The 44,274-nt window shown below is 61.6% G+C and carries 33 protein-coding genes and 2 pseudogenes; 12 read left to right on the top strand and 23 right to left on the bottom strand.

Translation table 11 applies throughout. From position 1 onward, the window contains the following. Positions 1–87: 87 nt before the first annotated feature. A pseudogene (locus K7W03_RS15200) lies at positions 88–1,710 on the top strand (conjugal transfer protein TraG N-terminal domain-containing protein); the annotation flags it as partial. Between the two features lie 4 nt (positions 1,711–1,714). On the opposite strand, the gene K7W03_RS15195 reads toward K7W03_RS15200, so the two are convergent. From K7W03_RS15195 to K7W03_RS15170, 6 genes are all read right to left on the bottom strand, one after another. Beyond that, positions 1,715–1,945, bottom strand: a complete 231-nt coding sequence (locus tag K7W03_RS15195) for a hypothetical protein (RefSeq protein ID WP_222886724.1) — start codon at positions 1,943–1,945, stop codon at positions 1,715–1,717. A gap of 95 nt (positions 1,946–2,040) precedes the next feature. Further along, entirely contained in the window at positions 2,041–5,334 is a 3,294-nt protein-coding gene (locus K7W03_RS15190; protein WP_222886723.1) for a DUF499 domain-containing protein, read from the bottom strand. A gap of 13 nt (positions 5,335–5,347) precedes the next feature. Further along, positions 5,348–8,269, bottom strand: a complete 2,922-nt coding sequence (locus K7W03_RS15185) for a DUF1156 domain-containing protein (RefSeq protein ID WP_222886722.1) — start codon at positions 8,267–8,269, stop codon at positions 5,348–5,350. Beyond that, positions 8,253–12,503 carry an ATP-binding protein gene (locus K7W03_RS15180; protein WP_222886721.1) on the bottom strand — a complete coding sequence of 1,417 codons (4,251 nt, stop codon included), beginning with the start codon at positions 12,501–12,503 and terminating at the stop codon, positions 8,253–8,255. The genes K7W03_RS15185 and K7W03_RS15180 overlap by 17 nt, the downstream gene beginning before the upstream one ends. Beyond that, positions 12,500–16,009, bottom strand: a complete 3,510-nt coding sequence (locus tag K7W03_RS15175; protein WP_222886720.1) for a helicase-related protein — start codon at positions 16,007–16,009, stop codon at positions 12,500–12,502. Before K7W03_RS15175 ends, K7W03_RS15180 begins: the two co-directional genes overlap by 4 nt. Positions 16,010–16,031: 22 nt before the next feature. Further along, on the bottom strand, positions 16,032–16,895 hold the full coding sequence (locus K7W03_RS15170; protein WP_222886719.1) for a WYL domain-containing protein: 864 nt from the start codon (positions 16,893–16,895) through the stop codon (positions 16,032–16,034). 105 nt (positions 16,896–17,000) lie between these two features. On the opposite strand from K7W03_RS15170, the gene K7W03_RS15165 reads away from it, so the two are divergent. From K7W03_RS15165 to K7W03_RS15140, 6 genes are all read left to right on the top strand, one after another. Then, entirely contained in the window at positions 17,001–17,237 is a 237-nt protein-coding gene (locus tag K7W03_RS15165; RefSeq protein WP_222886718.1) for a DUF2188 domain-containing protein, read from the top strand. 45 nt (positions 17,238–17,282) lie between these two features. Beyond that, positions 17,283–20,624 carry a DEAD/DEAH box helicase gene (locus K7W03_RS15160; protein WP_222886717.1) on the top strand — a complete coding sequence of 1,114 codons (3,342 nt, stop codon included), beginning with the start codon at positions 17,283–17,285 and terminating at the stop codon, positions 20,622–20,624. Between the two features lie 348 nt (positions 20,625–20,972). Beyond that, entirely contained in the window at positions 20,973–21,617 is a 645-nt protein-coding gene (locus tag K7W03_RS15155) for a helix-turn-helix transcriptional regulator (protein WP_222886716.1), read from the top strand. 13 nt (positions 21,618–21,630) lie between these two features. Next, a complete protein-coding gene (locus K7W03_RS15150; RefSeq protein WP_222886715.1) occupies positions 21,631–22,056 on the top strand; it encodes a thermonuclease family protein in 426 nt (141 codons plus the stop codon). Continuing rightward, positions 22,047–22,355 (top strand): DUF5818 domain-containing protein, encoded by a 309-nt coding sequence (locus K7W03_RS15145; RefSeq protein ID WP_222886714.1) that lies wholly within the window; start codon positions 22,047–22,049, stop codon positions 22,353–22,355. The genes K7W03_RS15150 and K7W03_RS15145 overlap by 10 nt, the downstream gene beginning before the upstream one ends. Beyond that, a complete protein-coding gene (locus tag K7W03_RS15140) occupies positions 22,355–22,552 on the top strand; it encodes a DUF6961 family protein (protein ID WP_222886713.1) in 198 nt (65 codons plus the stop codon). Before K7W03_RS15145 ends, K7W03_RS15140 begins: the two co-directional genes overlap by 1 nt. A gap of 24 nt (positions 22,553–22,576) precedes the next feature. Here K7W03_RS15140 and K7W03_RS15135 read toward each other — a convergent pair whose 3' ends face one another. From K7W03_RS15135 to K7W03_RS15120, 4 genes are all read right to left on the bottom strand, one after another. Next, positions 22,577–22,789 (bottom strand): hypothetical protein, encoded by a 213-nt coding sequence (locus K7W03_RS15135; protein ID WP_226870189.1) that lies wholly within the window; start codon positions 22,787–22,789, stop codon positions 22,577–22,579. 96 nt (positions 22,790–22,885) lie between these two features. Next, complete coding sequence (gene mobF, locus K7W03_RS15130; protein ID WP_222886725.1) at positions 22,886–25,810, bottom strand: MobF family relaxase; 2,925 nt, start codon at positions 25,808–25,810, stop codon at positions 22,886–22,888. A gap of 37 nt (positions 25,811–25,847) precedes the next feature. Continuing rightward, positions 25,848–28,217 carry a type IV secretion system DNA-binding domain-containing protein gene (locus K7W03_RS15125; protein WP_222886711.1) on the bottom strand — a complete coding sequence of 790 codons (2,370 nt, stop codon included), beginning with the start codon at positions 28,215–28,217 and terminating at the stop codon, positions 25,848–25,850. Next, positions 28,214–28,540 carry a hypothetical protein gene (locus tag K7W03_RS15120; protein ID WP_222886710.1) on the bottom strand — a complete coding sequence of 109 codons (327 nt, stop codon included), beginning with the start codon at positions 28,538–28,540 and terminating at the stop codon, positions 28,214–28,216. Before K7W03_RS15120 ends, K7W03_RS15125 begins: the two co-directional genes overlap by 4 nt. Positions 28,541–28,988: 448 nt before the next feature. Here K7W03_RS15120 and K7W03_RS15115 point away from each other — a divergent pair, with 448 nt between their 5' ends. Next, complete coding sequence (locus K7W03_RS15115; RefSeq protein ID WP_222886709.1) at positions 28,989–29,183, top strand: hypothetical protein; 195 nt, start codon at positions 28,989–28,991, stop codon at positions 29,181–29,183. A gap of 81 nt (positions 29,184–29,264) precedes the next feature. Here K7W03_RS15115 and K7W03_RS15110 read toward each other — a convergent pair whose 3' ends face one another. Further along, positions 29,265–29,501, bottom strand: a complete 237-nt coding sequence (locus tag K7W03_RS15110) for a hypothetical protein (RefSeq protein WP_222886708.1) — start codon at positions 29,499–29,501, stop codon at positions 29,265–29,267. Positions 29,502–29,823: 322 nt separating this feature from the next. Between K7W03_RS15110 and K7W03_RS15105 the strand changes: the two genes are divergently transcribed. After that, a complete protein-coding gene (locus K7W03_RS15105; RefSeq protein ID WP_222886707.1) occupies positions 29,824–30,051 on the top strand; it encodes a DUF6437 family protein in 228 nt (75 codons plus the stop codon). Between the two features lie 116 nt (positions 30,052–30,167). On the opposite strand, the gene K7W03_RS15100 is transcribed toward K7W03_RS15105, so the two are convergent. The 11 genes from K7W03_RS15100 to K7W03_RS15050 form a co-directional block, all read right to left on the bottom strand. Next, a complete protein-coding gene (locus tag K7W03_RS15100) occupies positions 30,168–30,560 on the bottom strand; it encodes a single-stranded DNA-binding protein (RefSeq protein ID WP_222886706.1) in 393 nt (130 codons plus the stop codon). 300 nt (positions 30,561–30,860) lie between these two features. Continuing rightward, positions 30,861–31,289, bottom strand: a complete 429-nt coding sequence (locus K7W03_RS15095; protein WP_226870188.1) for a DUF6915 family protein — start codon at positions 31,287–31,289, stop codon at positions 30,861–30,863. A gap of 11 nt (positions 31,290–31,300) precedes the next feature. Further along, positions 31,301–31,750: a DUF6878 family protein gene (locus tag K7W03_RS15090; RefSeq protein ID WP_222886705.1), complete on the bottom strand. Its 450-nt coding sequence runs from the start codon at positions 31,748–31,750 to the stop codon at positions 31,301–31,303. A 124-nt stretch (positions 31,751–31,874) separates the two neighbouring features. Then, complete coding sequence (locus K7W03_RS15085; RefSeq protein WP_222886704.1) at positions 31,875–32,828, bottom strand: DUF2493 domain-containing protein; 954 nt, start codon at positions 32,826–32,828, stop codon at positions 31,875–31,877. Between the two features lie 295 nt (positions 32,829–33,123). Beyond that, complete coding sequence (locus K7W03_RS15080) at positions 33,124–33,546, bottom strand: hypothetical protein (RefSeq protein WP_222886703.1); 423 nt, start codon at positions 33,544–33,546, stop codon at positions 33,124–33,126. Between the two features lie 11 nt (positions 33,547–33,557). After that, on the bottom strand, positions 33,558–34,496 hold the full coding sequence (locus K7W03_RS15075; RefSeq protein WP_222886702.1) for an ArdC family protein: 939 nt from the start codon (positions 34,494–34,496) through the stop codon (positions 33,558–33,560). Positions 34,497–34,649: 153 nt separating this feature from the next. Continuing rightward, on the bottom strand, positions 34,650–36,659 hold the full coding sequence (locus K7W03_RS15070) for a ParB/RepB/Spo0J family partition protein (RefSeq protein WP_222886701.1): 2,010 nt from the start codon (positions 36,657–36,659) through the stop codon (positions 34,650–34,652). Between the two features lie 162 nt (positions 36,660–36,821). Beyond that, positions 36,822–37,154 carry a hypothetical protein gene (locus tag K7W03_RS15065; RefSeq protein ID WP_222886700.1) on the bottom strand — a complete coding sequence of 111 codons (333 nt, stop codon included), beginning with the start codon at positions 37,152–37,154 and terminating at the stop codon, positions 36,822–36,824. An 18-nt stretch (positions 37,155–37,172) separates the two neighbouring features. After that, entirely contained in the window at positions 37,173–37,901 is a 729-nt protein-coding gene (locus tag K7W03_RS15060) for an RES family NAD+ phosphorylase (protein WP_222886699.1), read from the bottom strand. Further along, a complete protein-coding gene (locus K7W03_RS15055; protein WP_222886698.1) occupies positions 37,898–38,311 on the bottom strand; it encodes an MbcA/ParS/Xre antitoxin family protein in 414 nt (137 codons plus the stop codon). The genes K7W03_RS15060 and K7W03_RS15055 overlap by 4 nt, the downstream gene beginning before the upstream one ends. A 61-nt stretch (positions 38,312–38,372) precedes the next feature. Then, complete coding sequence (locus K7W03_RS15050) at positions 38,373–40,103, bottom strand: strawberry notch C-terminal domain-containing protein (RefSeq protein WP_413469338.1); 1,731 nt, start codon at positions 40,101–40,103, stop codon at positions 38,373–38,375. A 164-nt stretch (positions 40,104–40,267) separates the two neighbouring features. Here K7W03_RS15050 and K7W03_RS15045 point away from each other — a divergent pair, with 164 nt between their 5' ends. Genes K7W03_RS15045 through K7W03_RS15035 form a run of 3 tightly spaced genes read left to right on the top strand, consistent with a single transcriptional unit; the run spans position 40,268 to position 43,724 of the window. After that, on the top strand, positions 40,268–41,815 hold the full coding sequence (locus K7W03_RS15045) for a tyrosine-type recombinase/integrase (RefSeq protein WP_222886696.1): 1,548 nt from the start codon (positions 40,268–40,270) through the stop codon (positions 41,813–41,815). Beyond that, positions 41,809–42,723 (top strand): tyrosine-type recombinase/integrase, encoded by a 915-nt coding sequence (locus K7W03_RS15040; RefSeq protein WP_222886695.1) that lies wholly within the window; start codon positions 41,809–41,811, stop codon positions 42,721–42,723. Before K7W03_RS15045 ends, K7W03_RS15040 begins: the two co-directional genes overlap by 7 nt. Then, positions 42,720–43,724 carry a tyrosine-type recombinase/integrase gene (locus K7W03_RS15035; protein WP_222886694.1) on the top strand — a complete coding sequence of 335 codons (1,005 nt, stop codon included), beginning with the start codon at positions 42,720–42,722 and terminating at the stop codon, positions 43,722–43,724. Before K7W03_RS15040 ends, K7W03_RS15035 begins: the two co-directional genes overlap by 4 nt. 138 nt (positions 43,725–43,862) lie before the next feature. On the opposite strand, the pseudogene K7W03_RS15030 reads toward K7W03_RS15035, so the two are convergent. Next, positions 43,863–44,189 (bottom strand): annotated as a pseudogene (locus K7W03_RS15030) (methylase); the annotation flags it as partial. Positions 44,190–44,274 lie beyond the last annotated feature (85 nt).

The raw sequence follows: 44,274 nt of genomic DNA, 5'->3' as shown, positions 1-44,274 counted from the left end.
TGATACCCAAATCCCACCACTCGGTGCGGCCGCTTACCGGCCATCATAATTGACGCCAACCGGCCTCCGTAAATGTCGCCCTACAGCCCGGTCGCCCTCAAGGGTTATGTCACCGGCTTCTTCTATCTCGCGGCCTGGGGGCCGCTCTTCGTGATCCTGCACATGATGCTGATGTACAAGGGCGCCACCGACATGGCGGCGGTCGCCGGAGCCAATGGCCTTAGTCTTGCGAGCTTTACTGGCATGGCCGACGTCAACAGCGATATCGGGCTGCTGGCAGGCTACCTCATAGCCTCGGTGCCGTTTCTCGCCGGCGGGGTCGCGAAGGGCGCGATGGCCATCTCGCACCACGCAACCAGCTATCTCAATCCGAGCCAGAATGCCGCCGAGGAGGCCGCGCGCGAGGCAAGCACCGGCAATGTCGCGCTCGGCAATACCAGCTTCGAGAATTCGACCGTGCTCACCCGGCAATTCGCACAAGGGACGATCGCGCCGAGCTTTACCTATGGCGCCGCCCAGACCCGAACTTTCAGCGAGACAGGCTCGATTACCACAAGCTTTCCCGAGGGCAGCTACGACCAGATTCCAAATTCGAGCTATCCGTTCACACCGAGCTTGGGTCAGGAATTCACCGCGCGCCTGTCGACGATGGCATCGCAGGCCCGTTCGAACAGCGAGAGCTATGCGAATGTCGCGACGGAATCGACGGCCAGCGCCGTGACAAGGTTCCGGGAATTGAGAGATCAGTTCAGCCGCGGCTTGGCTTTTGAGAACTCCACCGGGACATCCAACTCCGACAGCATCCAAACCGCCTTTAGCGAGGTGGATCAGGCCTCAACCAATCTGCAACGGCAGTTCGGGCTTTCGCGAAGGGCAGCGGACGACATCACTGTAGCTTGGTTCCTGAATGGGGAAGCTGGCGCAAGCGCAGGCGTGACGAACGGAGTCGCTTCCGCCAACATAGGCGCCAAGGGAGGGCGAAACCAAGCGTGGACTGACAGCGACATTGGCATCGCGTCGGAGGACCGCTCGCGGATATTCGGTAGCTTGGCCCAGATGTCCGACAGCAGGAATTGGTCGAGTACCCGCGACGGCTTCGTTCGATCGGTCAGCACCTCGAGCAGCTCCTCAATTTCGAGCACGGCAAGCGGCATGAACGCGTCCCTCACCGAAGCGCAAAGCTACACCCGCGAGGCAAGGCGCGCTGAGGAACTTGCTAACCGCCTCGAAAGCCAAGCATCGTTCCTCGAGGGCAACAGCGCAGCAGGAAGCCTCAATCTGTCCCAAGCCTACCGTGAATGGGGATTGGCCGAGATCGAGCGCAACCGAGACTTCTATGGCAATGTGCGGTTCGACGATGTGACCTTCCAGATCAGCCCGGAAGGCCAAGCGCTGCAGGCCAAGTTCATTGAAGGTTATGCCGAGCAGCTTCGCGACGGGATCGAAGATCGCCTCGTCCTGGCCCCCGGACAGCCGGTATCCCGCCCGGCTATCTCTGGCGCCGGATCAGTACGTGGGCGCGCGCAGACCGGCAGAGGCGGATTGAGCACAGTGCCCCAGGTGGACGCTGGCGATCTTCATGATGAGGTCCAAAGGGCTCAGGCTGCTGGTCGCCAGAAAATCGGCGGATCCAGGGGACGTCTGGACGCCGTTACAAAGGGAGCTCAGGGTGCAAGTGCTGAGGCCGCCGATGATGTCAAGGAGTGGTGAAACGTCAGCCCTTCAGGACATCCCAATAGAGGACGAAGGCGGCGAAGATCGCGAGGAGAAGGAGGACTGCTACCGTCAGGGTTCGCGACCACGGATCGGCCCATGACTTCTTGATCCGATATTCCATCAGGCGATTATCGCGGATCGCCTGATCGATTTCAGACAGCCCTTCCCACTTGCGGGTTCCGTGCGCATCAGCGTTTTCAATGTCGAAATTCGTCATGATGGCGTTCATCTCATTGCTCCTTGGAACATAGCAGAAACAGGGCCGGGGGACAGGAAAATCTGCCCCGGCAACACGCGCCACCTCTCCTCAATTCCTCCGAAAGCCTATTCGACCGACTTATCGAGAAAACCGAGTGTGGTGGCATTTTCGATCAGCGTTCTGACCTTGGCGCGATCCAGGCCGGAGGGAACATCGGCATCGATCTCAAGTCGCAACTTTACCGAGCATCCCGGAAGCGTGGTCAATTGTTCGACGATTGCCTCGACGACCTGATGGATATCACGCGCGGGGCGATCGGGAGAGATGAGCACGGAACCACTGAAACGCGTAGGCTTGCGTTCGGGCTGCGGTGTCGGGGTCGGACCACCGCCCGGAGATTCTTCGCCGGGTTTTTCAGGCTCGCCCGAGGCAGGCTCACCTACCGGATCAGGGGTTGCTGACTTTGGCCTATTTGCTTCGGCGACATCCGGTTTGACGATGAGACTGTCGCTGTCGATCACTACGACAGCATTCGAAGCGCGTTCGATGGCAAGTCCCAGATATGTTCCCAAGTTGTCGTCCCACCGCTCAGCATAAGCGAATGGTCCTGGAAGCATGCCGCTGATTGCCGCGTACACCGCCTTGATTAGAACCTCCTGGTTCTTGAGGCGGGGCAGATAGACGTAGCGACTGAAATACTCGCGGAGGTCTCGTAGCGAGAGGTGCGCCTTGCCATTCCAGATGTACTTCTGGAGATCTCGGTCGAGACGCGTGGGCCCAAGCTCAGTGAGCATCCCCTCCTCGGCGACGAGCTTCTTGCTGGCTCTAGCCAGGAGGCCGTCTTGAGCCGGTATTTTTCCCGACACCCATTCGACGTCTGCTTGAGCGCTTTCCTGGGCAGGATAGTGCAAATAGCACCAAGCCTCCTTGAGGCGGGTCTTCACGGTCTCATTGGCTTCAGTCAGCTTGGCCTTGGCGAGCGCACTGTCGCTCTGGGTGAGGTTCAGGCGCTCGGTGTCTCGAACGATCTCGGACCAAGCCAGCGCCGACCTCACAGCGTCCTTGAGGTTGTCCAACTGCCTTGAGTCGGCCGCGATGAACACCAACATATTACGGTAGACGCGCGGGGTGCTGCCACGCTGCATCAAGATGTCCTTGGCCTCGACTAAGGCTTCCGAACCATCGCGGCCATGGTGCGGGTGCGCAACGCCCAATACGACTGCGCGAACGCCGCCGGCTTCATCGGGCACCTCAGCCGAGCTCGCGGGTGCGACCTGGACAGCGTCAAAATGGCCGCGATCAGCAAGGCTGTTTACGTACTTGCCCAGTTCCGCATCGATCGTGACATCGACCAAAGCCGCCTCAATCTGCGCGGCCTTGTCCGTCGCTATGCGATTGAGGCTCGCCGCCATCGAGTACCAGTACCGGCCAAGGTCTGAATGCATGAATTTGGCCTGGTTGGTCAGTCGCCGGAGTGCGTCTCCAAAAATGGCCGGCCGCTCGCCAGGTTGAACAACGCCAAGATTAATCTGCTTGTCGTCGAGGCCGGTATTCTGCTGCTGATGGGTCGGCGCCGTTCCCATGAAGATCGCGCGGGCCACGCGGCGCGTCGCCGAGTAGCGGTTGAGGTTGGGGGCTGATTGATCGACCTTGTACGGGGTAGACGCAGTGCCATCAACGTCACCGGCAATGATCGATTGCCAGCTTACATCCAGATAGTGGAGGAGCTCGGGCTCCACGCGGGGCGAACTGACCGCAACGCTACCGGGCATAATCATGACGGAGGGGTCGCCGCTCATCCACAGTTCGTGAATGGCCTGGGCCATCAAGCGGAGCACGCCACGGGTGCGCTGAAACTTCTCGAGCGAGCCCCAACAGGTGTAAAGTTGGTCGAACAGCTCGGGGTGGATCGGGTAGGCCTTTTCCAACTTGCGCCGGTAATCCTCGTCGGCACAGCCCTGCGGGAAGTCGTTGGCGTTCTCGCGGTACAGCTTGGCGAACTGTTTGAGGGTATTATCGCGATGGTGAAACCGGTCGCCCGGGATTTCCTTGAAGAGCCGTCGACGGACGATCTCGTAGCTTTCCTCCTGGCTGGCGGGTCGCCAAGAGGACTCCACACGGCTGAATGTTTGCTTCAATCGTGCCAGCGCCTCTTGACCGCCTTCGCCGCCTACTTCGATCTGCGATGCGGGTAGAGATGCGACCAACAGCGTGCCCGGACTGGCTTTCACAGCCTCGGTCAACGACTGTACAAAAGACAGGTTTGCGTCGAACGAGCCCGAGGGAAGCCCCTCCACCTTGTAAATCTGCCGCAAGTAGGCGACCCATTCGTCGATCAGAATGAGGCACGGCGCGTACTTCTTGAATATTGCTTCAAGCAGGTTTGAGCCGGGCGCGATCCCATTGGCATCGTTCTCGGCGATCAAGTCAAAGGCCTCGGCCCCACCCAGCTGCCAGGCTAACTCGCCCCATGTCGTCCGAATCTTGCGGCCGCCGTCTGCGTTGAGCACGTCCTGTGGCCCGCGGGAAGTACCGACCAGCACCGCTCGGTTGATGCCCTTGGGGACAGTGAGTCCTTGCTGATCCAGCAGTTGATCTAGTCCTGAGAGATCCTGGACAGGCGTAGGTCCCGCCATATGGTACAGCGCCAGCATCGAGTGCGTCTTGCCACCACCAAAATTGGTTTGCAGCTCGACGACGGGATCGCCGCCCGTACCGGTCAGGCGCTTAGCGGCGCCGGCCAGCAGCGTGCTCAAACCCTCGGTGAGATAGGTTCGGCTGAAAAACTGCCGTGGATCGCGATACTCGGGAGGCGCGCTCCCCGAATGTACCTTGGCAAGGTCTGCGGCAAATTCGGCTTGCTGGAATTCACCTGTGGCGACGTCCTGATGGGGCTCAACGACCTCGCGCCAAGGCAGCAGGCCCGCAACAGTTTCAACCGAAATCTCCAGTCGCTGAGTCTTGCGGCGCTCCTCGTTACGCTGAAGCTCAGAGAACTTCGTTCGCAAGATTGTGTCGCGCATCTTGCCTAGCTGGTCTGCTACCTCGCCGGCGCTGATGGCTTCCATCAACCGGCGCATGGAATCGAGAGCACGTTCGGCATCGTCGTAGGTGAAGGTCTCGTTGTGCGAGAGCTTATTGCGGACGTCGAGCAACTCAGAGACGTAGGAACGCTCGGGATGGCCTAGCACGGTAGCGAAGGCATCCTTCCAGAAGGCCATCATGGTCTTGAGCAGGCCTTGCTGATCCCAACCTACTTCGCCAGCGGAATTGGGCCGCAACCCCTGAACGCGCTGCACTACCTCCAGCTGCCAGTGGCCCTTGATGGAGGTTTCCAGACGCTTCTCCACAAAGGGAGTAAGCGCCGAGGGGAGCAATTCCATGCCTTCGAAAACATACTGCCGCGTGCTTTTCGCCACGTCGAAATCCCCCTCAAATGTCCATATTGATCTGGCGATTGCCACTGGTGTCGTGGATAGCTGCCGCCTGTCTCGTCAGTTCAGCCCAATCGGCAATCAAGGCGTTGTAAGCCGTGGCCTCCTTCGCATCCTTCCGTTTGTTGGCGCTGACGTCGTAGAGGCAGTAGGCGAGATCCTTCACGGCCTCGGCGTGAGTGTTGATCTTCTTGAGCAGAACGGCGGTGTCGTGAGAAATGCCGTCCTTTTCATACTGCCTGACCAGGTGTTGGAGACATTCCCAAACGGTCAGGTGTCGGTCCTCCTGCGGATCCCAATCGCCGGCCAACTCGTCTCGGGTTAGTAAGCGGACCTTGCCGGCGGCGCTTTCCACGATACCGGCGTGCTTGACGCTATCGACCGAGATGCCGCGCGCACGGGCAAGATTATCCGCAACGCCATAGTCTCCCTTGCCCGTTCCGTTCTGCTCGAACCACGTAATGGCAAAACGCGTGTCCGCATCGAACTCGCCCTGTATGCCGCCGAGATATTCATCTAGTTCTCGATTGATCAGCTGGAGTGCGGTCTTCACGCTCATCGGACTGTCGTCGGATTCGAGCACAGCTCCATATCGAGAGAACACACTCATGCCCGGTCCGATCGCTGATTGCGGCATATCCGCTGGAGTAATATTGGCCGCTTGAAGCTCCACAAGCGCCGGGGGCAACTCGCGCTTAAGTGCGCGAATGAACTCTGCTCGCGTAATCGCACCGCTCTCAGTCATTCGACGCCTGCAGACCAGAAGAACAGAACCTGCGAGAGCATTTTGACGGGACTTTAGGCCTGTGGACCTCTCAGTGCGCATCGGCCACGTTCCGTCGACAGAGAGCCCTGCGTTAATGAGAGCTTGTAGGAATGTGGCCCACCCAGTTGAACTTACACCTTCCTTCTCAATTTCACTCTGCTTGAATGCATAGAACAACGTCAGAGGAAACTGGGGATTTACTTGGGCCGAAAGATTAGTCATCGCCTTCTGCATATTCTGAAGAAAAAATGCTTCCGCCTCCTTCTTCCCACCCTGCCTGTGGGGTGCCGCTACCAACTCCTCTTCTTTAGGGGTCGATAGGATAGCAGTGACGTCCGGGTACATTTCTCGGATCATAGGCCGCAAGATCGCGTAGAAGAAATCGGACAAATCGGCGTATGGAATATTATCATAGTATGGTGGGTCGGTTGCCAATACAGCGCCAATAGGCAATTTAACTGTCTGCGCATCGCTTTGCACAATCGCGCCTGGCGCAGCGGCAACGAACGATTCCACCGCCTTGGACACCCAGGAAATTGCGCCGCCAGTCCAATCGCCCGACGAATTCGAAAAAGGATTACCCTCTGCGAATTGCCAAGTAATTGGCAGCGCCGGCCGAGCGAAGGTTTGCTCGATTTTTTCACCGATCGAGTTCCACATGCAGATTGTGGTCGCTCGATTGGCAAAACGGTCCACCGCAAACGCGAGATAGATTGAAAGAGCCTCAGCGTAGGCGATCGAGCCCGTGCCCCCATCCTTTAGAGGCTGCGGGTTTCCGTCTAGACCAGCAGCAGCAGCATCGGCGGATGCCTTATACCTCACCTCGGAGACAAGTTGACTGAAAGTATCAAGGGCGACAAGCTGTCGGGACGTGAAGAGATCACCGATGGTCGGCATCCCATAGTCCGGCGGCGTAAATGCGCGGCGATCCTCGGAAATAATAAGACCGGGCTTCCATGCAGTCTTGGCCTCCTTTGCTATCGCCTCTTGCTCAACTGATGGTGCCACATAAATTCGACCCCTCGGCCCATCCGCAACGACAGCTAAAAGCGTCTGGCCCAGTTTTCCGCTCGAAGCCTGGGCCTTAATGTATTGAGGTGTAATCGCTGCATTGGACAATAGGCACACAAAGTTTGCACCTCTACCAGACTTTGTGCCAGTTGAAGCATTGTCTAATTCTGCAGATGTTCCGCCTTTGTGTATTTTGTACGCAATCGACTTATCAACCTTATTAACGATAGGTTCAATCCAAGATTCTTTTCCCTTCTTAGTAGAGAGTAGAAAGCTAGACGCAATGGGAACGTGAGTATTTGAAAATGCAGGATCGGGACTCGGGACGGTCCTTGACCATATCCAGGCGATCACAGTCGCCTTCCCGCCGCCGTTCTCTTGCGGTAACGCGACCTCTGGATAGAGGTCACCGATGCGCATCATAGCCTGTTTGAGCATCCAGTCGCCGTAGTACTTGATGTCTTCACCCAGGCCCTCGGCATTGCGGTAGTGGTTGCGGTCCTTGGGGCCGGGGTGGATCGGCTCAAGATTTTTGAACCTTGGTGGAATCTCGACCATTGCCTTGCCGATCATCACCGCGACTGGATTGAGATCGGACCCATAGGCGGGCAGACTGAGGCGCTGGGCTTCGAGGGGAATCGATCCGCCCCCCGAAAACGGATCATAGATCGGGGGCACCTCACCGCCGCAGCTCCTGCGGATTTCGGCGCGGGCGCGTTCCAGCACCTCTTCGTTGGTGGAATTCTCCCAGATTACTAGCTCTTCGATGATCTCAAACAGCCGTTTGCGCTCGATGTCGGCTGCGCAATCCTCCAGCTTCGGCTCGGGCATGTCGGGCATATTCCCCTGCGAGTCGACTTTGTGCTCCCGCCATGCCTTGAGGCGGACGGCCAATTCTGTCTCCGCCTTCTCGCGGATTTTCGGCTCATCGAGCAGCTTATCCGCATAGCCCGAGGGATCATCAACGAGTTGCGCAAAGAGTACCGCCCGGCAAGCCGCCAGCGGGCGGCGAGCCCACCACAGATGCAATGTGGACGGGTGGCCGTGCCGGATTGACTTTTCGCGGGCCGAAGCCGCGTTGATCGCTTCAAGAGGGATCGCAACCTCGATCAGCTTCTTTTTGATGTTAGGTATCGAGGTCATAAACCAGCCTATAGGTTGCAGGGTGAATCGTAATCTCACCGCCTTCGCGCATCGCGCACAGACGTGTTCCCGTCATTTCAACGGGCTCGCCGTCCGGGGTGGTGAGGATGAAGGAATAATCGGCCGGGCGTTGGTCAAGCAGCCCCCAGACGTCGGCCTCGATCTGCAGGGGCTCAAGCTCCAGGCAGTGCTCCTTGGGATAATAATGGCAGAGGACTTCGCCAGAAGAAGACCGGCATTCCCAAGGAAACCTGCTTCCGTTCGCGCGGCCGATCCAGCTGCCGTCGGAGTGGAAGAAACGCTCGTCTCCGTCGGCCTTGTAGCCCTTCGCATACGCAAATCGGGCAATGACACTCGGCCCCGCCGGTCTAGGCGCCGGACGGGGTTTCACCAGAATATCGGGAGCCGGGGGTTCTCGAACAGGTTCGGCTGGCCGACCCGGATGCTCGGGCGGGGTCACCGGTTCGTCGTCCGCCTCATCAATCAACACGTCATCGGTTTCGATATCGTCGGCGCCGGAGAACTCAGGGCTTGAGGGCTGCGGCGGATCGTCCTCATCGCCATTTCGTCCATGCTGATCCACGTGATCCTGGCTTTGCTCGCCCAGAGCCGGCGCCTCAACTCGCTCCGGCCCAAGTGAGAAATTCTCCTCGAGATAAGCCAGGATGTCATCCGGTGACCGCTCAAAGGCATAGGCGAGCGCGGCCTGGATATCGGAGCTGAGCGACTTGCCAATCTCTTCCGGCACGCGTTTTGCCAACTTGGCCCTGGAAAGAGGCGTAACGAACAGTGTGCCGTCATGCCAAAGGATATCGGTCAGCCTAGCCGTACCGGCAGGAACGCCGTCCAAGTAGGGGATTACCTCGAGCGTGGGCGCGGCAGCCCAAGTCGTCTCTTCGATCACCATTGCGACATTCCGGACCCGCTCGGTTTCACCAGCATCGGCAAGTTCAATCCGGCCGAGCTGCCGGCCGAACGCCGTCAACCAGGCGCGGCGTTCCTGGAGGCCGCCGAGCAACGACGGTTGGTTGAAACGCTCTTCGACGAAATGGGAGAGTGCTGGAAGCGCTGCGAACGGCGGCGTTTGCATGACATCTGCGGCCAGTCTCTGGCAGTCTGCGGTCTTGCGCTTGACCCAGTCGTGTAGATGACTCCACTTGATCAGCCCCTGGAGACTAAAGGCGTATTCAAGCGTGCCCACCGGCGCCCACTCGCCAAGCAGGTTCATCCAGTGCCCGCACTCCTGCCATATCCGGATGGGATATTTGACGACCAGCGCCCGTACGCGCCGGGCTTCATCGGCCGCAAGCGTTGAGCCGGATTCTAGCGAGTTCAACCATTCCATGGCGATATCTGCCGAGGGGCGATCCGCTACGCCGACCCGGCGCCAAAGACTCAGATCGCCGACCGAAGCCCGAATGATCGCGGCCCCGGGGACATCCTCCTCGTCCGCATGAAGAAAGACGGCAGAGGCCGAGATCCACGAACCGTCGTGCGCCAGGATCAGCTTTTCAGTTTGGAAGGCATCCCTGACGCTTTGGGCATCCGTGGTCGAGCAGCCATCCAACATCCCGTCGAGACGCCGATACCATTTTTCGACTTCAAGCACCGGAGCGCGTTGCACACCGGCGAGCGCTCGTAGTCGTTTGAGCAATTGTTCTGGACCGCTGGGCGTTTTCCGAACGCCCAAGAGGTCCAATAGCGGGCGCGTCGCTTCCCGATCCAGAATACCCTGAACGAACGGTTCGACATCGATGAAGGACTCGGTCTCCGCGGTCCGGCGGAGAAGGTCGGCGGGAATGTGCGGCGTGTTGCGCGTATCGGGGAGGCAGGACTTTTCGCGAAGCTTGAGTATCCAGCCAGCAGCGAGCATGTCCCAGCTGACGGCGCGCCGTGAGCCGGTGGTGGCGATCTGAACTATACGGGCGCCGGATGCCCTGGACCAATAGGTTTCGCGCTGGGCAAAAATTCGTGCCGCGACTTTTGTCCAGAACATCGGGTCGCCTGCCGCCTCGGCCTCCCAATGGCGCCAATAGTCCGCCGCATAATCCCAGTCTTCGATCTCAAAGCTGTCGGTCACATAGGGATATGACAGGGCGCCCTTTTGCCCCCGTGCTTTTGCCTCCGCGATGATCCGCGTCCGGCCATAAATGGAGATTCTCTTCGAAACCAAAGGCGCGAAGGTCTGCAAACCCGAGCGACCGGAGCCCACCCACCGCAACCACTCATCCCGCGAGCATGAGGTGAAGCTCGCCGAGTAATCCTGATGGAGAAGCTGGGTTTCCTGCACGGCTTTGGGAAGCAAGGCATCAAGGGTCCCATCCTCGTCGAAAAGGATCGTGTTGTTGGTTCCGCGCAGCTTCCGATCGGCTGCCGCATATCGAAAGGCGGCCCCAGGGGCTGCGTTCAGCTTTGCTGCGATCTGGGCGAGACGTACACAGTCTGCCATCTTTGGCTGGCCGGATGAAAAATATGCCTCCGCAACAAGTTCGATGACCGAGTTGACGTCGCTCGTATCGTTCAAGCCGATCTCTTCGAGGACATCCAGCGCTGCTTGGGCAGGATCCTTTCGCTGGTCCTTGGCACCGGCCTTTTCCCGCCGCTGATCGGCCAAAAAGCGGGTCCAGTTCTGGTTCAAAACAATCAAATGTTCGGAAAGAAACGACCAATCGTCATCTGACTGAAGCAGCTTCTTCTCGCCGAGGCGCACGACCTCGGCCGCAGAATACAGAACGTCCTGACCTTGAACCGGAACGATGCGGAGCGCGGATGGATCACTGCAATCGTACCCTGTGACCTCGGGCGCGATATAGGCCCAGAGATTGAGCAAATGCCGCCAGGTAGCTGGCCGAGGCAAGTGGACCTCGGACAGGCGATCCAGCAGGTTGTCCTTGGTGAACTCCTCGACGAAACCCCAATTCTTGAGCTTTGTCCGATTAGCCGCCGAGACATGCCGCAGGAACGCCGGTCGACCATCCTCATCCAGCAAAGCCATTGCCTGCTCGGCTGGCCAGACTTCGAAAACAGCGGGCGGCATGATGATCGCCGCCTTGCCGGAAACGAGCTTCCCCTCGTCCGTGAGCAGGATCGGCTTTTCCTTGATCGCACCATCAAAGGCCAGCTCGGTTATGGCCGCGCACATGCCTTCAAGGTCGCTCGCCTTCCGGTCCACGTCGGGAAGGAGACCGTAAGCGACTGCCCGATCCTGAAGGCCGATGGAGGAGTCCCCAATCCACCGCTCCATCGCTTGCGCGGCAAGCTGGCCGGCACGTTCCAGCAGCCAGCGGTTGGTTGGCGAAATCGCCGGATCCTTGATCTTGAGGCGTGCGGGGTCCTGAATGAAAGGCGCATTGCAGGCGAATGGCAGTTTGGTTTCCACCCCTGTGGGAAGGACAACGTACAATCTGCCCTTGGCGCCCAGAACGATCTCAACGCGGCATGGTGGAAACTCCCCACTGTCTTCCACGCCCAGCATGCGCTCCTGGCGGATCTCTTCCAACGCCTCTTCCGGAAACGCCTCTTCGTTCGAACGGACCAGCAAAAACGGGTCTTCCGCTTTCTCGTCGAGCGCCATCCACTCGCTCTGTTCGATCGGCCCGGCGCCGAGACTCTGCCAGTGGACGGATTGATCGCCGATCCGCAGCTTTCGGATGTTCCTGAAAAACAGGAGTGAGACCGGGCTCTTGAGCCATTCGGTCAGGTTCTTTTCGACCTCTTGGCGGCGAAGGTCGCTTGAAATCGCCACCTCGACCCGGGTCGTGCCCGCAGTGAGCGATTTTCCGGGCATCCAGTGAGGCTGAGTGAACCGGCTACGATCAAATTCAATGGCGAGCGTGGGCGTCAGCAGTTCAACGTGATCGCCCAGGCTGAATGTGCTCTTGAAGCCAATCCCCCGAAAACCGATCGTGTGAAGCGCGCGCTTATTCGAGTAGCCGAAGCGACAGATCGATGCGAAGTGCGCCTCGATGAAGTCCTCGCCATTGTGCTCGAACACGAAGCGGCCGTCTTCGATCGAGACATTCGCCTCGCTTGCGCCGGCGTCATCGGCGTTCTGAAGAAGTTCCGACAGAATATGGCGCGGACTTTGGACCTGTTTGAATAGCTGGTGCCATGGTCCCGCGAGCTCCGGATCGGCTTCCAGCTGATCCCAACGGGCTGAAGCGCGCGCCCTGATCCCCTCGAAATAAGGAGGAGGCGAACTCGCGCTCTTGATTGGCTTTGCGCTCGAACTCATCGCGGCGCCTCCGACCGCTCCAGCAGGCGGGGGAGATGGAACTGAACAGCGGTTTCAAGGAACGACGGCTCCCGATCGACGAGCGCGCCGCGGACATAGCGAGGCGCGTTCCCCACGCCATCGGCGACCGCTACGATTGCCAGGATAAACTTGTCGGGTTCATGCAGCGAGGTGATGATCTCCTGTCGTGTAATCATCACCGAGGTCGCTCCATCGATCCGCCCCTTGACCTCGATGAAGCGCATATGCCCTGAATCGGGATCATAGGATTCGATGTCGTACCCAAGCTTCTTGGCGGAAACGTCGACGGGCCGGTTTCCAAGGCCCGCCTCGGCAGCAATGACCGCTGCCATCGCTGCCAATTCGATTTGACGGCGGGCAGTCGGGTCGACTGCAAACTGCTCCGGGATCGTATCGCCGGACGATTGCCGCGCCGCCAGCAGCCCACTCGGGATGACCACCATTCCCCCACGCACGCGAGGCGGCTGGGACGAAATGAAGCGTTCCTTTTCAAGCTGATCCATACGGCGCTTCTGGCGCTCGGCGAGGTCCTCAGCGCGACGCTGTGCATTTTGCCAGTTCAGGCGGGTCTTCTTGCCGGCCTTTTCCTCTTCCTTGAGTTCGAACGCCCGGGAGTCCCAGTAATTGATCTCCTTTTTGAGCCGCGCGCGAACTTCCTGCTCGACCTTGTCGATCTCCGGAATCCGCCGCGCCTTCACTTCTGCGACGTGTCCTTGCGCGAGCTCGACCGTAGCGAAGCGGATCGCGGCCTTTTCTAGTTCGCTGGTCAGCCAATCTTCCTCGAGAAGGTCGCGTACCGACTCGACTTCATCGCTCGCCGCTGGCCGAAGATTCAGGTGCGGCGCGATACCTGCGTTCACCGTCTTGCCGGACTTGTCGATCGCAGCAAATTGAAGCCGCTGGGAAATCACGTGCGGCTTTCCAAGGCTCGTGAGCCGGCCGTCCTGGATCGTATGCTCCAGCAGGAAGATGGCAGACAGGTGATCTCCCCCGTCGGTGTCATCGACCAGTATCGCTCCCTGACGCATGATTTGCTCATACTGTTCGCGGACAAGGCTGATCACCGCTTCCAGCAGGGGGTGGCCGGGGCACACGAAAGCCGCGACGGGCTGCTGGTTTATCTTGTCCTTCTCGAAACAGATGCGTTCGTACTGCTTCTGGATCGGGGCTCCGGTCCCGATCTGCCGGTCTCTCTCGCGTATCCGGACCGGAACGTGGGTGATCTCCCAACGCCCCTCCTCCCGCCGTTTGATCCGGCCGCCCAGATGCTCGAAAGCCTCGACGAAGAAACTCTGAATGTGGTGCGGTTGAAGCCTTAGCGCCTCCGCGCGCTCCATTTCGAGGCGAAGTTCTTCAACGGCGGCCGCGGGCATCGTGTCATTGGTCAAGGCCCGCCGGCGCAGCAGCTCGAGGAGGTGGGCCTGATCGACGGCACCATCGACTTGACGGAAAAGACGGGCTTTGACCTCATCCTGCTCGCCATATTGGATGGCCTCGAACAGAAGATCCTTGAGCGCCGTTCCCTCAAACAATTCCCCCAGAACATCATAGACCCGGCCGCCCAAAGCTTCGCGAGCCGCTTCGAGCTTTTCCAGAAGTCGGGCGTAGACTTCACCTTCGCGCGTGTCGGCCGCTACGAGGTTCCAGAGGTGACAGACTTCGGTCTGGCCGATGCGATGGATACGACCGAAGCGCTGTTCGATCTTGTTCGGATTCCAAGGCAGATCGTAGTTGACCATCAGATGCCCACGCTGAAGGTTCACACCTTCGCCCGCAGCATCGTTCGCAATCAGGACCACGAGGTCCTTGTCCTGCATGAAGCGCTCGACCACCTTGCGGCGCTCCTCCCGCGAAACGCCGCCATGGATCACATCGACCGCCTCGGGATTGCCGAGACGCGCGCGAACCTTGTCCAGGAGATAGTGAAGGGTGTCCTTGGGCTCGGTGAAGATGATGAGTTTGCGCCGATTGCCCGCGGCATCGACCATCAATTCATCGTCGAGGATGCGATTCAGTTGGCTCCATTTGGTGTCGACGCCAGAACGCAGAACACCCAGCGCCATGGACTCGAGGCCCTTGAGAGTCTCGACCTCGAGAGCGAGCTGCTCGACCGTTTCTGCAGTGGTCGCTCCGGTCGAAATCAGGTCTTCAAGTTCGTCGATCTCCTCCTGCCCGTACTCCTCGATGTTCCGGAGCATATCGACGTTGACAGTCGGCTCGCCTATGCCCGCGCGCCGCCCTTTTGCGGCGAGGCGGGCCTCGCCCAACTCATTTTCAAGCCGTTCCCGGCGTCGTTTGAGTGACTGGTAGATCGCGGCTGGCGAGGACGCGAGCCGCCTCTGAAGGATCTGGAGAGCGAACCCGACATTGTTGCGCTTCTTTCCGTCACCTTCGGCGAACCGTTGCACACGATTCATCTCGGTGCGGACATACTCCGTGACCGCCGTGTAGAGGGTAGCTTCGCCCTCGGACAGCTCGTACTTGACGGTTCGGGCACGACGCTCCGGAAAAAGCGGACGCCCATCGAATTTGAGCAACTCCTCCTTCGTCAAACGCCGCATCATGTCCGCAGTGTCGGCATAATGGACGCCGTCACGGAACCGGCCTTCAAAGCGGTCGCCATCGAGCAGCGCCATGAATAGCTGAAAATCTTCCTCCTTGCCGTTGTGCGGCGTGGCGGACATGAGCAGCAGGTGCCGGCAGACTTGACCGAGCTTCTGCCCCACTTGATAGCGCCGCGTATATTTGACCTCGCCGCCGAAGTAGGTAGCCGACATGCGATGGGCTTCATCGCAGATGATGAGGTCCCATTCCTGGGCGCTCATGAGCTTTTCCTGGAGCTCTTCGTTGCGCGCCAGAACGTCGAGGCGGACGATCAATCGATCGCGGTCGCTGAAGGGATTACCCGACCGTGATGTTTCGATCATGTCGCGGCTGAGAATGTCGAATTCGAGATTGAATTTCTGCCCGAGTTCGTCCTGCCATTGCTCGACAAGGCTACCCGGCGCGACCACTAGGCAACGCTCCAGGTCGCTACGGGCGATCAGCTCCTTGATGAGCAGCCCCGCCATGATGGTTTTGCCGGCACCCGGATCGTCCGCGAGCAGAAACCGCAGGGGCTGGCGCGGTAGCATTTCCGCGTAGACCGCAGAAATTTGGTGCGGGAGAGGATCGACCAGGCTCGTGTGTATCGCCAGGTACGGATCGAAATAGTGCGCTAGCTTGATGCGATTGGCTTCAGTCACCAAGCGCAGGAGAGCGCCATCGGCGTCGAACGACCAAGGCCGCCCGCCTTGCTCGACCTCTAGGCGATGCTCGTCGTCTCGATAGAGAACGGCCTCGGCAACGATTCCATTGTGGTCACGGAAAACGACATTGATCGCCTGATCGCCTATCCAGTCGATGGACAGAACCTGCGCGGATTGGTTCGACGCAATACCGCGCACCGATGCCCCGTTCTTGATGTCCTCAAGCTTGGCCGCCATCAATCAGTCCCCCGCGCAAGCGTCATAGTTGAAACTCAGCCTTTTCCAGCGCGGCTTCAGTCTCTTTGCGATTTATAGTCACGATATGCTGGGTGCGGGCACTCAATTTCGACGCATCCCCGAGCAAACCCAGACGCTTCAGAACATAAAACAGCATGGCATAGCGAACGGACATGAGTCCGTTACCTTGCTCAAACCCATAGTCCTTTGCGACGACCTTTTTCTGGCTTTCGGTCAGCTCGGGATGCGGCCCGATTATCACGTCGAAATAGTTGTTCCAGAGCCAATCCTGCTCACCGCCGGCACCAGGATCACCTTCGTTACGAACCTCTAGAATGCGGGGAAGGAGGAAGTCCTTGAAGCGCTCCTCAAGGTGACAGAAGGCGCGCGTATGCCAGCGGAAGCCGTCGAATCCAAAGGCATGGGGGGTGATCCGGCGCCAGGTCGGATCTGGGCGCCTTGAATTCATGGATTGATAGAAGACCTCGATCGACGTGCGCTCGCGGACAGCATCCAGCGTCCTGCGCAAAACCTCGATGCTAATGTCCCGCTTGGGGGTCATCGCGACATCGGCTGCGGGCATAGTTGCGAGCCAAGATTCCCTCGGAGGTATCGCGCCTTCGGTTACTGAACGCAGCTGCGACAGGTAGGCGTAGGGATCGGGATCCATGAATCGAAGCGTAAACCGCTTCGCCGCCACATAGCGCTTGCTCCGCTTGTCATACTCCATGTTTCCGGGCGCTCGCTCTTGGTAGAGCGTCAGATCCTTCGACGCCTGCGGAACGGAGACGCCAAAAAACTCCGTCAGGTCAGCGCGATTGATCGCCCCCTCCCAGAACAGGCGGAATTCGATGAATTCCAGCCGCTGCTCGACACCCCAGCGCATTTCCACCTCACAATACGACTATAAACTATACCCACTTGACATCATAGTCAGTATAGTTCCTATATGCATATGCCATTCCGGAGTCAACGCGAAAGGAGGCATCCCATGGCAGACAGGTACGTAACGAAGCACCCCAACGGCTGGGCCGTAAAGGCCCCTAACGCGGGTCGCGCCAGCAGTGTTCATACGACGCAGCAGGCGGCCGAGCAGGCCGCCAAGCAAACCGTGCGCAACATGGGAGGAGGAGAAGTTCGGATTCAGGGTCGCGACGGTCGCTGGCGCGACTCGGACACCGTGGCGCCGGGTAACGATCCCAATCCTCCCAAGGACAAGAAGCACTGAGAGCCGGCGCCGGGCGAACCGGCGATCAACATGAGGTAAAGACGGATGGCGTCGCGCAAGCAGCAGACCGTGAATGGGCAAGCGGGGCTTTTTGACGACGAAGTCCGGCTGCTCATCCCCCAGCGGCTGGCCGTCGAAGGCAAGGTGCTGGGGAGCCCTGTGCGCCAACTGGAGGTTCCCGCATCCCTGGAAACCTGCCGCTTGCGTCCCTTTGCGGTACGCCGCGTGAACGGATACGAGACCACGCTGTCTTCGGGGGAAACGCTCAAGATCATCAACAGCAAGACGACCACCGAGCTGGACGCAGACCTTGTCTTGCTGGTGCCCGCGGCGGACGATCCCAGGGCAATCGTAGATGCGCTTGAAGTAGGTCTGGGCCGTTGGATAAACATCACGCCGGCCAATATCGCCGCGCTCGACCGGAATGCGCGCAATGAGCGATTGGTCGCGGTTTCAAGTTCGTGGCAAGACGCATTCCATCTGCGCGAGGGAAAGCCGGCCACCGACGACAGGCCGGTCCAATATGGGCTTCGCAGGCCCCAGGTAGGCGCTCTGCACGCGGCATTGGCCCATTCCACGCGTTCGACCGATCCTGCCACGATCGTGATGCCCACGGGCACTGGCAAGACGGAAACCATGCTTGCCCTGAATGCGCATCAGCGGTTCAGCCGGTTGCTTGTTGTGGTTCCAACTGATGCGCTTCGCGAACAGATCGCGAGCAAGTTCGAGACCTTTGGCGTCCTCAAGCAACAGAGGTGCCTTGATCCAACTGCGGCATTTCCGTTCGTCATGCGGCTCTCGCACATCCCCCGGACGCCGGAGGAGGTGGACGAGATCTTCGACAGCGCGAATGTCGTGGTCACGACCATGCAGATCGCAGGGCGCGCCGAAGCTGAGGTCCAGGAAAGGATGGCCGGTCGGGCGTCGGCGCTGTTCATCGACGAAGCCCATCATATCGGCGCGCCGACATGGGCACGCTTTCGCGGCCTGTTCGTCGAACATGATCCGCCCTTGCCGATCGTTCAGTTCACCGCCACGCCGTTCCGTGAGGATGGTCGTCGTGTCGATGGCGAGTTCATCTACACCTACCCGCTCAAGAAGGCGCAGGCGGAGGGCTACTTCAAACCAATCCGCTTTGAAGCGGTCTTTGGTCTCGACCAGGCAGATGCCGACGCAGCTATTGCCGAGAAGCTCGGCGAAGTTCTTCAGGCCGATCTTGACCAGGGGCTCAATCACCTTGCGATGGCGCGCTGCTCGACGATCGATCGGGCCAAGGAACTGCACCAGATCTACAGTGCGATGTACCCCACGTTTCGGCCAGTCATCGTCCACAGCCAGCAGTCGACAAGGGACCGCCGCGACAATCTCGCTGCGCTCCGGCGCTTCGACAGCAGGATCATCGTCTGCGTCGACATGCTTGGCGAAGGATTTGACCTGCCCGAACTCAAGATCGCTGCGCTGCACGATCCGCACAAGAGCATTGCGGTGACAATCCAGTTCGTGGGCCGCTTTACCCGACAGGATCCGCGATTGGGCGACGCCACCGTGATCGCCAACACTGGCGTGGACGACATCGATCGGTCGCTGGCAAAGCTTTACGCGGAGGACGCTGACTGGAATGCGCTGGTTGAAGCGCTGAGCACGGCCAAAATCGATCGGCAAGTTCGCCGCGCCGAGATGTTCAAGGGGTTTGTCGGCGATCTCAGCGACATTCCCTTGCAGACCCTCGAACCCAAGATGAACGCTGTCGTCTACCGCACGTCATGCGATGCCTGGGAGCCGCTACGCGCCGAGGACCTTTACAACGCCGGCGTCTATCTCGGCATGAAGGTCAATCCGCACCAGCGCGTCGCCATCTTCGTCACGCGTTCGGAGGAGGTAGCCGGTTGGACGACGGCCCAACACGCGATCAACGTCGTCTGGGATCTGCATATGATGCACTGGGATCCCGTGAAGGGGCTCCTCTATATCAGCAGTTCGTCAAAAGGCCCGTACGACAAACTGGCCAAGGCTGTCTGTGGTGAGACGACGCGGCGTGTCGAGGGCGAGGAAGTATTCCGCAGTCTTCATGGCTTCAACCGCCTGATCCTGCGCAACCTCGGCCTGACGCACCATCAGGGGCGCGGCGTCCGCTATTCCATGTACATGGGCGTCGATGTCGCGGATGGGCTCGACAACGCCAAATCTCAGTCCCGGATCAAGAACAATGTCTTCGCCACTGGCTTTCTGGGCGGAGTGCCGACCTCCCGCGGCTGCTCCGCGAAGGGAAAGTTCTGGTCCATCACGCCTGTTCGCGACCTCACCGACTGGGTCGAATGGTGCGCCGACATTGGCCAGGCCGTGAACGACCCAGGGATCACGACCGACGGGGTCTTCAAAAGCGCGATGCGTCCCCGCCAGATCAGTGCGCGGCCGGACGTTCCTCCGGTCGCGATCCACTGGCCGGAATCGCTGCTGACCCAGATCGAGGACCGGATCGAGATCAGCTTTGACGACGAACCCGTGCTGTTCACGGAATGCGACATCGAGCTGCTCGACCACGAACGGACCGGGCCGCTTAGGTTTGCGGTGCGCAGCGAAGCACATACCGCCGAATTCGAGATTGTGTTCAGCGAGGGCGGTGCCCGCTATCCGCAAAAGTCCGGTCCGAAGACCACCATCAAGGTGGGGGGCAAGGTCAAATCATTGTCCGAATCCTTCGGCGACGATTCTCCCCAGATCGACTTCGGTGATGGTTCGCTTCTGATCTACAGTCATCTCTACGCCTTGCCGGACGGTGTTTCCGTCGAGCCCTATCCCGCGGACCGGATCGAGGCCTGGGATTGGTCCAAGGTCAACATTCGTGTCGAAGCGCAGGGCTTGGAAAAGCGGGCGGACTCCGTCCAACGGCACGTGATCGACATGTTGCTAGCCGATAGCGACGCCTACGATCTTGTGTTCGACGATGACGGCGCAGGTGAGATCGCCGACGTGGTTTCGCTGCGCGTTACCGAAGGCTTGGTCCAGGTCACACTCTTCCACTGCAAGTATTCCAGCGCCGATCAGCCCGGCGCTCGGGTCAAGGATCTATACGAAGTCTGTGGTCAGGCGCAGAAGTCCGCACGCTGGCGGGATCGTCCCAATCGCATGTTCACCCATATGCTCAAACGCGAGAAGCTGCGCCTCGATAAGGGGCAAAGCACGCGCTTCGAACTCGGAACGCCAGCGTTCCTCAAAAAGCTCAAGGCGAGTTGGCAGGACTATCGCTACGAGTTCGACGTCCGCATCGTTCAGCCCGGTCTTTCGCGGAGCGCCATCTCCGAAGAGGGGCTGCATCTTGTCGCCGGCGTAGAGACCTATCTGCTGGAAACCAGAGGCATGCGCTTGCGCGTAATCGGCAGCGAGTGAGCAGGGCATCCCCCTGCCCTCGTGCGGGCCGATCCGTTGCAAAAAGTTCGTGGAGCATGTTGGCAATCCTCCCCTGCCGCGGCCAGGTAGGCCTGCACCTTCTCGAGGGTCTTTCGCCGCGGACGGCGACCCGACCTCAGGTCTCCGACCAGTCTCGGATCCCCAATGACCAACCTCCCAAACGTGCTGGGCGAAACGCTGCTACGCACCAAATATGCCTCGATCTGCTCCAGTAGCTCCATCGCCTTCGACTCGCTTTGCGCTTGCGTTCCTGTTATGTTCCTACTAGGAAGGCTTCCTAGAGTCTAGGATCGAATTTCCTAGATGGATGCGATAGGACTGCCAGCGATGGAAGACGCACGTAGAGCCCTGGACGAGCTGATCCAGAAGCGAGGGGTCAATTACTCCTCGATATCGCGCCTCCTGGGACGCAATGCCGCCTATATCCAGCAGTACATCCGGCGCGGCAGCCCCAGGCAGCTGGACGAACAGGATCGCGCGGTGCTCGCCCGTTTCTTTGGCGTCGATGAGAAGGTTCTCGGCGCCCCGGAACGGTGTTCAGGACCCGTTGTCGAACTGGTCCATGTGCCCGTTCTCGCGGTCGAGGCTTCCGCCGGTCACGGTGCGCTTGCGGAAATGGAAGCGAAATGCGCCCAATTCGGATTTGATGAAAAATGGCTGCGACGGCTGACAGCCAGCAAGGCAACGAACCTGTCGATCATCGCGGTTCATGGAGACTCGATGGAACCCACCTTACATGACGGCGACGAAGTGATGGTCGATCTGGGCGATGGCCAATCGCGCCTGCGCGACGGAATCTATGTGATGCGCATGGATGACATGCTCAACGTCAAGCGCGTGGCGATCGAACCGCAAGGCAAGCGGGTCTCGGTGCTGAGCGACAATCCCGCCTATCCCAGTTGGCGCGGTCTCGAAAAGCGCACCATCAATATCGTCGGCCGCGTTCTCTGGTTCGGCCGAGCGCTGCGCTAGGCTCACCATCCCGATGTTTGTAATTCTTGCCGCCTCGATTGTCGCCGCCGGGCAGACCTTCACTTGCACGCCCACCCATGTCTGGGACGGCGATGGCCCCGTCTGGTGCGCAGAGGGCCCGCATCTCCGCATCGCGGGGATCGCGGCGCGCGAAATGGATGGCACATGCCGCTCCAACCAGCCCTGCCCCTCTGCCTCGGCGGTAGAAGCCCGTGATGCGCTGGTAGGCCTGCTGGGCGGGGCGCGCGGCACCATCCCGACAGGTCATGTCGTCGTTCGAGGTCCGAGGCTGACATGCCGCTCCGAAGGGTCTGCCGGAGGCAGCAGGACAGCCGTCTGGTGCCGCCTGCCTTCGGGCGCCGATCTCTCCTGCGCCATGATCCGCACGGGGACGGTTCTTCGCTGGGATCGCTATTGGAAGGGTCCGGCGTGCCGCTAGGCGCCGACCTGCATCTCACCGGATACCTGGAAGAAGGACCATATGGCCTGCTTCTTCGTATTGGCGGCGGCGTGTGGGAACTGGACGCGCGACGCCCGTCGCGTCGTCTGATCGGCTGCGAAGTCGAAGTCACGGGCCAGCGTGCCGGGTTCAACGGGATCGTCTGCGATCAGATTTGGCCGGCAGGACAGCCCCGCCCTCGCCGGCTCAGGCTCAACATCGAATATCTGCTGACCGCAGCGTTCGTAGGCTACGGCTTCATCGCCCTGCTCCTCGGGCTCGCGGGACACTTCCGCTGATGCTCAGCGAGTGGGAACTCTGGGCTTGTGCCAATCAGGTGCTGACGACGCATGGCGACAATGCCCCGCTCCACGTGGCCGAACAGATCGGCGCTCTGGCGCTGGCCGGCGACGAGGCAGGCATCCAAACCTGGCAGGCTATCGCCCGACGGATTACGCAGTTGACTGGAATAGATGGCGACACGCCGCTGCAATGAGCAGCGTCGCGCAAGGCATGCGGCCTACCCGATCGGCGCCAGGTCGCCGGGGAACAGGCAAGGCTGAATGTCGCCACTGGCATAGCCGTTATCCTCGATGACGAAGCCACGCATCCTCTCGACCAGATGCCGCGCAAGATCGACACGGGCGCTGCGCTGGGCGCGCGGATCATCGGCGTTCAGACCAGCGAGCGTCGGCTCGGGCGCCACGGCAAGCGCAACTTCAAGATGGGTCAACAGGACATCGTCAGCGATTCGAAACATGGTTGCAACGAGAACAAATATAGAACTTTGAGTCAATCGGCTGCATGGGGACGGATGCAGAAGGTTCGACTAAATTCCGATCTCGAATGGCTTGGTGAGCGAGCGGTCCAGTTCCGGCGGCTCGCGCGCCGGTGCCGGCGCCCGGTCCTTCGCCTGGCCTCGCGCGGCGGCATCGCGCAGGAGATCGACGGTCTCCAGAGCCGAGCGCTTCATTCCCGAATTGCGTTCAACCGCAGCCTCGAGCTTGCTGGCGTTGTCGACGAACAAGGTCAAGCCATCGCGCAAGCGGGTGACCGTCACCAGGAAGGTTTGCTGGTTCGCCAGATTACGCTCCCGGCTGTCCATGACCGCGATCCCCCGATCGGAAGTCAGGCCCTGTGCCATGTGGGCATTGAGTGCATAGGCAAGATCGAGCCGCTCAAGCATCGGATCATCGCGCCCCAGCGTATGCTCGGCGCCAAGCGAGGTCTTCACCGTGATGGATTTGCCATCGACGGCGGTAATGCGCGCCTGATCGGCATTGAGGAGGCCACGCTTGTGATCAGTCTCGGTCCAGCGGATCCGGTCGCCCGCGTGGATGTCGAGGGCGCGAACTTCGAACAGGCGCAGCGGATCCTGCTCGCCTTGCGGCCGCAACTGGCTGGGCCGGAACTCGAAGCGGCGGCCACGCTCGTTCTCGAGGCTGACCCGCTCGCGCGCTATATCGGTTTCGACCACCCGGTAGCGCCCCGGCCGCAGACCCTGGGCTCGCTGGCGCCGGTCGACCTCGACCACCATCCCGGCTGCGTAGCTGCGGGCATAACGCAGTTCCTCGCGCGTCAAGTTGATGCGCGAGAGGGTTCCGAGCCGTATCGACCCTGGCCCCAGTTCGCCATTGGCCTTCAAGCCGGTCTGGACGGCCTCATTGACCTCACCGCGTAGCGCCCGGCCCGAGGCATAAATCGACGTCGTCTCGCGCTCTGCCGGCGACAGGGAAAGCCACGCCGCAGCCGCTTCGACGGCAGCCCCATTTCCGGCTTCCACGACATGGGTTCCCAGATGCCGCAGGGCCTCGTCGATATGACCGCCCTGCGCCGCATATTGGGCGTCGCGCAGCGCCTTCTCTCTAGCGCGGAGGTTGACGCTCATGATTGCGGTTTCGACGCCCACCTGCTGCATGACGTCGAAGGGTTTCCCGGCATCGACCGCGCCAAGCTGCTTCCTGTCGCCGATGCTGGCGAAGCGGTCCAGTTCCAGCAGATTAGCCAGACGAACGAGCTTCTCCTTGTCGGCATTGCCGACCATTGAGGCTTCGTCGAGCAGCACGACGGTGCCGCGCATCGCGGCCTTTGCCTCGGCAACCCGCGATGGGCCGGCCCCTTCGAGCAGGTCTCGATGCTGGCGCAGGAAGCGCGACACCGTCATCGAGGGAATGCCGGTTTCACGCTCGAGCATCTGGACCAGCGTGTTCTGCACCGCGAGGCCGAGCACGGCCCTGCCTTCCTCGCGCAGCACATCGGCAACCGGTTTCAGGACGGTGCTCTTGCCGGCGCCGGCGACACCCTGGATCGCGACGATCCGGTTGTGCGAGGCCAGCAGCAGGCGTCCCGCTCCTTCCTGGCCCGGGTTCAGCGTCATGCCGTATTTGAGCTGGGAGAGGGCCTGCAGCCGCTCCCCGGCAACATCGGGCGGAACGATCGCGGGAGCGAGGCCGCGCCCGCTTTCGACGGCGGCAATGATGCGCTGTTCAAGGCCGAGCGCATCGCGGGTCGTGACAAGATCGCGATCGGTGCCCTTGCCCTTCAGGAGCTGCCCCTGGCGCAGCAACTGGTCGACACGGCTCTCGATGTCCATGATCGATGTGGGGAGCGCGAAACCGAGTGCCGCGCGGAATATATCGGCGCGTGTGAAGGCTGCCTCACGCTCGCCGAGATGACGAATGGCGGAAGCAACGGCATGGACAGCGGCAGTCTGCTCGGGTGTCCGGTTCCCCATCCGCGCGGGCAGGAGCGGGTCACTGTCCTTGAGGCCGAGACGCGTCGCGAGGGCGGCGGTAAGCGCACTGCCCTCCCGCACGAGCCGGAGCGCCGCCTGCCCGAAACCCGCCACATTGCCGATGTCGTGAGCCGCGCGCGCGTTGGCCCGGGCGATCACCTGTGCGGGATCGAACCCGAGCTTGGCCGCAGCCTCTCCCCACTGCCGCGCAAGCGCATCGCGATCCACGATCCGGCCTTTCTCCGCGCGCGTCATGAGGTTCGCGACATTGCGTGCCGCGAGCCCCTTCCCTTCCATCGTCGCGAGCCGATCGAGGATTTCCGCGCGCCGGGAACTGAAAGCGTCGCGAATGGCCTTGGGGACGCCCACGGCCTCGAAATTGCCGTGCTTGCCATATTCGCCGACCTCATAGCCGAGCTTTTCGACGGACAGGCGGAAGCGCGCCATCGCCATCGCGTTGAGCAGGGTATTGTGCTCCCAGAGCTTGTCGTTGCGGAGCGCCCGCCACTTGCCGTCTGGACCCTGCGTCACATTGGCAACGACCGCATGAAGGTGCGCATTGGGCTCCTGGTTGCGGTTCGTGTCGTGCTGAAACAGACCCACGACGAGATTGCCCGTCGTGACGACCCGCTCCTTGCCGCGCACCTCCATCCGCGTCTCCGCGAGGTTCTTCTCGGCCCAGACCAGAGTCTCCCTGACCGCTGCGGCATAGGCATCGAGGATGCGCTTGTCCCCGCCGACGAGCGCGAGGATCGACCAGCTTTTGGGCATCGAAAACGTGAGATCCGTGCCCGCACGATGAACGCGATTATCGCTGCCGACGCGGCTCCCGTCTGGCAGCAATCCCTTCAACACAGCCTCGAACTGCTTCGCCTCGATTGGCCCACGCAGGCCAAGTCTGTCGGCGCCCTTGCCGAGCCATTCGCCCGATCGGTCGGCATCGGCGCGCGTGTAGTAATTGTCGGCGGCAAAGTAATTGGCAGCGCCGCCGGCGGTGCGGACATTGGCTACAGAGAGCATGATGCCCAACCCGGCCGTGCGGCGCCTAGCTCACGCATCAAAGTTCCAGATCGCCGAGATCGGGACCTTCGCGTGACGGGGTATCGCGCTCAGGCAATCCGTCCTCGACCATCAGCCGACGGGCCTCGGGCTCACCGGTTCGACCTGCCGCCTTGTCGGAATCGGATGGCCGGCTTGCCGGTGCCTTTGCCGGTGGAGCATCCGGCCGGCCGGCTTCTCTCGCGTCCCTTTCGGGATCGCTCTCGGCGGTGGTCCGATCGCTGCGAGATCCTAGTCCCGTGGGAGACGCAATCGGGATTGGCGCGGCATCCGATGACGCCTTCGCGCCCCTTGTCTTCTCGCCCGGTTGGGCGGCGCGGGAAGGCTTGTCTTTAGGATCATTCGCTCGCGCACGATCGGCTTTCTTCAAGCCTTCCTGTGTCGTCGGCGTGCGATCGCTGGCGTCCGGATCAAGCGCGAGAACACCCTGTTTGGGAACAACCGGCTTACCCACGCCGTCGTCGTTGGAAGACGGATGCTCGGCAGCGGCAGAGGTTGATGGATGGGACGAGACACCGGCGGGTGTCTCGCTGCGAAACGAGGCGGCGACAGGACGCTCCTCGGCCCGCCCGATGAAGGTCTCCGCCAGCCTCGGCCGACTTATCGGCTTCAACCTGATGGGAGCTGCCGGGAAGCCGTCGGGGAACTTGATGTACCCCGAAAGCCGGGACAGGTTCATCAGCTGGTCGGGCAGCAGCAGCGGCTCGATATGCTTGCGCGGCGTCAGGCTGACTGCATCTCGGGCGTTGTTGTAGCCGTAGGTGTAGCCTTCCTCCATATCCCGGACTTGACGGTGGCCGATGAAATCCGAGCACCAGGTCGCCGTCTCGCGGTCCGCCGTGCCGAGGATCAGTTTGGTGCGGGCTAGCGACGACAAGGTCATCGCCATGTTCTCGCCGTAGACCTCCTTGAGCTTGGCGTAGGCGTGCAACCCCAGGACAATCGCGCCGCCGAAATTGCGCGCGGTCTGGAGCCCTTTCTCAAGCGCCGGAAGCCTGTGCAGCGCTCCCAGCTCGTCGACGAAAAACCAGCACTTGAGGTTCCGGGTTCGTGGACCAGTCATCAACGTGTTCATCGCCATGTCGAGCCAGAGCGTGAGCAACTGCGCGCAAACGCTCATGTCGACATAGCGCGCCGAGATGAACACGACCGAGCCCTTGCCCTCGGCGTCGTGACCGCCGTTCTCGATCCACTGGCGAACCGAGAAGCGCCTCCCCGAAGTCGGGAGCAGCTTCAGCGCCTTGGCGTTCACGTTGAACACGGCACGGATCGATTCCGCCATGCGCGCCGCTTCCGGCGCGGTTAGCGGATCGGCGATCGTGCCGCGCATCATGGCATGGACGCGCGACAGATCGGCGGTCATCAATTCGCGCGCGAGCGCCTCGTTCGTACCCCTGCCCTCGGCGACCAGCTTCAGGCAGAACTCGACGAACAGCGCACGGGCAGCGATCACCCAGAACTGTGCTTCCCCGCCGCCATCATGCGGGACAAGTGCTTCGGCAGCCGCCCAGAACTCACCCTCTGTGCGGCATTCGTCGAACAGGCTCCACTGCGGGCAGCGGGCGTCGAGGGGATTGAGGATCGTGTCCCGATGGCCCTCGTGAAATTGCTCGATGTACGCGCCGGTGAGATCGAAGACGACGCAGCGTTGCCCTTTCGCCCGGGCCTCCGCCAGCATGTCCGACATGGCGACGGTCTTGCCCATTCCGGTCGTGCCGATGAGCATCGCGTGACTCTGTTCGAGACGCCAGGGATAGATGACCGTGGCGAGGTGCGATGGCTGGTAGGGAAACGCCCGGGCCAGTTCGCGCGGGGTACACAGGCGCCATTTCCACCCGAGCGTTTCCGACAATTCACGGGCACGCTCGCGCCGGTTGTGATCACGCAATTCGTCGACGAGTTCGGGAAGCGTGACAAGCATTGCGCCGCGCTCGTGCTTGCGCTCCTTGGAGCGGCTGCCGAACCGCGCGGCAAACCAGTAAAACAACGCGAAACTGGGCACGAGAAACAGCGCCGATCGCACAAGCGCGGCGCCGAGCAAATCGAGCATATGCTCCCAGGCGCGAACCACAGGCGGGAAGGTGTCGAGCATCGCGATGGGGAATTGAATGGATCCGCCAAACGCCGTTTCGAGTGCGATCTTTTTGGTCGGATCGAACTCCATAAAGCCGTAAAATGCGGCATAGGCCCGTATCCAGACGAGATAGACTTCCTGGTCGGTCAGACCCGTCGAAAGGGTCCACCACGAGGTCCATGCAATAACGATGGCAGCGATGATCAACGGCCCCTTGAGGCCGGCTGCGAACATGAAGCTGAAGTGTCCGAGGAGCTGACTGCCGCGGGTGAAATTGACGAGGTTGCGTTTCATGAGACGCCTCCCTCACCGGTGGCCCCGGCCACACCGATCTCCTTGCACTTGCGGGCGTAGGCCTGGTGCGCCCGTTCGCGCAAACCATGGTCGGCATGTCCCGCGAGGAGCGCATCCACACCGACCATCAGGAAGACAGACTGACGCGAAATGCGCTCGACGGTGGCGGTGAAACGGGAGGTGAGTTCTTCCTCCGCGCAGGCATTGGCGAGCAGCGAGCGAACCCATTCGCTCATGCTGATCCCCTTGGCTTTGGCGGCTTTGCGGATCAGCGAACTGAGCTCGCTGGAGATATAAACCTGGAGACAGATTGGCCGTGTCATGCACGGACTCCTTGTGGTCAGGAGCCCGGTGCGCACTGCGAAAGGCAATGCAGGGTCTAAGTCATTCCTAAGAACATGTCAAGAACATAGAGATGCGCGCGTTTCCGTGGGTTGCGCCGGGAGATGCGGTCACTTCCACGTAAGGCGCAGGGGCCAAGTCATATCTGACGGAGAAGCTGCCCGTTTCGATTTTGAGCATAAATGACCGCATTTTCAGTGATATGCCTGCAAAATCCACGGCGACCTGTCGCGTACGGTGTGCCCCCTGTTCCCCGCTGTGGAGTAGGACCAGCAAACTGATCCGACCTATCCCGCATCCCCAAGGAACGATCTTCCGGCGGAATGGAAGGGCCATCTTGCACGTGAAGGATTGGCCTGATCGACACTGGGCGAGATGCGGAATCCGGGGTATGATCGCGGACGACTTCCATCGTAATGGAGAGCGACAATGGCCAGCGTGACCTTGTCCGCGACACCAAAGGGCAATGGGTTCCAGGCGACCGTCAGCTATGACGGCTGGGTCTCGATCAGCTCGGCAGAGACTTACCCGACGATGGCCGAGGCGATCTCGGCGGCGGCGATCAAGATGCTCGACATGCCCGAGAGACTCGAGGCAATGGACCGCGAGGACCAGGCGGTCTGATCATCGCCTGGCGCCGCGATCCGGTCGCCGAGCATAAGAAAAGGAGGAAGCCCGGTGCGGACTTCCTCCTTTCGAATGTGCTCAAGCTTCGTCGCTCAGCTTGCTCGGTACGGTATCGATAACCCGGTCCAGCATCCCGGCCGGAAGTGCGCCGTAATCGCCCTCGTCGACCGCGATGTAGCCTGCCTCGTCATCGGTCAGGACGTACTGCGTGAAGTAGCTGTGAAAGGACCGGGCATGGGCCTGATCCAGCGCGGCAACGAAGGCCACCTGATCGGCCTGGAAACCACCGTGGGCAATGTTCATCGAAACGTACATGTCTTACCTCCTGATGTTCGATGCGTCGCATCAGGAGCTGCGAGGATGTGGGCGACGGGCCGGGTCAGGGACCGCGCGGAACGCGCGGCCGCGAAGCGGCGATGGGGGTCACGATTTTTTCGGGCTTGCCCGCAAAAAATGGTGGGGCCCCGTCGTCCTTGACGCGGCCCCAAAGCCTACATCACCATCGGACTTCTGCGAGAGAGACCTCTCCAACCTCTGCAGGGACGAGCAAGGTCAGCGGAAAAACCAATTTCCTACACTCTGGCCGCCTGACATTATCGGCTGCGGAGGGGACCCACGGCCACCGAAAGGAACACTGATGGCCAGGTCCAAACCGAGTGCTCGGGATGCACTCAAGAAGCTGCGCGAACAGCGTCTCGAACTCGACGCGCAGGAGGTCCGGCTTCGCGATGAAGCCGCAACCGAACTCGGCAAGCTGCTCGTTGAATGCGGCGCCGAGACGATCGAACCGGCTGAGCTCAAGCGGGTCGTTCAGGCGTCGATGGCGCTCGGCATCGATGAAACCCTCAAGCGCCTGGCGAAGTAGTCGGTCACCCGCGGCGGCGCGCGGGCTCGATGCCCCGCGCCGCCGCCAACGCCGGCAAGCACAAAATAAGGCCCCGATGGCTTGTGCCACCGGGGCCTTGTCGTGGAACATGACGATCAGTCCTCGTCGATGTCGGGCGCACCTTCATTGCTGTTCGAGCGGCCGCCCTTGGTGAGGAAGTCGACCTTGTCGGCGATGATCTCGCAGCCGTAGCGCTTGGTGCCGCTCTGGTCCTCCCACTGCGTGTAGTGGATGCGGCCCTCGATCGTCACCAGCTGGCCCTTGGTGCAGTATTTGGCGACGTTCTGGCCGAGCCCGTTGAAGCAGGTGACGCGGTGGAATTCGCTGTCCTTGACGGTGTAGCCGTTCTCGTCCTTGAAGGTCTTGCCGTCCTTACGAGCGGGCCGATCGGTCACCACCGAGATCGACGTGATGCTGGTTCCGCCCTGGGTGGTGCGGGTTTCGGGGTCGCGAGCGATGCGGCCAACGAGGATAACGAGATTGGTCATGGGTCTTCTCCTGATCGAGCACTCCGGGTCCATCCCGGCTGCAAACCCGACGAAGAAGCGGCCCACGGCGAAGCGCACCGAAGGGGAACCTGGATCTGGTTCGGGTGGTGCGGGCAGCCGGGCGCAGCCCGGCAACTCGGCCGGACCTGATCCGGGTTGCGCGTCTCGACGGGGCTGCTTCAGGACAGGTTTGCCCCAGAGCCGGACTGGTCCCGGACACCTTGATGGGAACCTTACCCAGCCCTTGTTTATTCCCGCGTGGCCAAAGCCGAAGCGGCCCATTCCACCACCAGCGGTAGCTCATATTTCGACCCGGACCGATCGCCCCGTCTTGGTAGGACTGCTTGACGGAACTGCGCCGTCATCGGCAAGATCTTCGCCGATCACCGGATCCGGTTCGTCCAGGCGATTTCCACGCAGCATCCAGGCTTGCGGCGTTATCAGGCGCGCCCAGTCGGCGAAGGAGGGGATCGAGCCCAGGTCTTCCCGCACGTGCTGCTCGCCAACCAGACGCACCGGCACGATGCGGCGGTCGGCATTGACGATGGTTGCCCCGAAGAGGGTTTCAAGCATGAAAATGCCCTCGGCATGGTGTCGCAGCGCACGGTGCCGGGGATCGGCGAAGATGGCCTTGGACTGATCGAACCACTGGTGAAGCGCGAGGTAGTCTTCGACCGCTCCGCCCCACTTTCGGACCGAGGACAGGGCATGGTAATAGCAATGTGCCATGACGATCTCTTTCACAGTTCGGTGTAGTGGTCGTCGTACGCCGTGTAGCGCAGCTTGCAGTCGAGCATGAACGTCTCGGCCGTCACGTCGATCTCGAGCGCGCCCCCCGCACCGTCGTTGATTTCCCAGCCCGGATGATGGAGTTCAAGCGCGGCGTAGGCGAGGTCCTCGAGCGCTTGCATGATGGTCGTCTGAACCGGCTCGGCCCCGTCTTCCTCGACGCAAACCGAGAACTCTTCGGGTAGGTCGACGGCGGTGTCGCTGGCGTCCCGACAAGCGATGTCCTCGATAGCGCCGCTGTCACCGCATCCGTCGAAGGCGACTTCCACCGAGGCAATGCCATGGTGACGCAGCGGTGCGATCACCGCGCGCTTGAGGCGGTCGATTTCGCTGGTGACGCGGGCGCGATTGGCGGCCTGCTGCTCGGTAAATTCGGCAAGCACCATGCTTGGGCTGATCATGAAATCCTCCTGTGCTGTACGGTCGTGCGGCCGTCCGCATGATCCACCAGCACTAGGGCTCACCTCCCCTCTTCAACATCTACGCCAGCGCCGCAGGGGCGCTGGCGCAAAGGCCAATCGGCCTTCAATTGGGCGAATGGGCTCCTGACTTGGGGCTGGTGCCGAGCGGACCGCGGCGATCGACGACGGTGATGCGGCGCGTCTTGGCTTCGATGACCAGGCGTTCGAGGACGCCATTGCCCGGAAAGGCGACAACGTACCTCGGATCGAGCGAAAGCATGCGCTCATTGCGCTTGAAGCCCGCGCGGGCGCCAAGCCGCATGTCGAGCGAGAAGGTCACTTGGGGGATGTCTCGCCGCTCGGCCCAGCTCGACGCCAGGCGATCGACGCCCTTGGTGTCGCCGCCATGAATCAGCACCATGTCGGGAACGCGGTCGCGAACCTTGTCGAGTGTCGCCCAGACGTTGTTGGCGAAGGTGAGTGCGTCGGCTTCGCTGGGATGACGGGTGCGTCCGCCGGCAAACACGACCGGCGTGCCCTCGGGCATCGCGGCGCGGCGCTTGGCCTGGGCCCGGGCGCGCAGGAAATCACGCCCCTCGACCAGCGCCGAGGTCAGCATCGCGCCGTGGTTGAAGCGCGAACTCGACACCGGCTTCCAAGACGAGCCGAATTCGTTGAGATAAAGGCTTGCGGCGATCTCTCGCATCTCTTCGAGCGCCAGCATGGCGGCTTCGGCGCATTGTGCACGCTCGACCTGGGTTTCGAGTTCGTGGGTGTGGATTTCGGAGCCATCGGCCGTTGCGACAAGCGCCCGAACTTCGTCGGTGGCGCGGTCGAGTGCGGTCGATTTGCGCTCGGCGGAGCGGTGGAACAGGTTGACGAAGGCCCAGCCAAGATCCTCGGCGTCGGCCTCGAGCGCGGTCCCGGAAACGAGCGCGAAGAGATCGGACCAGACCGCTTCGAGCGTCTGAACGACGGCTTCGCGAACCGGAAAATCACTGCTCGAAACCGGGGCGGGACCGATCGAAAAACCGGCGAGATCGAGACCGGCGAGCTGGTCGGTAAAACTGGTATGCATGGGCGTGTCCTCCTGACTGGCGTGAGGCTGACGCAGGCCGCTCTTGGCTGCGCCAGCGAGAGCCCGTCAGGGCCAGCTTTGGGCGGACCCGCGCACCGAAGGGGAACCCGCTTGGACAGGCTGGCGCGGGCAGGCCGTGTCCCGCAGGGACCGGTCAACACGGGCTTGGCCAAGCCGGGTTGCGCGGGCGCCGCCGGCTGGCCCAGGGCCTCTCTCGCATGGTGCAAGCCATGAGCTGCGCCGTCCCGCCAGGATCACGAGGCGCTATGCAGATACAGGCTCTATCGGCTCGGTTTCAGGCGCCGCGCTTGCGGTAAACGCCCTCGCCGTTCGACATATGTCCGAAGCAATCGTAGTCCCCGAACAGCGCGTCGAAGCGAGGCGTGATTTGGCGGAGCCATTGCTGCGCACGGAGGCTCCGTGCGGTGCGCCATTCAGCGTCCCAATAGGCCCCGTCATCGCGCTCAACGACCCAGACGGCGACGAGGCCGCCGTAGACCGAGACCCCGAAGTCGGCGAACGCATTGCGCCTGAGGATCCGGTCCTCGCGGCCACGCCAGCCATCGTGTGCTGCAAGCGACGGAAAGGCTGCAGCAGCGCGCTCGCTGAGGTCCGCGCGCAGCCACTCATATTCGAAGTCCCAGTCCCCTTCGTCATCGACCTCAAGCAGGGTGAACGCGACGATGGCGCCGCTGGGATAGCTGACCGATCGGCTCATGGTGTCCTCCGTCAGGCTGCGAGTGCGACGTCTTCGGGTTCATCGGCGACATCTGCGATCGTTCGCCCCCCGAGCTTCAGCAGCAGGCTGGAGGCTTCCTCGGCCTTGGCTGCAGCGGTGAGAATTGCGCGGTCGTCTTCGCGCAGGAGTTTCAGCCAATGCTCGATGTAACTCGCGTGACCGTCGAGATGTGTCACCGGCAGACCGAGTTCGGCCCCGAGCATCGCACTTGAGAGTTCGGCGACCAGTTCCTCGGCGGCATAGGCCGCCGTGCCGAAGCGGTTCTTGAGATCGCGCGCCAGGCGGCTGGAATGACCGGTCCAGTGCGACAGCTCGTGCGCGAGCGTCGCGTAGTAGTGGTCGAAGCCGGAGAACAGGCTGGCGGGCGGCATGGTCACACGGTCAGGGTTCGGTTCGTAGTAGGCCTCGCAGCCCTGATGGCGCAGATTGACGGGGATCGCGGCAAAGAAGGCATCGAGCTCAGCCTCGCGCCCTTCGGGCTCGACCAGATCGAGCGAGACGATTGGATGAAACCGCTCGGGCAAACCCTCGACCTGGTCGGCGTTGAACACCGGATAAGCCTTCAGAACTCGACGCGCCTCGTCGCTCTTCTCGCCGGTATCGGGCGCTTCGACCTCCTTGGTGTAGCTCTTGTAGAAAATGGCGATGGTCGACTTCTCACCCTTGCGGACCTGGGCGCCGAGGTTTTTGGCCTGGTTGTAGGTCATCCAGTAAGGCGAGGCGTAGCCGCACATGTCGGCGACCATCCACAGCCAGAATACGTTCATGCCGCGATAGGGAATGCCGCAAGCGCGCAAGGGCCGCGACACGGGCACGCCGCGCCAGGGCTGCACCCACGGCTTGGTCCCGGCTTCAAGCCGCGCGATGATCTCCTGGGTGATGCGGGTCGCGGGAGACAATCCGCCGGGCGAGGGTTTGCGATAGGCCATGAGGGCTCTCCTGATGTGGCCTGCCGGCAGGTTCGCCGGTCAGTTCCGCACAGCATCGAGCTCCCTCCGCTCTCTTCCCAAAAAGGAAGCGGCCCTTGGGCAAAGCCAAGGGACCGCTTCGGAGGGGCGAGTGGCCTGCCTGTCAGGAGGAGGTCAGGCAGCCAGCTCGCGGGGGGGCTGATTGTCGTCGTTGGCACCTTCGGCGCTCGCGACGGCTTCGCCGGCGGACTCGGGGATCTGCGCATCGTCCACTTCGACCTCGACGGGCGCCGCGCCAGCAAAGCGCATGACCTCGGGCACCCAAGCGAGCGCGCGTTCGCGGACCTCGACTTCGGTGATGTAGGTCCCACCGAAGACGCGCTCGGCGCTCATCGCGAGATCACCCTTCTTGACCGAGGCGAACCGGCTCGACAGGTCCGCACCACCAACCGCAGCCAGCGCGTCGAGGATCACCGCCTTCGACACTCGGTCGAAGTAGTTCGCCGCGGTCGGGCGCCACCAAGCGGCCATGTCGATGCCGATGAGCGTGGCCAGATGATCGTGGAAGTCGATCCTGCGCTCGCCGGCCATGTTGAGACTTGCTTCCAGAGTGCGGCCGACGACGTGACCGAGCCAAGCGGCACGGGCTTCATCGGAAAGCGCCCGGAACCGGTCGAACCGCTCCGACACGTCCGCGCCGCCACGCCAGTTCTCGTCGAGGCCCGACTTGAATTCGGCGAGCGAGGCGCTTGCTGCGGCATCCTTTGCCTCAAACCCGATGATCGGGCCGGCAGGTGTGCCGCCCCGCAGTGTCGTTGCCGAACGCGCCCGGTAGTCGAGCGTGTCGGCGTCGGCGAGCGTGAAGACCATCAGGTCGAGCGCGAGACCGGGATCGGACGCGACATGGAGCGCAAGGACGTCTCGGCGCTGCATCGCGAGTTCATCGACAAGGCGCTTCGACAGCGCCGCGCGGCGCTTGCCCTCCCCGGCTTCGCCCGACACGATTTCGACCGCGTCATCGTTTCCGCCGTCGACCTCTCGTTCGCCGTAGAACACCGGCTGGAGCACCGGCGTGCCATCGCGCGACAGTACGAGGATCATCCCTGCCTCAGATTTGAGCTCGGCCGCGATCACCGGCGGACGAGCGCGGATATCCTGACACTCACGTTCGATCGCCTCGATTGCCGCTTCGGCCGCGACCACGGCTTCCTCGGCACTGTCCTCATCTTCAAGGATCGCGGCATGTTCGTCATAGGAAGTGTCGAGTTCATCGAGCCGGGCGAGTTCGGCTTCGGTGAGTGGCGCAGGTTCGGCCGGAAGCCGTACTAGGCCCTCGACGAGGTCATGACTGGCGTAGGGATCGAGCGTCGGTTTGACCCACGCGAGGCCCTGCTCTTCGGCAAGGACCTTGGCCTGTTCCTCCATCTTCGCCGCGGCGAGGGTCTCCAGCAACGCGACATCGGCCCAGGCTTCGCTGTCCTCGTCATCGAACAGCTCGCGCTCGATCAGGCCACCGGCAGCGATATAGGCATCGCGTCCAACGAGCCGGGCACGGGGGTCGCTGCCACGGACCGTGCCCGAGAGCACCATGCGGCGGATCGAGTCCGGGTTGGGGGCATAGTAGCCGGTCGAGACTTGTTCGAAGACCCGGGCCTGGATCGCCTGGTCCGAAGTGGCGCCGTATGCCTTGGCGAGATCGAGCGTGATTTCGCCCGAAGCCAGCGCCTCGAACACGACCGGCGCGAGCTTGGCGAGTCGCAGGCGACCTTCGACGAAACGGACTGTCAGGCCGAACCGGCGCGCCACATCCTCGATCGAGGCGCCCGCCTCGATCAGCGATGCGAAGGCCTGGGCCTCGTCGGCCGGATTCATCGCCAGGCGATGGAAGTTCTCCGCGAGGCTGGTCTCGATGGCGCCTTCGGCGGTGTCTTCGAGCACGAGGCAGGTCACTTCGTGGTCCTTGGGCAGGACCTTGGCGTCCGCCAGCGCCAGCATCGCCTTACGGCGGCGCTCGCCGGCCTCGACCTCGAACTTGCCCTTGGCGCCCGGACGCACGATGAGATTCTGCAGCAGCCCGCGGGCAGCAATGCTGGCCTTAAGCTCGGCGTCGGCCGCCGGGTCGTTATGGCGGCGGACATTGCGCGGCGAGGGAACCAGCTTGTTCAGCGGGATCGTCTTGATCATGGCACATACTCCTGATTGCGAGCCCAGCGCATCGACCATCGACGCCCAACTGGCTCAATCAGGGCAAAGCCTCCTCCCCTCTGCTCAATTTAGCTGAAGGGCTCATTCTCGTCGCGACGGGTTCACGCTTGAGGACACCAAGCCAGGCCGCGCAGCAGTACGCTACATCCGCGCGCGGACGTCCAGAAAGACATCAAACTCGCCGGGTTCGGCATCAGGCTCCAGGCACGGTGTCAGAACGGCATCCGCATCAAAGATGATGCGGTGCTCGACGGGCGATGTGACTGGCCAAACGGCGACCACGGCCGAACGAATGCGGCCGTCCGAGTTCTCAAAGATGTCTTTGAAGTAGCTGGTCGCAGCATCTTGAGGCGAAGCGCAGCGGGAAACATGGGAGGGATCGGCCCCAACATTCTCGTCGAAAATGTTGGCGAAGAAGTCCACATGCGTTCCCACTATCGCGAGATTCCGCTTTCCCATCCGTAGCAACTCCATGCTGCGATCATCGGACCGCTACTCATCCGCCGGTAGATCGATCACACGAAAGACCGCGCCCGTCCCCGCGTCGCGCACCAGATCGACGCGCGTCCCATCCCAATGATAGTCGAGATGGCGCCCCTGAACGGGTTCTGATGCGCAGTCAGGGTAGAACAGTCCGACACATTCCCCTCCGGGATGCCGGATGCTCGGATAGACCATGCCATCGGCCCCACCCGCTTTAAGGGCTGCTGCAAGCCTCTGGGACGCCACATAGCTGTCGGGATCAAGGGCTGGATTGGCGGGCTCAGTTCCCCTCAGGTCGTGCAGATCGGCACTGACCGAAAGAACGATCTCCCGGAATTGAGAGGTCCAACCGGGCTCTTCGGTGGTACGGGCCATGAACCGGGCATGGTGATGGATGGTTTCGAAGAGAGCGGTTTCGAAGGCATTTCCGACATAGAGAACGCCATAGCTGCCATCGGTGAAGCGGCTTGGCCGATCCGTGCTGACATGGGTGAACGGCGCCATCAGATAAGACGCACCGTTTCCGCCTACCCGCCGGTCCGCTGGCACAAGGTCCAGATTGCCGATGGTCGCCATGATCCGGGGATTGGTCTTTTGCTCTGCCGAGATCAGCAGCGGCCAGTCGGCGGGGTCGGCGATGTCCTCGAACAGGTCGATCGGCGGAAAGGCGCTGCGGAGGATCCGGACAGCGCCTTTCCACTCAACATGGGAAATAGGGCCTTGCTCTTGATCCGTCACCAGCCACCGCGCTCGGCGTCGAGGTAGCGGCGCACGCGCATGATGTCGGTGAGTTCACCGCCGAGCATGACATCAAGTGCGCTCGATCCGGCGAAGGCGCTATTTTCTGCCTTGATCCAGGCATAACCGCGCTGGGCGTCCGAAAAGACAATCCGTAGCGCCTTGTGAATGCCCATCAGGTTGGAAAGGCGAGCCGCGCCATCACGCGAGACCCGGCCGGGCCCTTCAGCCTTCCAGCGCCGATAGGAGCGCACCGGCATATCAAGCAGCGTTGCCGCCTGTTCGTCGGTAAGTTCCCACTTGCCAAAGAGGTTGAGAACCGCCCTGAACATAGCGGCAGCTTCGTCCTGGGTAATCGGATCCGGACGAAACGCCGGAGCAGTAGTATCAACGGGTTGCAAAGCCAGCATGGCAAGTCTCCATATGGCACTATATATTCCATTGGTTGCCATTTGGCAATATGTTTCGCAGCTACTGGCCAAGCCGCGCGAGGATACCCGCAGCGCCTGTAGTCGGCGCGAACAACCGCGTCTGATAGCGGATGATCTCGGTAAAACAGCCTTGCGCCTTGTACCAGTCAAGCCGCGCCGCCGACCAGCCGGCAAGCTCGAGCCGCTGAGTCCCGTTGACCAGGCTGCGCTTGAGGGTGAGCGCCTCGCGGCCCTTGACCTGCATCGGCCGGCCACCGGTGAGCACAGCGTCGACGATCTGCTCGGCCGAGAAAGCATGTTCGTCCTCCAGACCCAGGGCCTGGCAGATTTCGGGAACGCAGTGGAGTGGCACTTCGCGACCCAGTAGCGAGCGCCCGTCGCGAGCGGAGATCCGACTGACCCGAACATAGTCGGAAGGGAGCTTGTCCCAGACCGGAAGCAGCATCCCAGTCGCGAGATGCAGTCGTTCGCGCTTGTGGCTCGCAGCGGCTTCACCGACCTCAGCTTGCCAGAGGCGGCGAAACTCGGCGAAATCGACTGGCTCCCAGTTGCTTTCCTCAAGCTGCTCGGCGGTTAGGTGGCCGTGCTTCAAGGGCCGGACCAGTTCGAAACGGGCAACCCGCGTGCCGTCGTCGGCAAGTAGGCTGCGTGCCGGAACCAACAGCCCGATCCGGCCCGAACGGGCATTGCGCAGCAACTGCTGGCGCTCGCCCGAGAGACCATAGAGCTCCTCAAGCCGTGCGAGGCCCAAGGGCTTCAGCGCGCGGGCTATCTCGAGTTCGAGGAGGTGCGTGGTCGCGCCCGAGAGCGCATCGGTGCGCAGCAGGATGTCGGTGAGCACCTCGAAATGCTCGACCGCGATGGTCTCGACCCCGACTTCGAGCGTGCCCGCCTGCCGCGCGGCATCGATCCGCGCTTCGACCAACCCGAGGAACTCGTCGAAGATGTCGTTTTGCAGAGCGATCGGCAGCGCGAGTATGCGGTTGAGCCAGCGCTGGATCGTCGGCAGGTCGTCGACCATCGATCCGTCGGGGCCTTCGATCCTGAGTCCGGTCAGTTCCTCAAACCGCGCGAGGCTCACGGCGTCGAGCTTTCCGATGAACAGCAAGCCGAACCAGCGGTGAAGCGCCTCCTTGGCATAGGAGCTTTCGAGATTGTCGGCGGGATCGAACAGGTTCTGCCCGCCGGTCTGGCGCTGACCGCGGGTTAGCGCGCCGAGGCTGTCGAGCCGTCGCGCTATGGTCGAGATAAACCGCCGCTCGCCGCGCACATCGGTGGTGACAGGACGGAACAGCGGCGCCGAGGCCTGGTTGGTGCGGTTGGTCCGCCCGAGTCCCTGGATGGCGGCATCGGCGCGCCAGCCCGGTTCAAGCAGGAAATGGACGCGGCGCGCCTGGTTCTTTGCCGCAAGGTCGGCATGATAGCTGCGGCCCGTACCGCCGGCGTCAGAGAAGACCAGAACCTTCTTCGAGCCGTCCATGAACGCCTGTGTCTCGGCAACATTGGCACGGGGGCTACGGGATTGAAGCTGCTGGCGCCCGTCGCGTCCGACGATCAGCCGACGGGTTCGCCCGGTGACCTCAGCTACCTGGTCGGCCCCGAACCGCTCGATGATCGCATCGAGCGCGGTGGCGATCGGCGGCAACGCGCAGAGTTGCTCGATCATTCGGTCGCGCGCGTCGAGCGCCGAGCGGCACAGCACCGGGGCGCCAACATCGTCGACCATCGGCTCGGAGCGCGGATTGCCGTTCTCGTCCTTGAATACGGCCATCAACCGCACCGGAAAGCTCTTGGTGAGGTAGTCGATCACGTATTCTTTGCAGTCCGCCATTATCTCGAGCGGAGCGGCAGGAGGCTCGGATTTGCGTCGCTTTGTCATGATTTCACTCCAGATAATTACAGGTTCTTCGACCTCAACAAGTCGAAGGAACCACGATGCCAAGAAGATCATTTTGTTCGTTTCGGCCTGTGCCGAGCAGGGTCGAAGATCCGCCCAGTCCCGACGCACTATTCACCGCATTCCTCTCCTCTCTGTCCGTGGACGAAGGAGCGGCCAGTGCGGTCCTGTACGGTGCAGCGGTCCGTCATTTCCTGCACTGGCTGGAGCTGAGAGGGATTATAGTCGGGGAGATCGACGATGCTGTTGCCCGCCGGTTTGAGAAGCATCGATGCCGATGCGCAGGCTACTGCGCGCAAGAACCTGACTACAAAGCCGATCTTGCAGCGCGCGTCCGGCGTTTCATTCGGTTTCTTGAAGATCAGGGTTACGTCGTTGTCGCTGACGGGATCGACGAACTGGGGCGCCATTTCGCCGATTATTCGGATATCATCGACGATCTCCAACTCGCTCTGGGAGTGTCGCAAAGTTACCGGTCGGAGGCCGAGCACTTTGCCGCGTGGCTCCGCATATCCAGGCGGCGCTGGGATGATGTCGATGACAAGATTATCGGTCAGTACGCGGTGCATGATTGTCGCTGTCCGGTCTGGCGCAAGCGAGGCAAGCTAGTCCCATCGGGGGCGAAGCGGCGGCGGCGATGTGCTCGGCATTTCGTCGAGTTTCTGCGCCACAAGGGTGCCATCCCTTCGATTCAGCCAGTGACCGATGCTGACCCGCATATGTCGGCATACCTCGCCTGGCTTCTACAGCACCGCGGCGCCAGCGAAGAGACGATCCGCCGCTACAAGGCCGAGATCGCTCGGCTCATGCCCATGTTGGGCGAGCCGGCACAATGGGATGCGGCCGCTCTCAGGCGCGCGTTCGAACGACGAAGCAAGGAGACGCCCGGTTCTGCGTCACTTCTCGTCACGATCATGAGGAGCTTCATTCGGTTTCTGATCGTTCAAGGCGACTGTCAGCCTGCGCTGTTGCACGCGATCCCCTCGGTCCAGCGATACCGTCTTTCAGCGCTGCCCCGCCACGTCGACCCGGCAACGATCGAGAATATCATTGCGGCTTGTCCTACAGGTCGTCCGGTAGAAGTCCGCGACAAGGCTATCATTCTCCTGCTCGCCAGGCTTGGCCTGCGTGCCAGTGATATCCGGGATTTGCGCCTCGACGACATCGACTGGCGCTCCGGTCATCTGACGGTGAAGGGCAAGACGCGGCGGCCAGACCGGCTGCCTTTGCCCCAAGACGTTGGCGACGCGATCCTGGATTACATTGTCGCGGCCCGCCCCAAGTCCGTCGATCAGCACGTGTTCTTGCGATCGCAAGCCCCGTTCCGTTCGTTCCGCTCGCCCGCCGAGATTGCTGGGATCGTCGCACGCACACGGGAGCGCGGCGGGATCGATGGAGTGCCGACCGGGTCGCACATATTCCGGCATTCGCTTGCCACCAACTTGCTGCGCGCGGGTGCAGGCCTGGAGTCCGTCGGAACCATCCTGCGCCACAGCACGCCCGAGACCACTGCCATCTACGCCAAGGTCGATCTGCCGATGCTCATGAAGATCGCGCAGCCCTGGCCAGGAGACCTGCCATGCTGAGCATCCACATTTCCAGATACGTAGCCCTTCACCGGAGCCTGGGGCGGAAGTTTGCCGAGCAGGAGCGATTTCTGCACCTCTACGCGGCTTTCGCCGAAGCATTCGGTGACCGATATACCAAGGTCGAGCGGATCTACGACTGGTGTCACACATCGACATCGCAATATGTGGCCAAGACCCGGTTCAACACCATTCGCAACTTCAGCCTGTTCGCTCAGGCCGAGGATTTGCAACACGAAGTGCCACCTGCAGGCGTATTCGGCCGGGGCAAGAGACCGCGGCCAACGCCAACGATAATTGAAGCCCATCAGGTTCAAGCGATCATGGCGGCGGCGCTGGACTTGCCGCCACGGGGCACCATCAGCCCATTCACGTACCACTACCTGTTTGGATTACTGGCGGCGACAGGGCTCCGGATATCCGAGGCGCTGGCTCTGCAGTGCACCGATCTGGTCGAGGATGGCCTGATCATCCGCAATGGCAAGTTTGGCAAGCAGCGGCTCATTGCCTTGCAGCCGTCGACCCGGCAGGCGCTTGAAGCCTATCTTGCCACCCGGGCAAGGCTCGGCGCCACCGGCAGCGACCTCTTCGTCACGATCCGGGGACGAGCACCCCACAAGGTGCGCGCCCATGTCGTGTTCGTGAGGTTGGCACGGCAGCTCGGATATCGTGGACCAACCGGAACAGCCGGCATGCGGCTTCACGATTTGCGGCATACTTTCGCCGTTCGCTCGCTGGAATCGTGTTCGCCGGACAGGGAAGCCGTCGCGCATCACATGGCGGGGCTCAGCGTCTATCTGGGGCACGCTTCGATCGCCAACACCTATTGGTATCTTCAAGCCACTCCGGTGCTGCTGCGCGACATTGCTGTCACGAGCGAACAACTATTTCTGGGAGAAGCGGCATGACGGCCCTTGCTCCCCATCTCTCGGCATATCTGCGCGAACATCTTCCGCGGGAGCGCGCAGTTAGCCCGCACACGGTGAAGACCTATGCCAACTGCTTCGTTCTGCTGGTAAAGTTCGCCGCCGATCGATTGAAGCGTCGCCCGACGGATCTCGAGATCGAAGATTTCGGCACAGACATGATCATGGCCTTCCTGGACCATGTCGAGAACGGACGTGGCAGTTGCGTGCGCACGCGCAATGGCAGACTCGCCGCGATCCGATCCTTCTTTCGGTACATCGAGTATCGGCTTCCAGCCTGTCTGGACCAGGCCCTTCGCGTTCGAGCCATTCCGACCAAGAAGACCGACAAGGTGCTGATCGACTACCTCGATCGGGCCGAGATCAAGGCATTGCTCGATGCTCCTGATCCCCGGACACGCCTCGGCGCCCGTGACCGAGCGATGCTGCATCTGACCTATGCCTGCGGACTCAGGGTGTCGGAGCTGGTGTCGCTGCAACTGCGCGATTTCCCGGACCGCTCGCTGTCCACCGTGCACATCATGGGCAAGGGGCGCCGGGAACGGGTCTTGCCGCTATGGAAGGAGACCCAGCTCGCATTGCGTGCCTGGCTGGCGATCCGCCCGCAAGTGCAGGCAACCGAGATATTCCTCAATGCGAACGGGCAGCCATTGACCCGCGATGGCTTCGCATTCCGCTTGGCCGAACACGTCAGAACTGCCGCGGCAAAGCAGCCGTCGATTCATCGCAAGCGGGTTACGCCCCACGTGCTGCGTCATTCCTGCGCAATGCACACGCTCGCGGCGACCGGGGACATCCGCAAGGTAGCGTTGTGGCTGGGCCATGCCAGCATTCAAAGCACCGAGACCTACCTGCGGGCCGATCCCGAGGAGAAGCTGCAGATCCTCGCTGCCCACGGGGCCCCTGCCATCAAACCCGGGCGCTTCAAACCGCCAAGCGATGCCTTGATCTCTATGCTCACCGACCTTCGGAGGCGGGCCTAACTCGTCACCGGACATTCCCCCCAACATTCATATTATCTGGAGTTAAATCATGACGAAGCGACGCAAATCCGAGCCTCCTGCCGCTCCGCTCGAGATAATGGCGGACTGCAAAGAATATGTGTAATGCGGACCTCAGCATTAGATCGCTTCGCGGGGAGAAAGGTCGATCTCAAGCGCCTCACGTTCGGCATCGGTAAGGTCGGCGAGGCGGCGATCGAGCATGGCTTCCGCAGTCGAGACGAGCTGCACCACCACGGCATTGCCTTCGGCAAGTGTCGTATCGATTGCCGGTAGCAGGCTCGGCAACTTCATCGAGAGCAGCAATTGCGCAAAGAACCGCTGCTTGGTGCCCTCGAAGATCGAGAGCGCCGCCGCCTTGGCCCCGGAGTTCAGGGTATCTCCGCTGTCGGCATCGACAATCCGGGTCGCCGCCAGAGCATCGCGCAGGTTGGCATGGATGATCGCTTATCGCGAGGAAGCGGTAATGCGGAGGAGCGCGGCGTAACCGGCGAATTCCCATGATAGTGTGCGCAGTTGCTGCGCATTATAT

Origin of the sequence: Sphingobium sp. PNB (genome assembly GCF_019873065.1) — a bacterium.
Classification (GTDB): domain Bacteria; phylum Pseudomonadota; class Alphaproteobacteria; order Sphingomonadales; family Sphingomonadaceae; genus Sphingobium; species Sphingobium fuliginis.
This window is presented reverse-complemented; position numbering and strand designations above follow the sequence as displayed.

What these genes read in the sequence shown, in the direction of transcription:
- K7W03_RS15195 (WP_222886724.1), bottom strand. Translation starts at nt 1,945, where the DNA reads ATGAACGCCATCATGACGAATTTCGACATTGAAAACGCTGATGCGCAC.
- K7W03_RS15185 (WP_222886722.1), bottom strand. Translation starts at nt 8,269, where the DNA reads ATGACCTCGATACCTAACATCAAAAAGAAGCTGATCGAGGTTGCGATC.
- K7W03_RS15180 (WP_222886721.1), bottom strand. Translation starts at nt 12,503, where the DNA reads ATGAGTTCGAGCGCAAAGCCAATCAAGAGCGCGAGTTCGCCTCCTCCT.
- K7W03_RS15175 (WP_222886720.1), bottom strand. Translation starts at nt 16,009, where the DNA reads ATGGCGGCCAAGCTTGAGGACATCAAGAACGGGGCATCGGTGCGCGGT.
- K7W03_RS15170 (WP_222886719.1), bottom strand. Translation starts at nt 16,895, where the DNA reads ATGCGCTGGGGTGTCGAGCAGCGGCTGGAATTCATCGAATTCCGCCTG.
- K7W03_RS15165 (WP_222886718.1), top strand. Translation starts at nt 17,001, where the DNA reads ATGGCAGACAGGTACGTAACGAAGCACCCCAACGGCTGGGCCGTAAAG.
- K7W03_RS15160 (WP_222886717.1), top strand. Translation starts at nt 17,283, where the DNA reads ATGGCGTCGCGCAAGCAGCAGACCGTGAATGGGCAAGCGGGGCTTTTT.
- K7W03_RS15155 (WP_222886716.1), top strand. Translation starts at nt 20,973, where the DNA reads ATGGAAGACGCACGTAGAGCCCTGGACGAGCTGATCCAGAAGCGAGGG.
- K7W03_RS15150 (WP_222886715.1), top strand. Translation starts at nt 21,631, where the DNA reads ATGTTTGTAATTCTTGCCGCCTCGATTGTCGCCGCCGGGCAGACCTTC.
- K7W03_RS15140 (WP_222886713.1), top strand. Translation starts at nt 22,355, where the DNA reads ATGCTCAGCGAGTGGGAACTCTGGGCTTGTGCCAATCAGGTGCTGACG.
- mobF (WP_222886725.1), bottom strand. Translation starts at nt 25,810, where the DNA reads ATGCTCTCTGTAGCCAATGTCCGCACCGCCGGCGGCGCTGCCAATTAC.
- K7W03_RS15125 (WP_222886711.1), bottom strand. Translation starts at nt 28,217, where the DNA reads ATGAAACGCAACCTCGTCAATTTCACCCGCGGCAGTCAGCTCCTCGGA.
- K7W03_RS15120 (WP_222886710.1), bottom strand. Translation starts at nt 28,540, where the DNA reads ATGACACGGCCAATCTGTCTCCAGGTTTATATCTCCAGCGAGCTCAGT.
- K7W03_RS15115 (WP_222886709.1), top strand. Translation starts at nt 28,989, where the DNA reads ATGGCCAGCGTGACCTTGTCCGCGACACCAAAGGGCAATGGGTTCCAG.
- K7W03_RS15110 (WP_222886708.1), bottom strand. Translation starts at nt 29,501, where the DNA reads ATGTACGTTTCGATGAACATTGCCCACGGTGGTTTCCAGGCCGATCAG.
- K7W03_RS15105 (WP_222886707.1), top strand. Translation starts at nt 29,824, where the DNA reads ATGGCCAGGTCCAAACCGAGTGCTCGGGATGCACTCAAGAAGCTGCGC.
- K7W03_RS15100 (WP_222886706.1), bottom strand. Translation starts at nt 30,560, where the DNA reads ATGACCAATCTCGTTATCCTCGTTGGCCGCATCGCTCGCGACCCCGAA.
- K7W03_RS15095 (WP_226870188.1), bottom strand. Translation starts at nt 31,289, where the DNA reads ATGGCACATTGCTATTACCATGCCCTGTCCTCGGTCCGAAAGTGGGGC.
- K7W03_RS15090 (WP_222886705.1), bottom strand. Translation starts at nt 31,750, where the DNA reads ATGATCAGCCCAAGCATGGTGCTTGCCGAATTTACCGAGCAGCAGGCC.
- K7W03_RS15085 (WP_222886704.1), bottom strand. Translation starts at nt 32,828, where the DNA reads ATGCATACCAGTTTTACCGACCAGCTCGCCGGTCTCGATCTCGCCGGT.
- K7W03_RS15080 (WP_222886703.1), bottom strand. Translation starts at nt 33,546, where the DNA reads ATGAGCCGATCGGTCAGCTATCCCAGCGGCGCCATCGTCGCGTTCACC.
- K7W03_RS15075 (WP_222886702.1), bottom strand. Translation starts at nt 34,496, where the DNA reads ATGGCCTATCGCAAACCCTCGCCCGGCGGATTGTCTCCCGCGACCCGC.
- K7W03_RS15070 (WP_222886701.1), bottom strand. Translation starts at nt 36,659, where the DNA reads ATGATCAAGACGATCCCGCTGAACAAGCTGGTTCCCTCGCCGCGCAAT.
- K7W03_RS15065 (WP_222886700.1), bottom strand. Translation starts at nt 37,154, where the DNA reads ATGGAGTTGCTACGGATGGGAAAGCGGAATCTCGCGATAGTGGGAACG.
- K7W03_RS15055 (WP_222886698.1), bottom strand. Translation starts at nt 38,311, where the DNA reads ATGCTGGCTTTGCAACCCGTTGATACTACTGCTCCGGCGTTTCGTCCG.
- K7W03_RS15050 (WP_413469338.1), bottom strand. Translation starts at nt 40,103, where the DNA reads ATGGCCGTATTCAAGGACGAGAACGGCAATCCGCGCTCCGAGCCGATG.
- K7W03_RS15045 (WP_222886696.1), top strand. Translation starts at nt 40,268, where the DNA reads ATGCCAAGAAGATCATTTTGTTCGTTTCGGCCTGTGCCGAGCAGGGTC.
- K7W03_RS15040 (WP_222886695.1), top strand. Translation starts at nt 41,809, where the DNA reads ATGCTGAGCATCCACATTTCCAGATACGTAGCCCTTCACCGGAGCCTG.
- K7W03_RS15035 (WP_222886694.1), top strand. Translation starts at nt 42,720, where the DNA reads ATGACGGCCCTTGCTCCCCATCTCTCGGCATATCTGCGCGAACATCTT.